This window comes from Actinopolymorpha sp. NPDC004070, from assembly GCF_040610475.1.
Lineage (GTDB): Bacteria > Actinomycetota > Actinomycetes > Propionibacteriales > Actinopolymorphaceae > Actinopolymorpha.
This window is the reverse complement of record NZ_JBEXMJ010000008.1, coordinates 282,934-335,175: the sequence shown is the minus strand read 5'-3', so window position 1 is coordinate 335,175 and position 52,242 is coordinate 282,934. Positions and strand designations below refer to the sequence as shown.

The following is a 52,242-nucleotide window of genomic DNA, read 5'->3' as shown; positions in this document are numbered from 1 at the left end:
GTTCCGTTCTGGCCGTCGGCCGACCCCCCCCAGCTCATCCCCCGCCGCCCGCCCCCCATTCCCCCCCCCCCCCCGGGGCGCCCCCCCCCCCCCCCGGCCCCCCCCCCCCCCCCGCTCCTGGTGTGCCCGAACGTTCCGGCCGGGCGGGCCGTCTGCGTGGCGTTCACCTGCCGCGGGTGAGCACCGGGGTGACGGTGAGCTGTCCGTCCCCGCTGTCGGTCCGGATGACGGCCAGGTGCAACCCGGCGACGTCGCCCTCCACGAAACCGTTCTTCGGTGTCAGGTGACCGGCGACCCAGCGCTGGGCGGCGTCGAGTCCCTTCCCGTTCGCGACCTGGCGCAGCGCGTCGCCGTAGCGCCGCCGGAGCTCGGCGTCGGTGACCTTCGCCTCGCCGTCGTAGTGGGCCGCGGTCACCGTTACCTCCGAGGTGCTGAACCTCGTCCGGACTTCGTAGGGCGAGGACTCGGGGGTGCAGCTGTACGAGTCACACTCGTAGCCCGCCTTGCCCAGCGGGGCGGACATGCTGGCCGGGTCCTTCGGGAAGTCCGTGCCGCGCGGCATCCTCGGCGCGTTCGACCCGGTGAACGACGCGGAAGCTGCTTCAGGATGTGCGCTGAAGCTCACCGCGCCCCAGCTCAGGCGGGTGCTTCGGTCGGCATCGTCGCCGAAAGCGGGCAGTGCGGCGTACTCCTGTCCGAGCAGTGGCTTGCCGACCACCTCGACAACCTCCCGCACGGGGCTGATCGCGTCGCCGGGGGGCCGGACCGTTCCGCGGACACCGGTGACCGGTGCGGCGTCGATCTCCACCAGGGCCGCCCTGTCGTCACTCCCGGACCCGATGCGAACCGTCACCCGGGTGCCGTCGGACTCGGTGCGGTAACACGACCGCACCTTGGTAGGGGACGCCTGCGTGTCGTAACAGGTGAATCCCCGGCTGGTGAGCGGACCGGTGAGCTCGGTGGCGGCCACGGGCGCGGCCGCGGGACTGGTCTTCTCCTCGTGCGGCGCCGACCCGCCGAAACCACCGCCCAGCACGCCCCCGCCGAAGACGTAGCCGCCGACTGTCACTGCGACGAGAAGGATCATGACAAGGCCGCCGCCCAGGAGCCACCAGAGCTTCCGGCGTCGCCTGGGCGGTGCCTCCGGCGGCTGGTGGGGCCCGCCGGGCGGTGCCGCCCAGGTCGGCGCCGGCCACGGTTGGCCCTGCCGTCCGGGTGGAGGACCCTGCTGCGCAGGCGGTGGTCCGCCGAGCGGAGCGCTGCCCTGAGGCCCAGGTGGGCGCTGCCGATCGTTCGGGCCCTGTCTCCTGTCCGGGTGGTAGTGCGGCGGTGCCTGGCCCGGACGCTGGGACTGCCCAGGCGGTGGGGTGTTCTGCCCGGGCGGTGCGCTGTGCCAGGGGGGACCCGGACGAGGGTGTGCTCCGGACTGGCTGGGCGAAGACGGACCAGACCGTCCGGGCGGCGGGCCCTGCGGCCCGGGCGGGCCGCCGGATCGCCGACGGGCCTCGTCCGGACGTCCCGGTGGCGGTTGGCTCATGGTCGCCCAGTATGCCGTCTGCACGTGGTCCGGTTGCGCACCATCTGCCCGACTTTGACATTGGGCGAAGCGCCGGTAAAGGTACCCACAGGTCGCCCTCGTGGTGCTGGCGGCACTCCCGGTGACGGGCCGGGCAACGCTCGCCCGACCTACCGCATGACCTGCCATCCGACTGAACCGACATGGCGCCAGGTCCGTCCCGACCGACGCGCCGAGGGGAGAAGCTGGCCAGTGCAACCTCCAGCAGGCCGTCGGCCGGGACCACCAGCCCAGGGTCCGCGGCAGGGCCCGGCCCACGGTCCGCGGCAAGATCCCCGCCGGGCTCCGCAGCAGGACCCGCAGGGCAGGCCACGGGGCCCGCGACAGGACCCTCGGCCGGGCCCGCAGCAGGGGCCGCCGCCAGGCCCCTGGCAAGGGCCGAGCGCTCAGGGCCGGCACCCCCAGGAACCGCCACACGGACAGGTCCCGGGACGGGCGCCGGCCCCACCCGTCGCCGGTCCGGCACCCGGGCGTACGGCTCCCGGAGGCCCACCGCCGTCCCGCCCCACGGGTCACCCGCCCGTGCAGGGCCGGCCCCCTTCCACGCCGGAGCCGCGCAGGCGGCGTGCCGGTCTCGTACTCGGAGTGGTCGGCCTGGTGATCGTCCTCGTCGCCGCGGGCGCGGGCGCGGTGTGGTTCGGAAAGAACTGGCACCGCAGCTCCACCGAGGACCCCGGCGACTACTACGGCAAGCAGGCGGACAGTCCGCGTGACGTGCCGACCTACGCCGAGCCCGGTGGCACCGGCGGCGCGATGGGAACGGCGTTGCGCGCGAGCCTCACCTCCGCCGGTTTCTCGTGTACCCGCACCCCCGGCAACCGTTCCGCGCTGCTGACCTGCGTCCAGACCGGGAACGATCCCGCACCGTTCGTGGCGAAGGTGACCATGCTGACCGGCCGCGAGGAGGTCGTCCGCGTCGACGCGGACGTACGCCCCGACCCGGCCTGGTCGAAGCTGGACTCCGGCACCGGCAACAACTTCGGCGGGGAGCCGGACGTGTCGGCCGTGGCGTACCGCACCTTCACCGTGCTGGGATTGGCCGCGATCCCCGCCGGCGAGCGTCCGGAGTTCGACAAGGCGATGCGGAAGTCGCTGTCGGACAAGAGCCGGGAGACGGCGCAGACATCGGTGGCCGACGTCGCCGTGATGGTACGCACGTCCGGTCCCTCCAGCTTCGAACTGCGCCGCGGCGAGGAGAGCGGTGACCTGGACTACACGCCGGGCCTCAGCCTGATCACCCCGAAGGAGGTGTCGGAGGCCCTCGGCAGACAGGGGATGACCTGCCACCGGACGGAGGAGTCGATGACATGCACTCGGGGCGACGTCAAGGTCCACCTGACGTTTCCCCGTCCACGGATCAAGGGTCCCGACCAGGACATCACCGCGCTGACGGCGTCCGCGCCGGCAGCCGGTGGGAGTGTCAACCCTGGGTTGCGGGACACCGCGCGGACTCTCACCGGGCTGGTCGTCGGGAAGTTCGGCGGCGCCGGACCGGCGCGGTCCTGGGCCGCCGGCTGCTTCGGTGACCGGACGGCGGAGACGGTGGTGGGCGCCAGCACCCTGCTCTGCACGCCGCAGCTCACGGGGACGGTCGACTCTCCTCGGGTGGTGAGCCACGAGTTCACGGTCCGCCCGGTGCGGGACTAGGACAGACCCTGGGTTGCTTCGGTCGCTACCGGCCCGGCCTGGGGGTGGGGCACGCTAGCGTTCGACCATGGCGACGCCGTACGAAGAGATCGAGGTCGGTGACCGCACCGTCCGCCTCACCAACCCCGACAAGATCTACTTTCCCGAGCGGGGCTTCACCAAGCGGGACGTGGTGCGCTACTTCCTGTCCGTCGGTGAAGGCATCCTCGGCGCGCTCCGCGAGCGGCCGACGACCCTGGAGCGCTGGCCCGGCGGCGTGTTCGAGGGCGCGAAGCTGTCCACTCGGGCCGACAACCGCGGTGACGCGTTCTACCAGAAGCGCATACCCAAGGGTGCGCCCGAGTGGGTGGAGACCGCCCGCATCGCGTTCCCGAGCGGGCGGTTCGCCGACGAGGTGTGCCCGACCGAGCTCGCGGTGGTCGCCTGGGCGGCCAACCTCGGCACGCTGACGTTCCACCCCTGGCCGGTACGCCGCGCCGACGTCGACCATCCCGACCAGATCCGGATCGACCTCGATCCTCAGCCCGGCACCGACTTCACCCACGCGGTGGCGGTGGCACCGCAGGTGCGGGAGTTGCTGCACGAGCTCGGCATGGAGGGCTGGCCGAAGACCTCCGGTGGCCGCGGCCTGCACGTCTACGTCCCGATCCAACCGCGGTGGACGTTCACCGAGGTACGCCGCGCCGTGATCGCCCTGGGCCGGGAGCTGGAACGCCGGATGCCGGACCACGTGACGATCTCGTGGTGGAAGGAGGAGCGCGGCGAGAAGGTGTTCGTCGACTACAACCAGATGGCCCGTGACCGCACGATCGCCTCGGCGTACTCCCTGCGGGCCAACCCGCGGGCGACCGTGTCGGCTCCGCTGCGCTGGGACGAGCTGACCGAGGTCCGACCCGAAGACTTCGACCTGGAGACGATGCCCAAGCGGTTCGCCGAGGTGGGCGACCTGCACGCTGGAGTAAGCGAGGAGGCGTACGACCTCACGCCCCTGCTGGAGTGGGCCGATCGGGACGCCCGTGATCACGACCTGGGTGACCTTCCCTACCCGCCCGACTACCCGAAGATGCCGGGTGAGCCGATGCGAGTGCAGCCCAGCCGGGCGAAGAAGGCCTGACCGCAAGCCGCGGTTGACGGGCGCGTGGGGACCTGAGGAACCAGAAGAACCCGAGGAACAGGTGCACGGCACGGCGATGACGGACGAACGGGCCGCGAGCGCGGCGGTCGAGCAGGCGTTCACCGACCACTGGGGCCGGCTGCTCGCACTGCTGACCGGCCAGCTGCGCAGTCTGGAGATTGCGGAGGAGTCGCTGGCCGACGCCTTCGAGCGCGCCCTCCGGCACTGGGCCGTGGACGGTGTACCCGACCGGCCGGAGGCCTGGCTGCTCACCACCGCCCGCCGCCGCGGCGTCGACCAGTTGCGCCGGGAGAAGACCCTGGCCCGCAAGCTGCCCCTGCTCGTGGTCGACGCCGAGCCGGCCGGGGTGACCGGCACCGCGGACACCACCGACCTCGCCGACCTCGTGGCCGGCAGTGCCGAGGAGGAGATACCGGACGAGCGCCTCCGGCTGTTGTTCACCTGTTGCCACCCGGCGCTGGCGATGCCGGCCCGCGTGGCGCTCACCCTCCGCATGGTCGGTGGCCTCACCACAGCCGAGATCGCCCGCGCGTTCCTGGTGTCCGAGCCCACCATGGCGGCCCGGATCACCCGGGCGAAGAAGAAGATCGCCGCGGCCGGCATTCCTTACCGCGTGCCGCGTGGCGCGGATCTGCCCGCGCGGCTCGGTGGTGTCCTCGCGGTCCTGTATCTCGTCTTCACCGAGGGGCACGCGGCGTCGTCGGGGGAGACCCTCGTGCGCAGCGGACTGTGCGCGGAGGCGATCCGGTTGACCCGGGTGGTGGCCGCGCTGCTGCCCGCGGAGCCGGAGCCGGTGGCTTTGCTCGCGCTGATGGTGCTGCAGCACTCCCGGCGGGACGCGCGCACCGACGAGGGGGGCAGGCTCGTGGTCCTGCCCGACCAGGACCGTTCCCGCTGGCACCGGGCCGAGATCGACGAGGGTGTCGCGCTGGTCGAGCGGGCGGCGTCGTACGGGCGGTTGTCGGCGTACCTCCTGCAGGCGGCGATCGCCGCCGAACACGCCAGCGCGTCCGAGGCCTCCGACACCGACTGGGCGGCCATCGCCCAGCTGTACGAACGACTCGAACGCCTCACCGACGGCTCGCCCGTCGTCCGGCTCAACCGCGCGGTCGCCGTCGCCGAGACCTCCGGAGCAGACGCCGGGCTGGCCCTTCTCGAGGGCTTGGAGGAGCGGCTCGGCGACTACCAGCCGTTGCTCGTCGCCCGGGCCGACTTCCTCCGGCGGACCGGCGACCACACCGCTGCCCGGGCCGCCTACACGAGAGCCCGCGAGCTGACCGGGAACGACGCCGAACGCGACTTCCTCGACCGCAAGCTGGCCGAACTCGACGACCAGCCCGCCGAGCTGCCACCGAGGTGAGTGGCCGAGGGGAGCGACGCGGGCGACGTCAGGCGACGCGAAGGAACGTCGTCAGACCGACCGCTCGTCGCGCACCGACGGATCGCCGGGCTTCGCCGGGTCCCTGTGCTCGATGAGGTGCAGGCACGGCACGCCGAGGCGGCGGCGCGCCTTGGACGTCCAGTCGACGTGGAAGAACTCCGCGACCACGTGCGGGCGGGTGAGGATGACCACCTCGGAGGCCTGGCGCTCCCGGACCGCGTTCGACAGCGCCTCGACCGGCTCGGCGGAGGTGACCTCGCCGTCGACGGCGCAGCCGCGGTCGGCAAGAGCGGTCAGGCTCTCCTCGAGCGCGGCCTGGCTGCGTTCGACGATCTCGGCCTGGATCTTGGCCAGGTCGACGTCGGGGAAGTTCAGGGCCGAGGTGGCCAGCACCTCGCTGGCGGCGATGGACCCGAGCGCCGACTCCACCCGCGCCGAGGCGTCCTCCACCGGCAGCAGCACGTGCACGTGGGTGCGCCCTGGATGGGTGCCGGCTCCGTAGAGTCCGGCGATCTGGCCCGCGTCGACCTGCGACAGCGGCTTCTCGATCAGGAGTACGACCTCATACATCGCGGACCTCCATGTCCCTGAGGTTCATCGTCCCGCGCGGGTGGCGAGGTGCAAAGAATGTCACTCCAGGCCCAGGATCTCGGCAAGATCGAAGCGGACCGGTTCCTCGAGTTGGTCGTAACGGCACGACTGCGGCTCGCGGTCCTCGCGCCATCGGACGAACTGCGCGGTGTGCCGGAAGCGCACGCCCTCCATGTGGTCGTAGCGCACCTCGACGACGCGTTCGGGCCGCAGCGGCACGAACGACAGGTCCTTGCCGGCGCTCCACCGGCTCTGCTCGGCGTTGCGGGGCGTACGGCTGCCGCCTTCCTGCTTGGCCCACGCCCACGGGTGGTCGTCGAACGTCGTGACCAGCGGCTGCAGCTCGGTGAACAGCTCCCGCCGCCGGGCCAACGGGAAGGCGCCGATCACGCCCACGCTGGCCAGGTCACCCGCGTCGTTGTAGAGACCGAGCAGCAGCGAGCCGATCGCGTCCGGGCCGCTCTTGTGCACGCGGTAGCCCGCGACCACGCAGTCGGCGGTGCGTTCGTGCTTGATCTTGAACATGACCCGCTTGTCCGGCTCGTACGGCCCGGTCAACGGCTTTGCGATCACGCCGTCCAGCCCGGCGCCCTCGAACTGGTGGAACCAGCGCTCGGCCAGGCCGCGGTCGGTGGTCGCGGGCGTCAGGTGGATCGGCGAGGTGACGCCGGCCAGCGCCTCCTCCAGGGCGGCGCGGCGGACCGAGAACGGCTCGCCGGTGAGGTCGTGGTCGTCCAGGGCGAGCAGGTCGAACGCCACGAAGTGGGCGGGCGTCTGCTCCGACAGCAGCCGCACCCGGCTGGCGGCGGGGTGGATCCGCTGCTGCAGGGTGTCGAAGTCGAGCCGCCCGCGGGCACGGTCGGGCACCACGAGCTCGCCGTCGATCACGCACCGGTCCGGCAGTTTCGCCTGGACCGCGGCCACCACCTCGGGGAAGTAGCGCGTCATCGGCCGCTCGTTGCGGCTGCCGATCTCCACCTCGTCGCCGTCGCGGAAGATGATCGACCGGAAGCCGTCCCACTTGGGCTCGTAGCTGTGGTCGCCGTGGGGGATGTGCTTGACCGGCTTGGCGAGCATCGGTGAGACCGGTGGCATCACGGGCAGCTGCATCCGCCCAGTCTGGCCGAACCCGCTGCCGCCCGGCGAGGTCACCCCGGCGTTTCACGGTGCGAACCGGTGAGCCAGCGCTGGAACACGAAGCCGTCCTCCTCCAGCAGCGCGGCCAGCGTGAGCCGGGTGGGTTCGGCCAGCAGCGGGCCGTGGGTGATCCGCATCGCCGGCCCGGCCAGCAGTTCCGGCGACTGGGTGAGACACACCTCGTCGACCAGCGACCGGGCGAGCAGTTCCGCGAACAGGCTCGGGCCACCCTCGGAGAGGATCCGCCGGTACCCCCGCTCGGTCAGCGCGGCGACGGCCTCGGTCACGTCGACCTCGAACTCGCCGGCGATCGCGACGTCGACCCGGCCCTCGAGGGCGGCCCGGCGCTCGGGGGAGCAGGCCCGGGAGGTGATCACGACGGTGCGCGGGTCGGCCAGCAGCTTGTCCGGCAGGTCCAGGGAGTGGCTCACCACGGCGATCGGCGGGGTGGGCGCCAGGCCGAGCTTCTCCCGCAGCGCGGTGAACGCGGGCCGGATGGTCGCCGGTCCGTAGCGTTCGGCGCGCGCGGTCCCGGCGCCGACCAGGACCACGTCGCACAGCGCCCGCAGCAGGGCGAGGACGTGCCGGTCGGGCCGGCCCGAAATAGTCCCGGACCGCCCGTCGGGTCCCTGCGCGGCGCCGTCCACCGAGGAGACGAAGTTGACCCGCAGCCAGGTCCTGTCCGCCGGGTAGCGGTAGATCTCGGCGAGTTCGGCGTCGGTCAGCTCCGCGGTCGCCGATGTGGGCTCGGCCGGGCCGGTGGTGAGGATGCGCACCCGGTCGATCCCACCAGACCCGCGTACCGCTGCGGACGCCAGGGCCGGTCCGCGTCCCTCGCACACCGGCACGGATGCGGGCAGACTTGCCGGGCAGCGGATGTCGTACGGACCGAACGGAGCCCGGATGAGCGGGGACGACGTGAACAAGCGGCTGGCTGACGTACTCGCGTTGCCGCCGGGGCCGGTGGATCTGGCGAAGCTCCCCACCGACACCACCCCGGGATTCGACGGCGGCAAGCGCGCCGGCAAACGAGCGCTCGCCGAACTGGCCCCCACGGTGTCGGAACTGCAGGAGCGGCTGTTCGCCGAGGGCCACACCGGTGGCACCCGCAGCCTGCTGCTCGTCCTGCAGGGAATGGACACCTCCGGCAAGGGCGGGACGCTGCGCCACTCGGTCGGCCTGGTGGACCCGCAGGGTGTGCGGATCACGTCGTTCAAGGCACCCACCCGGCAGGAGCTCCGGCACGACTTCCTGTGGCGGATCCGCCAGGCGCTGCCCGAGCCCGGCTACCTCGGGATCTTCGACCGCTCGCACTACGAGGACGTGCTCGTCGCCCGGGTCCACAAGCTCGTCCCGCCGGAAACCTGGATGACCCGCTACGACGTCATCAACGAGTTCGAACGCGAGCTGACCGGCAACGGCGTCACCGTCGTCAAGTGCTTCCTGCACCTGTCGAAGAAGGAACAGAAGAAGCGGCTGACCGCCCGGCTGGAGGACCCGACGAAGTACTGGAAGTACAACCCCGGCGACGTCGACGAGCGCGCCTGCTGGGAGGACTACCAGGTCGCCTACGCCGCCGCGCTGGAACGCACCAACACCGACGCCGCCCCGTGGTACGTCGTGCCCGCCGACCGCAAGTGGTACCGCAACCTCGCCATCACCAAGCTGCTGGTGGAGCGGCTGTCCGAGCTCGATCCGCAGTGGCCGGCCGCGAACTTCGACGTCGACGGCGAACTCGCCCGGCTGAACCGCACCTGAGCTCGCGGCCCCCGCGGGCCCCCGGCCCAGCGGCCCGGCTCAGGCGTCGTCGCCCACCAGTGCCTCCAGCGCCGGCAGCGCGGCGACAAGCGCCTCGTGCTGCTCGGGCGTCAGCCGCTCGACGCGGTTGCGCAGTGCTTCGGTACGCAGCGAGCGCAGGCCGCGGGCGATCTGCTGGCCCTCCTCGGTGGCGGACACGATGCTCGCCCGGCGGTCGGCGGGATCGGGGGTGCGGACGGCGTACCCCGCGCTCTCCAGCGAGGCCACCACCCGCGACAGGGTGGGTGGTGCGACCTGCTCGCGGTTGGCCAGGTCGCCGAGCCGCATCGGACCCGCGTTGGTCAACGTCGCCAGAGCGGACATTCCGCCGTGCCCGAGATCACCGCGCTGGGACGCGCCCTGCCGGCGCATCCAGCGCGACAGCCGGGCGATGGCGAGGTAGAGCCGGGTGGCTTCCTCCCGGTCCATGGTCTCGGGTCGTGTCGTCGCGTGGTGTGTCATGCGGCGGCACCCTCTTCCTCGATCGTCTGGCGTTCGCCGTGGACGTAGCGCTCACCCCGCAGCAGCGAGGCGAAGGCGCCGATGACAGTCATGATGGCAGCCGCGGCGAACACGATCACCAGCCCGTGGTGAAACGGCGTGGCGATCAGCCGGGGAAAGAACTCCTTGCCGGTGAGCGTCGCGACGTTCGAGGCCGGCAGGTGGTCCAGCGCGCCGGTGGGCCCGAGCAGCTTGGCCATCGGGTTGTAGCCGAGGAACGCCGCGAACAGGCTGCCCACCGGCGGCAGGTGCCCCACCGACTCCGCGACCGAGGAGGAGACGCCCTGCTCCTCCAGTCCGCGGGTGAGCGTGGCAGGTAGCGAGTTCGCCAGGCCGGCGATCATCAGCGAGAAGAAGATGCCGATGGACAGCGACGTCCCGGAGTTGAAGAACGTCCCGCGCATTCCGGCCGCCGCGCCGCGCTGGCCGGCCGGAACGCTGTTCATGATCGCGGAGGTGTTGGGGGAGGAGAAGAGTCCTGAGCCGATGCCGTTCACCGCGATCAGCCCGGCGAACGCCCAGTACGGAAACTCCACCGGCAACAGCAGCAGGCCCACGAACGTCGCGGCCACCACCAGCAGCCCGCCGGTGGCGAAGGCCCGCGCGCCGTAGCGGTCGGAGAGGTAGCCGGACACCGGCCCGGCGAGCAGGAACCCGATGGTGAGGGGCACGAGGTAGATCCCCGCCCACAGCGGCGTCGCGGCGTAGTCGAAACCGTGCAGCGGAAGCCAGATTCCCTGCAGCCAGATGATCAGCATGAACTGCATCCCGCCGCGACCGATCGAGGCGAGCAGACCGGCGAGGTTGCCGGCGCTGAACGCGCGGTTGCGGAACAGCCCGAGGTGGAACATCGGCTCGGCCACCCGGGACTCGATCACGCAGAACGCGGCCAGCAGGGCGAGGCCGCCGATCAGGCCGGTCAGCACCAGCGGGCTCGTCCAGCCCATGGTGTGCCCGCCGTAGGGCTGGATGCCGTAGGTGATGGCGGCCAGCAGGGCGGTGAGGCCGAGGGCGAAGGTGAGGTTGCCGGCGACGTCGATCGAGCCGCGCCGGCGTTCACCGAGTTCGTGCAGGGAGCGGTAGGACCAGATGGTGCCGAGGATGCCGATCGGGACGCTGACCCAGAACACCGCCCGCCAGTGCCACTCGGCCAGCAGACCGCCGATGATCAGCCCGAGGAACGACCCGGCGATCGCCGCCACCTGGTTGATGCCGAGCGCCATTCCGCGCCGGTTGGCCGGGAACGCGTCGGTGAGGATCGCGGTGGAGTTGGCGAACAGCATCGCCCCGCCGACGCCCTGGACCACGCGCCACCCGATCAGCCAGAGCGCTCCGGCGCTGTGCACGAACGGGTCGACGGCGAGCATGACCGAGGCGACGGAGAAGACCACGAAGCCGTAGCTGTAGATGCGGACCCGGCCGAACATGTCGCCGAGCCGGCCGAGGGAGACCACCAGGACCGCGGAGACGAGCAGGAAGCCCATGATCATCCACAGCAGGTAGCTCACGTTGCCCGGCGCCAGCGGGTCCAGGCGGATACCGCGGAAGATCGCCGGCAGGGAGATGATCACGATCGAGGAGTTGATCGTGGCCATCAGCACGCCGAGCGTGGTGTTGGACAGCGCCACCCATGGGTACCGCGGGTGGTCGTGTTCGTACCGTGCGCGCCTGCCGGCGGTTCGGCGAACGGACGTCTCGTCTTGTTCCCGGACGTCTCGGGTGCTGCTCGGCGGGTTGCTCGGCAATGACACGGCTGCGGGCCTCCGCGAGTCGGCGAGAAATAGTTGCTTGACGCTAACTAAACTAACCGATGCCGGGGCCCCGGATGTTCCCGGGCGCCGAAGCGACCGCGACCCGCCCCCGGTGGTACGGGGCGGGTCGCGATGTCTCTCGTCGTACGGGAGGGTTCTCGGCGTACGGGCCGAGGTGCGGGCCTATGCCCGCTTGAGCACCCGCAGCGAGCGGGAGAGCAGCTTGACCTGCTCACCGGCGCGTACGGCCTCCCGGTCGCTCACGTCGTCGTCGGCGGTGTCCAGGACCGTTTCCCAGGCCTCGCCGTACTTCTGCGGCGGCAGAGCGAACTCCAGGTCCTCCTCGGAGGCGTTGAACAGCAACAGGAACGAGTCGTCCACGATCCGCTCGCCCTGGTCACCCGGCTCGTGGATGGCCTCGCCGTTCAGGAACACCGTGAGGGACTTGGCGAACCCGGCGGTCCAGTCGCGCTCGGTCATGTCGTTGCCGTCCGGCTTGAGCCAGGCGACGTCACCGAGCTTGTCCCCGGCGCCGTCGATGCCCGCGAAGAACCGCCGCCGGCGAAAGACCGGGTGTGCACTGCGCAGCTCGCTCACCGCCCGGGCGTAGCCGAGCAGGTCGGAGTCGACCGCGCCCCAGTCGATCCAGGAGATCTCGTTGTCCTGGCAGTAGGCGTTGTTGTTGCCCTTCTGCGTACGCCCGAACTCGTCGCCGTACAGCATCATCGGCACACCCTGGGACAGGAACAGCGTGGTGAGGAAGTTGCGCTGCTGGCGCCGGCGGAGGGCGAGCACGTCCGGATCGTCGGTCGGCCCTTCCGTGCCGGAGTTCCAGGAGCGGTTGTCGTCGGTGCCGTCGTTGTTGTTCTCGCCGTTGGCCTCGTTGTGCTTGGAGTTGTACGAGACCAGGTCGTTCAGCGTGAACCCGTCGTGGGCGGTGATGAAGTTGATCGACGCGTACGGCTTGCGGCCGTCGTCCTCGTACAGGTCGGAGGAGCCGGTCAGCCGCATCGCGAACTCGCCGAGCGTCGCCGGCTCGCCGCGCCAGAAGTCGCGTACGCAGTCGCGGTACTTGCCGTTCCACTCCGTCCACAGCGGCGGGAAGTTGCCCACCTGGTAACCGCCGGGCCCGACGTCCCACGGCTCGGCGATCAGCTTCACCTGCGACACGATCGGGTCCTGCTGGACCAGGTCGAAGAACACCGACAGCCGGTCGACCTCGTGGAACTGACGGGCCAGGGTGGCCGCCAGGTCGAAGCGGAACCCGTCCACGTGCATCTCGGTCACCCAGTAGCGCAGCGAGTCCATGATCAGCTGGAGCACGTGCGGGTGGCGCATGAGCAGGCTGTTGCCGGTGCCCGTGGTGTCCATGTAGTAGCGCGGGTCGTGGTCGACCAGGCGGTAGTAGGCGGCGTTGTCGATGCCGCGGAACGCCATCGTCGGGCCCTGGTGGTTGCCCTCGGCGGTGTGGTTGTAGACCACGTCGAGGATGACCTCGATGTTGGCGCGGTGGAGCGCGCGCACCATCGCCTTGAACTCCAGCACCTGCTCACCGAGCTGCCCGGTGGAGGAGTAGGCGTTGTGCGGGGCGAAGTAGCCGATGGTGTTGTAGCCCCAGTAGTTGCGCAGACCCTTCTGCACCAGCAGGTCGTCGTGCACGAACTGGTGCACCGGCAGCAGCTCGACCGCGGTGACGCCGAGCGACGTCAGGTGGTCGATCATCGCCGGCGACCCGAGGCCGGCATAGGTGCCGCGGATCTCCTCGGGAATCTCCGGGTGGTCGATGGTGAGGCCTTTGACGTGCGCCTCGTAGATCACGCTCTCGTTGTAGGGCCGGCGCGGCGGACGGTCGTCCTGCCAGTCGAAGTACGGGTTGATGACCACCGACTTCATCATGTGCGGCGCGGAGTCGAGAGTATTGAGCGTCTCGGGGTTTTCGAAGCGGTACGAGAACAATGCCTCGTCCCAGTCGACCTCCCCCTCGATCGACTTCGCGTAGGGGTCCAGCAGCAGCTTCGCGGGGTTGCAGCGCTGGCCCTTGCTCGGGGCGTAGGGCCCGTGCACGCGGAAGCCGTACCGCTGTCCCGGCGCCACCCGGGGGATGTAGCCGTGCCACACCGACGCTTCCCGCTCGGTGAGCGGGACCTTGGTTTCGTTGCCGTCGTCGTCGAACAGACAGAGTTCGACGGATTCGGCGACCTCGCTGAACAACGCGAAGTTTGTGCCGGCGCCGTCGAACGTCGCCCCCAGGGGGTACGGCGATCCCGGCCAGACGTCGACCATTCGCGTTCCTTTCCTTGTCCTCTTGCGCGAATACTGCCAGGTGCGGAATCGATCGGGTCGGCGCCTCCTGCCCGGCGGCGGTGGGCGTTTCCCGGTCCGACCAGGCCGCGCGGCCCATCACGGTCGGTGACCGGCGGCGCGGCGGGCACGATTCCCAACCAGGTCAGCGATGTGTGCTCCGTACGGCGACCTGGCGGTCCGCACCGGCCTCCGTGAACGACGGCGGCACGGGGGACGGCGGGCCCCGGTGGCCCGGGCGACCCCGGCCGTCGGCGGGGTCCGCAGGTCACCGCAGGTCACCGCGGACGCGGCCGGACGGAGCGCACTGGACCCGTCATACCCTGCGAGCCGCCTCGAACCCGGACGGCCGCGTCAATTCCCCGTAACGGCCTTTCCGCCATACGGGCGACTGTCCGACCAGTGTCCGACTACGCCTGGTCCGCGCGGTCGGCGACGATTGCCGCGACCTGCGGGCACGCGCCCAGGGGCTCGCCGACGGCCACCGCGCCCGCGGAGGTCGCGGACGCACGGATCCGGTCGGCGAAGAACCCAGGTGCCAGCAGGTACGTCGCGACGCCCACCCGCCGGGCGCCGCTCGCCCGCAGGTCACCGACCGCCTCCTCGACGGTAGGCGCGGCGGCGGAGGCGAACGCGCACCGGGCCGGTACGCCGAGCAGGCGGCCGAGGTCGGCGGCGGTCTCGGCCACCGTGTCGTTCGCCTGCCGGTTGCTCGACCCCGCGGCCGCGAGCACGACCGCGTCGAGCGGCGGGGCCTCGGGAGCGCGGGCTTCGGCGAGCCGGGCGGCCACTGCCTCCACCAGGCGTGGGTCCGGGCCGAGCACCCGGCTCAGCCGGACCGTCCAGCCGCGGGACCCGGCGAGCTCGGCGACCGCCGGCAGGTCCTGCTGGGCGTGGTAGGCGTCGCTGAGCAGGAACGGCACGACGGCCAGGTCGGTGACGCCCCGCGTGGCGAGGGCCTCGACCGCCTCCTGCGGGGTGGGGGTGGCGAGCTCGAGGAACGCCGCGCCGGCGGCGGCGCCGGGCCGCAGCCGCTCCACCATGGCCGCGACCTGGTGGGCGACCGGCGCGGCCCGCCGGTCACGGCTGCCGTGCGCGACGAGCAGCAGCCCTTCAGCCGTCGGCATTCCCCTCGGCATCCGGGTCGAAGTCGGTGGGTTCGGACGCCACCGGCTCGGCCGGGGCCGTGGGTTCGGCGCCGGCGGCGAGGGCGGCAAGGTCGGCGGCGACGTCGACCACGTCACCGACCACGATCACGGCGGGGGAGCGGACATCTCGGGCGGCGGCGGCCCCGGCGATGGTGGCCAGGGTGCCGGTGGTGGTGCGCTGGCCGGGGAGGGTGCCGCGTTCGACCACGGCGACCGGGGTGGTGGCGGGCCGGCCGTTGCGCAGGAGCCCCTCGGTCAGGGCGGGCAGCTGGCCGACGCCCATCAGGAACACCAGCGTGCCCTCCGTGGCGGCGAGCCCCGCCCAGTCGGGCGTCTCACCCTCGCGGGCGTAGTGGGCGGACACCACCGTGAACTGCCGGGCCACCGCGCGGTGGGTGACCGGGATGCCGGCCGACTCGGGTACGGCCACCGCGCTGGTCACCCCGGGCACGACCTCGCAGGCGATGCCGGCCCGCGCGCAGGCGAGGGCCTCCTCGGCTCCGCGGCCGAACACGAACGGGTCGCCGCCCTTGAGCCGGACGACCCGCTGGCCGGCCCGGGCCCTGGCCACCAGCAGGTCGTTGATCTCCAGCTGGGTGAGCGCGTGCGCCTTGGGTCCCTTGCCGGCCTCGACCACCTCGACCTCTGCGTCGAGCTCGTCCAGCAGCGCGCGGGGGGCGAGCCGGTCGACCACCACGACGTCGGCGTCGGCGAGCAGCCGCCGCCCCCGGACGGTGATGAGTCCCGGGTCGCCGGGCCCGCCGCCGACCAGCGCCACGTGGCCGGCACCCGGAGTCCGGCGTACGCGCCGAAGCGGCAGCTCCCCGGACTGCAGGAAGGTCGCGATGCGGTCCTTCAGCCGGCGGGCCCGGCGCGGGTCGCGGCCGGCGGAGACCGCCACGGTCACGTCGTCGAACCGGACGGTGGCGGGCGTCCAGGCCGCGGACCGCTCCGCGTCGTCGGCGCGTACGCACCAGATGCCCGCCGCCTCGGCCTCGGCGGCCACGGCGGTGTTGGTGGCCGGGTCGTCGGTGGCGGCCTGGACGATCCGGGCGCCGGACGGGCCGCCGCCCGGATCACCGCTCACACCACCGCTCAGATCACCCGGGGTGTACTCTCTGGCCACCCAGTCCACCCGTCCGGGCTCGACCAGGGCGGCCACGTCCTCGCACAATGCCGGCGCGACCACGGTCACGACCGCGCCCGCCTCCAGCAGCCCGCCCACCCGCCGCGCGGCCACCGGCCCGCCGCCGACGACCACGGCACGCTTGCCGGCGAGGTCGAGCAGCAGGGGGTAGCGCGGGCTCATCTGTGGATGCCGCACTCGGTCTTCGCCCGGCCGGCCCACCGGCCCGCACGCGCGTCCTCGCCCTCGGCGACCCTGCGGGTGCAGGGCCAGCAGCCGACCGACGGGTAGCCGTCGTCCAGCAGCGGGTTGGTGAGGACGCCGTTGTCGGCGACGTAGCGGTCCACGTCCTCCTGGGTCCAGCGGGCCAGCGGCGCGATCTTGACCTTGCCGCGCCGGTCGTCCCAGCTGACCACGGGGGTGTTCGCCCGGGTGGGGCTCTCGTCCCGGCGGATCCCGGTGGCCCAGGCGTCGTAGTTGGTCAGCGCCCGCTCCAGCGGGGCGACCTTGCGAAGCTGGCAGCACAGCTCGGGGTTGCGGCGGTACAGATCGGGTCCGAGGGTGGCGTCCTGCTCGGCGACGGTCTGGCGCGGCCGCACCGTTACCAGGTTGATCGGGATGGTGACCGACGCGGCGTCGGCCGTGCCCACCGTCTCGGGGAAGTGGTAGCCGGTGTCCAGGAACACCACGTCGACCCCGGGCACCTGCTGGGAGACCAGGTGGGCCAGCGCGGTGTCCTGCATCGACGAGGTGACCGCGAACCGGTCGCCGAAGGTGTCGGCGGCCCACCGCACGATCTCCGCGGCACTGGCCTCCTCGAGGTCACGCCCCGCCTGCCGGGCGAGCGACTCCAGGTCGTCCCGGCAACGCCGGGTGGCCGTCGTCGTGAGTGTCATGGGCGCACCTTCGTCCCGACGTACTTCACTGAGAAGACCCGAGTGCACCCGCGGCACTCCCAGGCGCCGTGCGGCTCCTCGACGGGCCGCAGGTCCTCCTCGGCGCAGTACGGGCAGTAGAACGGTGTCGCGCGTTCGGTCATGCCAAGGCCTCCTGCGGAGCTCGGGTGACCCACTGCGCGAACCGCTCCTGTGGCTCGCGCTGGTCGAGGTAGTGCCGTACGACGCGTTCGATGTAGTCGGGCAACTCGGCGGAGGTGACCTTCAGGCCGCGCAGCTTGCGCCCGAAGCCCGCGTCCAGTCCAAGCCCGCCACCGAGGTGAACCTGGTAGCCCTCGACCTGATTCCCGTCCGAGTCCAGGACGATCTGTCCCTTCAGGCCGATGTCGGCCACCTGGATCCGGGCACAGGAGTTGGGGCAGCCGTTGATGTTGACGGTGACCGGGACGTCGAGCTCGGGGATCCGGCGTTCGAGCTCGTCGATCAGGTCGTGCGCGCGCTGCTTGGTCTCGACGATGGCGAGCTTGCAGTACTCGATGCCGGTGCAGGCCATGGTGTTGCGCCGCCACGCGGAGGGTCGGGCGTGCAGGCCGAGGTCGGCGAGTGCCGCCACCGCGGACTCGACGCGGTCCTCCTCGACGTCGAGGACGAGCAGCTTCTGGTGCGGTGTGGTGCGTACGCGGTCACTGCCGTGCGCCTCGACCACATCGGCGAACTTGCCGAGCAGGGTGCCCGAGACCCGGCCGGCGACGGGGGCCAGGCCGAGGAAGAACTTCCCGTCGCGCTGCCGGTGCACGCCCACGTGGTCACCGGGTACGGCGGGGATGGCGGGCGCGGGGCCGTCGACCAGCTTTCGCTTGAGGTACTCGTCCTCGACCACCTGGCGGAACTTCTCCGGACCCCAGTCGGCCATCAGGAACTTGATCCGCGCGCGGTGCCGCAGCCGCCGGTAGCCGTAGTCGCGGAAGACGCTGGTGACCGCCCACCAGACCTCGGCCACCTCCTCGCGCGGCACCCACGTGCCGAGGCGCTCGGCCAGCATCGGGTTGGTGGACAGCCCGCCGCCGACCCAGACGTCGAAGCCGGGGCCGTGCTCGGGGTGCTCCACGCCGACGAACGCGATGTCGTTGATCTCCGGCGCGACGTCGTGGTTCGGGTGGCCGGTGAGCGCGGTCTTGTACTTGCGCGGCAGGTTGGAGAACTCCGGGCTGCCGATGTAGCGGCGGGCGATCTCCTCCACCGCGGGGGTGGGGTCGATGATCTCGTCGGCGGCGATCCCGGCGACCGGGCTGGCGATGATCACCCGCGGGCAGTCGCCGCACGCCTCCTGGGTCTGCAGGCCTACCGACTCCAGGCGTTCCCAGATCGCCGGGACGTCCTCGATCCGGATCCAGTGCAGCTGGATGTTCTGCCGGTCGGTGATGTCGGCGGAGTCCCTGCCGTACGTCGAGGAGACGTCGGCGATGGCCCGCAGCTGGGCGACGGTGAGCTGGCCGCCGTCGATGCGCACCCGGAGCATGAAGTACTCGTCGTCGAGCTCCTCCGGCTCCAGCGTGGCCGTGCGGCCGCCGTCGATCCCGGGCTTGCGCTGGGTGTAGAGGCCCCACCAGCGGAACCGCCCGCGCAGGTCGGAGGGGTCGATGGAGTCGAAGCCGCGCTTGGCGTAGATGTTCTCGATCCGCGCCCGGACGTTCAGCGCGTCGTCGTCCTTCTTCAGCTGCTCGTTCTTGTTCAGGGGCTCGCGGTAGCCGAGCGCCCACTGGCCCTCACCACGCTTGGGGCGCGGCTTTCTGGGAGCGGCGGCACGGCGTTCGGCGGTGCGGTCGACGGCCTGGGGCGCAATAGCCATGGAGTGCGATCCTCGCTGGAGAGCAGGTCACGGACAGGTGTGACAGGAAGCAGGTCTGGCGGTGGATCGGCGCGACCGGGGCGCCCGAGATGGCCACCGGCAGAAGTGTCGAGTGCGGCCGGGAGCGGGGCGCGTCAGCGCGCCCGGCGACAGAGCATGCTGCGCATTCGGCCGAAATCGAGATGGCGCCGTCCGACGAGCAACGGGCAGACGGGCGCATTCATGGGCACCAGCCTGCGTGATCGAGACCTCACCAGGCAACCAGCGTGACCGGTATCCGAGACGATTGTCTCGAAATCGGCACGGCCGTTCGGCGTCCGGTCGCCGGTCTGGAGCCTTCCGGCCACCGATCTGGACTCTGTACCTACCAGTACGTATGCTGCCGGGCGCGGCGAGTGCGGACCGGCTGATCGAGAGCGCCCAGGAGCTCGTGTGGGAGCGCGGCTACATCGGCACCAGCCCCAAGGCGATCCAGCAGCGGTCGGGCGCCCGGCCAGGGCAGCATGTACCACCACTTCTCCGGTAAGCCGGACCTCGCCCGCGCCGCATCAATTGCATCAATTGGGCCCTTAGAGCGCGGCAGGCGCGGCGCGGTCGATGATCGCCGCCGCGCCGGTTCCGCGGGGGAGCGTGCCGAACGTCGCGCACCCGGCCGGGCCCAGCCGGGAGGCGCAGAACGCGTCGGCCACCTCGGCCGGGGCGTACCTCACCAACAGCGCGCCCTGGAACACCACCGCGATCCGCTCGGCCAGGCGGCGGGCGGCGTACTCCGGCTCGGACAGGTCGGCGAGCGAGGTCAGCAGGTCCTCCACTGCCCGGTCCAGGCGCGGGTCGGCGCCGCGGACGGGCGCGATCTCGCCCAGCCAGGCGGTCAGTGCGTCGGGTTCTCGGCGCAGCGCCCGGAGTACGTCGAGGGCCTGGACCGAGCTCGCGCCCTCCCAGATCGAGTTCAGCGGGGACTCCCGGAACAGCATCGGCATCCCGGACTCCTCGACGTACCCGTTGCCGCCCAGGCATTCCAGCGCCTCGGCGGCCACCGCCGAGGCTCGCTTGCACACGTAGTACTTCGCCGCCGGCAACGCGATCCGCAGCAGCGCCCGCTCGCCCGGGTCGGTGGCCGCCGCGTCCGTCGCCGCCGCGAGCCGCATCGCCAGCGTGGTCGCGGCCTCCTGCTCCAGCGCCAGGTCGGCGAGCACGTTCGCCATCGCGGGCTGGCCGGCGAGGGGGCGGCCGAACGCCCACCGGTGGGCGGCGTGCCAGATCGCCTCGCCGACCGCCCGGCGCATCAGGGCGGCCGAGCCGAGTACGCAGTCCAGCCGGGTGGCGTTCACCATCGACAGGATCGTCGCCACGCCGCGCCCCTCCGGCCCGAGGCGGCTCGCCAGTGCTCCTTCGAACTCCACCTCGGCGGAGGCGTTGGACCGGTTGCCGAGCTTGTCCTTCAGCCGTACCAGCCGGACGGCGTTGCGGATACCGTCGGGCAGCACCCGCGGCAGCACGAAGCAGGTGAGCCCGCCGGGCGCCTGGGCCAGCACGAGGAACACGTCGCTCATCGGCGCCGAGCAGAACCACTTGTGCCCGGTCAGGGCGTACTCACCGCCGGCGCCGGTGGGCTCCGCCCGCGTGGTGTTGGAACGTACGTCCGACCCGCCCTGCTTCTCCGTCATCGCCATCCCGGCCAGCGCACCCCGCTTCCCGGGCGCCGGCCGCAGCCCCGGGTCGTACGCGGTGGAGCACAGCAGCGGCGTCCACCCGGCGGACAGGGACTCCTCCGCGCGCAGGGCCGGCACCGCGGCGTAGGTCATCGACACCGGGCAGCCGTGCCCGGCCTCGGCCTGGCTCCACAGGTAGAAGCCGGCCGCCCGGGCCAGGTGGGGCGTGGCCTCGCCGCTGGTCCAGGCCGCCCCGTGCAGTCCCCAGCCGACCGCCCGGCCGAGCAGGTGGTGCCAGGAGGGGTGGAACTCCACCTCGTCGGCGCGTTCGCCGTAGCGGTCGTGGGTGACCAGGCGCGGCGGGTGCCGATGGGCGTCGAACGCCCACTCCCGGGCCTGCTCGGACCCGGTCAGCGCACCGATCTCGGCGAGCCGCCCGCCGTCGGCTGCCAGGTCGGGCCGGCCCCAGCGGGCGAGCGCCTCACCCAGCGCCTGGTCGGCGGCGAGCGCGTCGTACGGTGCCAGTGGCGGCGGCTGGTTGGCCACCGTGTGGGTGGCGAACCGGCCCGTTGGGTTCATGTCGTTACCGTATGCCTCATGAGGGCCGGACCCGTGGGGGCGCGAAGAGTGGTCAGGATCCGTCGCCGGGTCCGCCGGACGCTCGCGTGGCGCCTGGTCCGGGGGACGATCGCGACCTGCCTGCGCTACCGCGTCACCGGTCTGGCGGCCGAGGGCGCGTTCTTCGCCATCCTGTCCCTTCCGCCCCTGGTGTTCGGGCTCGCCGGTTCCGTCGGCTATGTCGTGGGTGGCTTCGGCCCGGAGGCCATCGGCGACGTCAAGGGCCAACTGGTCGACATCGCCCGCGGCGCGCTCACCGAGGACAGCGTCCAGCGGGTGATCGTTCCCACGCTGAACGCCGTCCTCGACCGCGGCCGCGCCGACGTCATCTCGATCGGGTTCGTCCTCGCCCTGTGGTCGGGCTCGCGGGCACTGAACGTCCTCATCGACACGATCACGATCATGTACGGCTTCGGTGGCCGGCGCGGCATCGTCCGGACCCGGGTGCTGTCGTTCTCGATGTACGTCGTTGCCCTGGCGATCGGGATCGTGATCATCCCGCTGGTGCTGGCCGGCCCGACCCTGGTCGACTCGTTCCTGCCTTCACGCCTGCAGTTCCTGGTCTCGCTGTACTGGCCGGTCGTGGTGGTGGCCTCCACCGGTTTCCTCGCCACGCTCTACCACCTGGCGCTGCCGGAGCGGACCCCCTGGCGGCACGACTTCGGCGGCGCCGCGGTGGCGATGGTGATGTGGCTCGCCGGTGGCTGGGTGCTGCGCACCACCCTCACCAAGACGATCGGCGGCACCTCGATCTACGGTCCGCTGGCCGCGCCGATCGTGGTGTTGCTGTGGTTGTACGTCGTGGTGATCTCGCTCCTGGTGGGTGCGGCGTTCAACGCGACACTGCATGCCCATCTGGAACGCCGCGGCGAGGCCCGGCGCCGGGTGGCGGACGGGATGGAGGCTCCGCGGGAGGAGACGCCGCACCCGACCGAGGTCCTGCCCGGCGTGACGCTCGGGGAACACCCGCTGCAGGCGCGCAATCCCGACGATGTTGCCGACGACGTGCCCGATCAGCCCAGGGCGAAGTAGCGCAGCCAGACGTAGGGCCAGGCGATCGCCACCGTCACCGCGGTCACGATCGCGCCGTACTTCGTGAACTCCCAGAAACTGATGCGTTCGCCGTTGCGGGCGGCGATGCCGAGCACCACCACGTTGGCGCTGGCCGCGACCGCGGTCGCGTTGCCGCCGAGGTCGGCGCCGAGCGCGAACGCCCACCACAGGGCCGTGCCCTGCTCGGGGTCGGGCGCCGCGTCCACCACGCCCTGCACGATCGGCACCATCGTGGCGACGTAAGGGATGTTGTCCACGAACGCGCCGAGGACCGCCGAGCCGAACAGCAGCGCGGTCGCCGCGAGGAGGTACTCACCGCCCACCGCCGAGATCGCCGCCTCGCCGAGCCGTTCGATCACCCCGGTGCGCACCAGCCCGCCGACCAGCACGAACAACGCCATGAAGAACACGAGCGTGGACCACTCCACCTCCTCCAGGAACTGCTGCGAGGACGTGCCGGACACCACCACCATCACGCCGGCGCCGAGCAGCGCCACGATGGAAGGCTCGAGGTGGAACACCGAGTGCAGCGCGAACGCCACCACCACGCCCGCCAGCACGACGAGGCACCGGAGGAGCATCTTCGGGTCGGTGATCGCCTCCCGCTCGTCGAGGTCCATCAGATCCTCGGTGTGCTGTGGCCGGCGGCCCAGCGCGTCCCTGAACAGCCACCGGCACATCAGCACGAACACGCCGACCAGCACGACCACGATCGGTGCGAGGTTGAACAGGAAGTCGTTGAACGACAGGCCGGCGCGGGTGCCGATGATGATGTTCGGCGGGTCACCGATGAGCGTGGAGGTACCGCCGATGTTGGAGGCCAGAGCCTCCGCGATGAGGTACGGCGCGATCGGGAGGCCGAGCCGCCGGCAGACCAAAACCGTGACCGGAGCGATCAGCAGCACCGTGGTCACGTTGTCCAGGAACGGCGACAGCGCCGCGGTGATCAGGACGAGCATGACCATCAGCCGGTACGGCCGCCCGCGGGCCCGTTTCGCCGCCCAGATGGCGAGGTACTGGAACAGCCCGGTCTGCTTGAGGATGCTGACGATGATCATCATCCCGAGCAGCAGGAAGATGACGTTCCACTCCACGCCGGTCTCCTCGGCGAAGAACGCGGAGTGGGCGTCGACGATGCCGGCCAGTGCCATCAGGCCGGCGCCGGCGAGGGCCGCGGTGACCCGGTGCACCTTCTCGGTGGCGATGAACACGTAGGCGAGGACGAAGATGCCCACGGCGAGTACTGCTGTCAGGGTCATGAGATGTCCGTCCTGGTTCGCGGGCGGATGGATCGCGCTCGGTGGGTCCGCGGGTGGATCCGGCGCACGAGACGCCCCGACGTCGAGGGCGTCCGGGAGCGGGCCGCGGAGTCGGCTGCGAGGTCGGCTGTCGCATTGGCTGCCGAATCGGCTGTCGGCTTCGCGGCCGGCGGCGGGTCGTCGCCGTGTTCGCCGAACCACCGGGCGAGCCGCCCGGCCCTGCCCACCGCTCGCAACCGGCGTTCGGTCTGCGGGCGGGCGCTCTCGGTGGTGACCACCAGCAGCTGGTCCCCGGCGCGGACGACGGTGTCGACGGTGGGCACGAACGCCCGGCCGGTGCGGACGACCAGGCTGACCGCCGCGCCGGTGGGCAGCCGCAGCTCGTCGACGTAGACCCCGACGAGACGGGACCCAGGGGGTACGCCGACCTGGAGCAGTTCGGCGCCCACCTCCTCCAGCGGGGCCGACTCCACGGTCAGGTCCCGGGCCTGCCCGGCGGACCCGATCCCCAGCCACCGGGCGAGGAACGGCAGCGTCGGTCCCTGGATCAGGGTGAAGACCACCACTAGGACGAAGACGACGTCGAAGATCGTGGTGGCCGCGGGCAGACCCGCGCTCAGCGGGATGGTGGCCACCACGATCGGCACCGCGCCCCGCAGCCCGGCCCAGGCCATGAAGACCTTCTCGCGCCACGGCACCCGGAAGCCGGTCGTACAGAGGAGCACGGTCAGCGGCCGGGCCAGCAACAGCAGCGCGCCGCCGACGACCAGTGCCGGCACCAGGGCGGCGGGCAGCCGGGCCGGGCTGACCAGCAGCCCGAGCAGGACGAACAACCCGATCTGGGCCAGCCAGGCGGTGCCCTCGGCGAAGCCCAGGGTGGCCCGCCGGTGGGGCAGCCGCGCGTTGCCCAGCCACAGCCCGGTGACGTACGCCGCGAGGAGTCCGCTGGCGTTGACCATCCCGGCGCCGGCGTAGGCGAGCAGCGCCATGGCGAGAGTCGCGATGGGATACAGGCCGGCGGCCGGCAGGGCGCTCCGGGACAGCACCCACTGGGCGACCCGGCCCACGACCAGGCCGACAAGGACCCCGACGACCAGCTGGTAGCCCACCTGACCGAGCGCGACGACCGGGTTGGCCTGGCTCCAGGCGTCGGAGACCACCAGGGTCACCAGGATGACCACCGGCGGGTCGTTGAACCCCGACTCGGCCTCCAGGGTCGCGCCGAGGCGGCCCGGTAGCGGGAGCCGCCGGAGTACGGAGAAGACCGCGGCCGCGTCGGTGGACCCGACCGCGGCGGCGAGCAGGATCGACGTACGCCAGTCGAAGTTCAGGGCCGCGTGCGCGACGAACGCGGTGACGGCGACGCTGATCGCCACGCCCAGGGTGGCCAGGATCGCGCTCAGCCCGACGACCGGCCGGATCACCGACCAGCGGGTGGTGAGCCCGCCCTCGGCCAGGATGAGCGCGAGGGCGATGAGGCCGAGGTTCTGGGTGAGCTGGGCGTCCTCGAACTCAAGGCCGAGGCCGGCCTCGCCGATCACCAGCCCGATCGCGAGGTAGACCAGCAGGGTGGGCAGGCCGGCCTTCGCCGACAGCCGGACCGCGGCCGTCGCGGCGAGCAGGACCAGCATGGCGCCAGCGAGAACGACGTTGAGCTCAGCGGCGCTCATGACGACCTCCGCGAGAGTCGCGGCGGTCACGGTGGAGCCGGCAGCCTCGGAGGGTGCCGACGTGGGAGCGCGGACGGTCAGGTGGGCAGGCTGCCGCGGCGGTAGTGGCCGGCGTGGGTGGCGTGGGTGGCGATGGTGGGGTCACGGCGCGGTGGTCGTGGCGGGAGACCACGAACGTGCAGGTGTCGGCGCGAAGCCCGGTGACAGGCCGGCCGGGGTGCGCGACCACGCCGTGCACCGCGCAGGGGCGGTTCACGGGTCGGACCTCCGGATGATGCGCACGCGCGAGGGCGTGCGGAGGACGCTCAGGCGGACGGAGTCGGCTCGTCAGGCCTGCGGAGGTGCGCGGCTCGGGTGGTGGTCGGTGTCGGTCGCGTGGACGTGCCGGGTCGCTCCGGGAAGGGGTGCGGTCGCGGCGGTGACGCCGAGCGTCGGCGGCTGGTCGGGGAGCGTGGAGTTGAGTCCGTGGATCCAGGAGACCAGGGGCGCCCCGGGGACGATGGCGTCGGGTCGGTCACCCCGGTCGGGTCTCGGCGCCGCGGACCCGATCGCCTGCTCGCCTGTCCTGTCCGAGGTGGCGGCAGGGTCGGCGGCCGGATCGGCGGCCGGGGTCCAGATGCGGGTGCCGGCGGCGGCGTGGACCGCGGAGGAAGGACCGTCGAAGGGGCCGGGGCCGGTCAGCAGCCCCCCGAACACCACGGCCAGCACGCTCAGCAGGAGCAGGGACGACGGTGCTGCCGGGGCAGATCCGTGCCGGCGACGTCGCGGCGGAACGGCGGGGGAGGAAGAGCGGGCGGAAGTACGCATGGTGCGGTACCTCCCTCCGCTCCGCTCGCTTTACCGTCCCTTTACCTTACTGGGCCCTGGCAAGCCTGGGCAGACGCTGGGCGAGTGGACCGCGGCCGAACGTGGTTCGCACGGGAGGCGGAAAGCGCCGGCCCGTGCCGGGAAAGCGAAAGGCCCCGCCGAAGCGGGGCCCGAACTGCGCATACGGGGTGGGCGATACTGGGATTGAACCAGTGACCTCTACCGTGTCAAGGTAGCGCTCTCCCACTGAGCTAATCGCCCGTACGGTGCGAGGGTTTGGAGGTGGAGACGGGATTTGAACCCGTGTACACGGCTTTGCAGGCCGTTGCCTCGCCTCTCGGCCACTCCACCAACGGCGCCGCCCTGCTGACCTGGATCAAAACCCAAGCCCCAGGCCCGCTCCGAGCGGACGACGGGATTCGAACCCGCGACCCTCACCTTGGCAAGGTGATGCGCTACCAGCTGCGCTACGTCCGCATGTGCTCCGGGCTGTTTCCCCGGCGCGGACAGAACATTATCGGATCCGGCGCCAGGCTCAAACCGGGGGTGTCCCTATCCGTCCCAAACCGGTGCAGCCGGTCAGATCCGCGAACTCCCGGCGCAGGCGTAGAGCCTGGTCACCGGACGTGAATCGGGGCAGTCCGTCGCCGCCGACCCGGCCCGGCGTCCACCGAACTTTCCGCACCGAGCGCCCCACCGTCGTCAGGGTGAGGATGCCCGTCGTGGACTCGCGTCGGCTGTTTCGGGAGTACCACACGAAGTTGCCCAGGCCGTACGCCACGAACGTGTCGTCCAGCATCCCCGCGCCCAGCTGGACGTGCGCGTGGCTGCCCACCACGACGTCGGCTCCGGCGCTGGCGAGCCGCCGGGCGAGGTCGCGCTGGCCGGACGTCGGACAGCCCACCCGCTCCTGCCCCCAGTGCAGGTAGACCACCACCAGGTCCGCGGCGCGCCGGGCCGCCCGCACAGCAGCCACCAGCCGGTCCGGCCTGAGGGCCACCGCGATCCCGGGGCTGTGCTCACCTGCCGCGAAGTGCCGGGTGGTGGGGTCGGCTACCGCGTCCGCACCGATCACCGCGACCGTCGTACCCCGGATCCGGGTCACGTACGGCGCGAACGCCCGGTCGGCGTCCGGCCCGATGCCGACCACGGCCACCGGCGCGCGGGCGGCCGCGGCGAGGGTGTCCCGCAGCCCGGCCGGTCCGTAGTCGACGGCGTGGTTGTTGGCCATGGTCACCACGTCGACCCCGGCGGCCGCCACCGCGGCGAACGCGCTCGGCGGCGCCCGGAACCGGTAGCGCTTGTCCTCGGGCCGGCCACGGGTGGTGACCGCCGTCTCCAGGTTCGCGACGGTGAGGTCGGCGGCGGACAGCTCCGGGCGCAGGGAAGCCAGCGCGGTCCCCGGGTTCGCCAGCCGCGGCCGCAGCTGGTTCTGGAAGTGGATGTCGCCGGCGAACGCCACCGTGATCGGCTGCGGCGGGTGCGGCCTGACCCGGGCTGCCGGGGGGTTGGCCCCACCTGTGGCGGCGGCGGTCGGGGTGTGAGCCGTCCCCGGCTCCGCCGCCGAGCCCGAGACCCGCGCGGCGCCGCCGGCCGCGCCGGTCGGGCCTGCGCCCGGCGGCGCGGAACAGCCCGCGCCGAGGGCGAGCGCCCCCACGGCGGCGTACGACACCAACATCCTCGTCCGGGCATGCGTGACACGCCTCGGCCCCCTGTGGCCGCCCATGCTCGGAGGGTAGGTACCCGACGCCGCCCGGCACAGGCCATAGGCTGGCCGTACCGGCCAACGGCGATGCAGGTCAGGCCGAACGTCGCAGAAAGGGACGTGTGCGCAGAATGAGAGTTTGGGTCGACGACCGGCTCGTCGAGGATCCGTACGCGCCCGCGCTGGCGCCGCTCGACCACGGTGTCACCGTCGGCGACGGGGTGTTCGAGACGCTCAAGGTCGTCGACGGGCGGCCGTTCGCGCTCACCAGGCACCTGGACCGGCTGGCCCGCTCCGCGCACGGCCTCGGGCTCACCGGGCTCGACCTGGTCGCCGTGCGCCGCGGCGTGTCGTCCGTCCTGGACGCGTGGGACCAGCCCGACGGCCGGCTGCGCATCACCGTTACCGGCGGGCCGGCACCGCTCGGGTCCGAACGCGGCAACCAGGGACTGACCCTCATGGTGGCGATCGCCGGGCTGCCGCCCCGCCCCCAGTCGACCGGCCTGGCCACCGTTCCGTGGCCGCGCAACGAACGCGGCGCCCTGGCCGGGCTGAAGACCACCTCGTACGCGGAGAACGTCGTCGCGCTGGCCCGCGCCCGCGAACACGGCGCGACCGAGGCGTTGTTCGCCAACACTGTCGGCAACGTGTGCGAGGGGACGGGGTCGAACCTGTTCGTCGTCCTCGGCGGTGAGGTCTACACCCCGCCGCTGTCGGCGGGATGCCTGGCGGGAGTGACCCGCGCCCTGGTGCTGGAGTGGTGCGGGGCGTACGAGAAGGACCTGCCGATGAGCGCGCTGGAGGAGGCCGAGGAGCTGTTCCTCACCTCGACAACCCGCGACGTGCAGGCGGTCAGCTCACTGGACGGGCGGGAGTTCCCCGCCCCCGGTCCGGTGACGGCGCGGGTGATGGCGGAGTTCGCCCGGGCGGCGGCCGACCACATCGATCCCTGACCGGAGCGCCGTCAAAGCGGAGCGGCATCCGGCGAAGGCGTGACTCACGGGATCGCCCGCCGTCGGCCGGCGGCACGCGGCGACACACGGTGACGGCACGACTGTGCCGCACTGCCGCGCTGTCGTACGCAACGGCGAGCTGTCGTACGCAACGTCGAATCGACCCCGGACCACCCGAAGGTGGGCCGGGGTCGATCCGCGCGAAGCCTGGCTAGACCGCCGGGCCGGAGCTGCGGCGCAGTTCCTCGACCAGCAGGTCGAGGTCGACGTGCCCGCTCTCCTCACCCGGAGGAATGAGCGAGTACGTGCTCTGCAGGAAGGTCGCGAGGCCGTCCGCCGGAGCATGGAGCACCGCCTCCCCGTCGGGGGAGCGGAGCTCGATGAGCACGATGGCGCGGCCCGTCTCGTCCACGAGGGGCGAAACGTGCACGTCACCGTCACCGGTGGGCCGGAACAGACCTTCGGACAGGAGTTCCCTGGCGAAGACCCAGCGGACACCGCGGGGTTCGCCAGTGTGGAACACCGCGTCGACGGCATACGGGTCGGCGGCGTCGTATCGAAGCTCTGCGGTCAGCCGCAGCGCGGCTCCCGTTCCGTCGATGAGGCGGAGCGGCAGCGCGTGCGTGATCGAAGCGGGTAGTGCATCCATCGGGGGGCGGGGGCCTTTCCGTGGGTGGTGCGGGACCGGCGGTAGGGCCATAGCGCGAGAGTCTGCTACTCCAAAGTCCCTTGCATCAAACCGGGGAGGTTGGTGCGTCCCGGTCTGGTCGAATCGCACCCTCAAACTTCTCAGTATGCGAGACGAGATCGGGGTTTTCCCTTCCGCAGAAGGGGGTCGGACGTCACGGTAGTCTCTGCGGCTATACCACTGGCAGCGGGGGCATTGTGTCTCCGGGCCCCGCGCTCAAACCATAACGGACGAAGCGCGGAGAACCACGCAGGAGGATTCGTGAGCGCCTACCGACACACCGACCACGACAAGGGCGTGGCCGATGGCCGGCAGGCCGTCGCGCCTCCGCGCCCGGACCGGCACAGCGTGGACGGCCGCGTCGCCGCGGACACCGCGAACGGCACCGAAAACGACACGCCGCCCGGGTCGGACGTTCGGGGATCAGCCGACCACGGCGGCCACGAGCGACACGATGACCGGCGTGTCGAACAGCAGGATGAGCGCGACGTTGAGCGCGGTCGGCACGACGACGGACACGACGGCAAACACGACGACGAGCAGAAGCACCGGCACTGGTGGCACCGGATCCAGTGGCACCACCGCGCGCGCCGCCGCATCCGCCGCCACCCCACGCTCAACGCCACCTGGCGCGGTGGAGTCTTCGTGGTCGGTGTGCTGCTCATCGTCGCCGGGCTCGTCATGTTCGTCGCGCCCGGTCCCGGCTGGCTCACGGTCATCCTCGGACTCGCGGTGCTGGCCACGGAGTTCGCGTGGGCACACCGGACCCTGGAGTGGTCGAAGGACAAGGCGCGCGCCGCGGGTGAGAAGGCGATGGACCCCAAGGCCCGCAGGCGCAACGTCCTGATCGGCGCCGGCGTGGCGGTGCTCGTCGCCGCTGCCGCGGCCGCGTGGGTGGTGACGCAGGGATGGCCCGGCCCGGTCGTCTCCGCGTGGGAGTGGGTCCGGTCGTTGCGGTAGATGGCGATGCGCTAGGGTTTCTGTCGCCCCGGTCAGGGCGCGCAGAGGGCGATTAGCTCAGCGGGAGAGCGCTTCGTTCACACCGAAGAGGTCACTGGTTCGATCCCAGTATCGCCCACCGATAAACCCCCAGGTCAGCCCCGGCTTCGGCCGGGGCTGCTCCTGTTTCGGGCCCCGAGGTGTGCCTACCTCGGGCTCCGGCACCGGGTCGGCCCGTCCGAAACGGCCGCCGTTTCGATGCCGCTTCGTGTCCTCGGTGCCCCCTGCATTGTCCGCACGCGATGGTGGCCCTACACCGAGGTTCGAACGGCCCTGCGGTCTGCTCAGACGGAGGTGACCACGACGTCCAGCGGCCAGGGACGTCCGCGGTCGGGCCGCTCGGCCTCGACCTGGTAGCCCAGCCCCCTCAGCACCTCGACCAGCTCGGCCGGGCGGCGGGGGGTGTCGTCGCTGGTCAGCAGGTCGCGGACCAGTCGGCCCTTGGTGGCCTTGTTGAAGTGGCTGACAACGGTACGGCTGGAGGCGTCGCCCGGCCGGGTCTCCTGCAGCACCCGCACGGTCGCGGTGCGGCCGGCGATGTCGCCGGTGGGCGTCCAGGCGGTGGCGTACGCCGACGAGCGCAGGTCCAGCACCAGTCCGCGCCCGGCAGCGCCGGCGAACGCGGCCGGCATGCTCTCCCGCCAGAAGGCGCCCAGCGCACCGACGCCGGGCAGCCGTACGGTCATCGAGCAGCGGTACGCCGGAATGCGGTCACGCAACCGGACCGCGCCCCACAGGCCGGAGCAGATCAGCAGGAAGCGCTGTGCCCGGCGCCGCTGTGCCGGCCCGAGCGAGGCCAGGTCGAGCGCGTCGTACAGCACGCCTGTGTACAGCCTGGCCGCCGGCAACGTCGGGGCGTCCCGCAGCCGCGCGTCGCGTTCGACCTCACCGCGCTGGCCGGCGGACAGCCCCAGCACGGCCACCGCCTCCTCGGTCCGATCCGCGTCGGCGCACAGGTCGGTCAGCGCGTCGAGGACCTTCGTACGGGCGGGGGTGAGTTCGGGCAGCGACAGCGAGTCGAGGTCGACCGGGCGGCCTCTGCCGGTGGAGGCCTTGCCCTCCGAGGGCGGCAACAGGATGAGCACGAGGGGGAGGGTAACCGGAGCGCGGGGACCGCGGTCGTCCCGGGATGGCGCAGCCGGGCACAGGATGCCGGGATGGCGGAACGCCACGAAGGTGAAGGTTCAGCTACGTTGGGTGGACCGGCACCGGCCCGGTCGCCGGTGTGGTGAGCCGGTGTGTTGGAAGGGACGGACTCGTGGGCCACACGATCGGCATCGACCTGGGCACCACCTACTCCGCTGCCGCGCGGGTGAACGACCTCGGCAAGCCCGAGATCGTGGTCAACCGGGACGGCGAGCGCCTCACGCCGTCGGTCGTGCTCTTCCAGGACGAGTTGCCGATCGTGGGCACGATGGCGAAGCGGTCGGCGGTGACCGCGCCGCTGGACGTCGTGCAGTTCGTGAAGCGGTCGATGGGCGACCCGAGCTGGAAGTTCGAGACCAGCGGCGGGACGACCTACCGGCCCGAGGAGATCTCCGCGATCATCCTGCGCCGCATCAAGGACGACGTCGAACTCGCCCTCGGCTCGCCGGTGACCGACGCGGTGGTGACCGTTCCCGCGTACTTCGACGACGCGCCCCGGCGGGCCACCATCGACGCCGGCCGGATCGCCGGGCTGAACGTCGCCCGGGTCCTCAACGAGCCGACCGCGGCCGCGCTCGCCTACGGCGTCGAGCACGAGGTCGAGGGCACCGTGTTGGTCTACGACCTCGGCGGCGGCACGTTCGACGTGACCGTGATGCGGGTGGGCGGCGGTGACTTCGACGTCCTCGCCACCCACGGCGACCGCAACCTCGGCGGCTTCGACTTCGACAACCTGCTGATGCGCCTGCTGGACGAACGCTTCCAGGCGGCCGGCGGGCCGAGCCTGCTCGACGGCGCCGAGGCCGAGGCGGACCTGCGGGAGAAGGCCGAGATCGCCAAGCGCAGCCTCACCACGGTCGAGCAGACCCGGGTTGTGCTGTCCGGCGGCGGGGTGTCGAAGGTCGTGCCGCTCACCCGTGCGGAGTTCGAGGACGTCACCTCCAGCCTGATCAGCCGTACCCGCGACATCGCCGAGATCGTCGTCGGCGACGCCGGCCTGGACTGGTCCGGAGTCGACCACGTGCAGCTCGCGGGCGGCTCGACCCGGATGCCGATGGTGCGGGCGATGATCGAGAAGGTCGCCGGCCGAGAGCCCATTCGTACGGTCAACCCCGACGAGGTGGTCGCGCTGGGCGCGGCGATCCAGGCACACCTGGTCGACCTCGAGGTCGCCGACTCCGGCGCCGCCGCCGGCAGGGGGGCGACCGGACACGCCACCGGCACCACCGACGGCGTGACCGCGGAGCCGCTGCCGGTGCTGGCGTCGGCGGTGACCCGCCCCCGGATCCGGGACGTCACCTCGCAGGGGCTCGGTGCGCTGGCCGTCCGCCGCGGCGCCGCCTCCGCCGAGGACGTGGAGAACGTCGTCATCATCCCGGCCAACACCAAGATCCCCGCCAAGCGCGGCCAGGTGTTCGAGACCATCGAGAACAACCAGACCCGGCTCAAGGTCGAGGTGACCCAGGGCGACGACGACGATCCCGACTACGTGCGCGCGATCGGCGAGCAGACCTTCGACGTCCCGCCCTACCCGGCGGGGGCGCCGTTCGAGGTGGTCTACGCGTACGACATCGACCAGACGGTCTTCATCGAGGTGCACGACAAGACGTCGGGGGAGCGGATCGGCACCTTCGAGGTGAACAACGTCGCCACGATGGCTGAGGGCGAGGTCGCGTCGGCCACCGACCGGATGCGGCTGCTCGACATCAGCTGAGCGGCTGAAGCCATGCCCGTCGACTACTACGACATCCTCGAGGTCGCGCCCGGCGCCAGCACCGAGCAGATCCGGGCGGCGATCACCGCGCAGCGCCGGGTCTGGGTGCGCCGCCAGTCCAGCCCCGACCCCGAGCGCCGGGCGTACGCCGAGCAGCGCGTGCGTGACGTCGACGCGGCGGAGAAGGCGCTCCTGAATCCCGCGGCGCGTTCGGCGTACGACGAGAAACTCGCCCGTGCCCGGCAGGCGGCGACCTCCGGCTCGGGCTCCGGCGGGCAGGGGAGCGGGCCGGGTGGCGGCGTCCGTGACCGGGTGCCGGCACCCGCACCAGGCGGTCCGACGGGGCCGAGCGGCTCCGGTGGCACTGGTTCCGGTGGCACTGGTTCTGGGGGGACAGGCTCCAGCGGGCCGGGCTCGTCCGGCCACCGCCGCGACCCCGACCTGCACGACCACCTGCGCAGGGGCGACCGCTACCTCGAGCAGGGGCGCTGGCGCCTGGCCCTGGCCGAGTACGACTACGTCCGCGAACGTGAGCCCGGTAACCTCCGCGCGCTCACCGGCCTCGGTGCCGCCCAGGTCGGTGCCGGCCGGGTGAAGGAGGGCCTGGCCGTCCTGCAGCGCGCGATCGAGGCCAACCCCGAGGCGGAGGACGTCAAGGTCGCGCTGGCGACGGCGCTGTACGAGGTCGCGGTCACCAGCGTCGACCACTGGGGCGACGGCCGGGGAACCGACCGGCCGGTCATCACCTCCCGGCGGCAGTACACCCTGGTCCGCCGGCACCTGCGCCGGATTCGCAAGCTCGAGCTGACCGACTGGAACGTCACCATGTATGCCGAGGAGCTGAAGGACCTGCTGGCCGAGGCGCGTTCCCCGGTGTGGGTGCGCAGCCGCTCGCTGCGGCTGTATCTCGTCCTGCTCGTCGGCGCGGGCCTGTTCGTCGCCCTGGCCCACGTGGAGAGCCTGCGCGTGGTGGGCGCGTGCTGGATCGTGGCGATCGTCGCCTTGTACGTCCTCCGTCATCGGCAGCCGGCCTGGAAACAGCACCGGCGCGGATACGGCCGCGGCCGCGGCGGCGGACGCGGGCCCACCTACGGCGGGACCTTCCGGAAGGGAATCTAGGCATGTCGGAACGCACCTCACAGCCTGGCGAGCAGCTGGTGGAACGACCGGTCGCTCTCCCGGAGGTGGCCGAGCTGGCACAGGAGGTGGCCGCGCTGCGCGACCTGTTCCAGCGCCGCCTGCTGGAGGACCAGGCCCGGCAGCGCATGTACGACGAGTTGTACCGCCAGCTGGAGTTCGCCCGGCAGGGCCTCGTCGAGGAGTTCGTGGCACCGCTGGCCCGGGAGATCCTGCTCGTGGTGGACCGGATCGACGTGCTCGCCGGCCAGGGCGCCGCGGGGGACGGAGACGCCGACCACGCCGCCAACCTGGACTCGGTGCGGGCGGAGCTGCTGGAGATCCTCCACCGGCGCGGGCTGCGCGAGGTCGACGCGCGCGGTCAGGAGTTCGACCCGCGGGTGCACGAGGCGGTGGCCCGGGTGCCGGTCGAGCCCGGTGACCGGGTGGGCCGGGTGGTGGAGGTACGCCGGCCCGGCTACGCGCTCTCGGACCGGCTGCTGCGTCCCGCCCAGGTCGGGGTCGGCTACCTGCCCGGAGAACGCCGGTCCTGACGGCGCGTGCGGCGGCTCCGGAGCGGCGGGGGTCACCGCATAGGATCGGCGGATAGTCCGCTCAGCCCACTCGTCGTCCCCGTACCCCGGAGGAGCCCGAAGTGTCCGAGATCACCGTCACCGTCGTCCGTTCCGGCGAGCGCGCCGAGGCCGAGGTGACGACGGGCACGACTGCCGGTGAGGCGCTCGGCGTCGAACCCGGTGACCGCACCGTCGTGGCCGCCCGGGTCGGCGGCGAGCTGCGCGACCTCGCCTGGCCGCTGTCGGCCGGTGACGAGGTGGAGCCGGTGGCGATCGACAGCGCCGACGGCCGGGCGATCCTGCGGCACTCCACCGCGCACGTGCTGGCCCAGGCGGTGCAGGAGCTCTACCCCGAGGCGAAGCTCGGCATCGGCCCGCCGGTCGAGAACGGCTTCTACTACGACTTCGACGTCGCCGAGCCGTTCCACCCCGACGACTTCAAGCGCCTCGAGAAGCGCATGCAGGAGATCGTCAAGGAGGGGCAGTCGTTCTCCCGCCGTGTGGTCGGCGACGACGACGCCCGCACCGAGCTGGCCGACGAGCCGTACAAGCTGGAGCTGATCGGCCTCAAGGGCGGTGCCGGTGCGGCGGCGGAAGGTGCCGGCGTCGAGGTGGGCGGCGGCGAGCTGACCATCTACGACAACCTGCGCCGCGACGGCGGGCTGGCCTGGAAGGACCTGTGCCGCGGGCCGCACCTGCCCACCACCCGCAACATCCCGGCGTTCAAGCTGATGCGGGTCGCGGCGGCGTACTGGCGGGGCAGTGAGAAGAACCCCCAGCTGCAGCGCATCTACGGCACCGCCTGGGAGTCGCGCGACGCCCTCAAGGCCTACCTCCAGCGGCTGGAGGAGGCCGAGCGGCGCGACCACCGCAAGCTCGGGCGCGAGCTGGACCTGTTCTCCTTCCCCGACGAGCTGGGCTCGGGCCTCGCGGTGTTCCACCCCAAGGGCGGCGTCGTCAAGCGCGAGATGGAGGACTACGTCCGCCGGCGCCACCTGGAGGAGGGCTTCCAGTACGTCGGGACGCCGCACATCACCAAGGGCGGACTGTTCGAGACGTCCGGGCACCTGCCGTACTACGCCGACACGATGTTCCCGCCCATGGAGGTCGAGGGCGCGAACTACTACGTCAAGGCGATGAACTGCCCGATGCACAACCTGATCTACCGCTCGCGGGGCCGCTCCTACCGCGAGCTGCCGCTGCGGTTCTTCGAGTTCGGCGCGGTCTACCGGTTCGAGAAGTCCGGCGTCGTGCACGGGCTGACCCGGGTGCGCGGCATGACCCAGGACGACTCGCACTCCTACGTCGCCCCCGAGCAGGCCGCCGACGAGATCAAGCACCTGCTCGGTTTCGTGCTCGGGCTGCTCAAGGACTTCGGCCTGGACGACTTCTACCTCGAGCTGTCCACCCGCGACGACTCCGACAAGTTCATCGGCACCGAGGAGCAGTGGACCGAGGCCACCAGGATCCTGGAGGAGACCGCCAAGGAGACAGGCCTGGAGCTGGTGCCCGACCCGGGCGGCGCGGCGTTCTACGGCCCGAAGATCTCGGTGCAGACCCGGGACGCGATCGGGCGCACCTGGCAGATGTCGACCATCCAGTACGACTTCAACCAGCCGGCCGGGTTCGGGCTGGAGTACCAGGCGGCAGACGGCTCCCGGCAGCAGCCGGTGATGATCCACTCGGCGAAGTTCGGCTCGATCGAACGGTTCCTCGGTGTCCTGGTCGAGCACTACGCCGGTGCGTTCCCTCCCTGGCTGGCGCCGGTGCAGGTGGTCGGGATCCCGATCACCGACGAGCACGTGCCCTACCTCCGCGACGTCGCCGCGAAGCTCACCGAGCACGGCATCCGGGTGGAGATCGACACCTCCGACGACCGGATGCAGAAGAAGATCCGCAACGCGCAGAAGCAGAAGGTGCCGTACATGCTGCTGGCCGGCGACGACGACGTCGCCAAGGGAGCGGTGTCGTTCCGCTACCGCTCCGGTGAGCAGAACAACGGCGTGCCGGTCGACCAGGCGGTCGAGGAAATCTTGGCCGCCGTACGCAACCGCGCCCAGGTCTAGCCCCGGCCAACGGCGGCAGCGCGCGTGATCGCGGTCGTCGGGCACACCAGCGTCGAGACGACGGTGCCCGCCGGCCTGCTGGGCGACACCGACGCGTTCGGTGAGCACGCGCTGTCCACCTCGGTGTCCGGGGTGGGCGTCAACGTCGCGCTGGCGCTGCACACCCTCGGTCAGGACGTCCGTCTCGCGTCGGTGGTCGGCGACGACCTGCTCGGCTCGGTGTGCGTGCGGACGCTCGCCGCCCGCGGCCTGGATCCCGGCTACGTCGTCCGGGCCACCCCCGCCACGGCCCAGTCCCTCGTACGCCACGAGCCGGACGGCCGGCGGGTCAACCTCGTGGACCTCAAGGACGTCCAGCGCGCGGCGTACCCACCCGAACTGGTGCCCGGCCTGCTCGCGGACGTGAGCCTGGCGGTGCTCGGCACCATCGGCTACGCGCGCCCGCTGCTCGCCGAGGCCCGCGAGCGCGGGGTGCCGGTGGCAGCCGACGTCCAGGCGGTGTCCGGGCCGGACGACGCCTACAACAGCGACTGGCTGGCCGGTGCCGACCTGCTGTTCGCCTCCCACGAACGCCTCGACCGCACACCGCGGGACTTCGTGGAGGCGCTGCACCGCCGGTACGCCACCGCCGTCGTCGTGGTCGGACTGGGCGGCGACGGAGCGCTGCTCGGCGTCCGCGGCGGACCGCTCCTGCACGTGCCTGCCGTCCGCACACGTGACGTGGTGAGCACGGTCGGGGCCGGTGACGCGTTGTTCGCCGCGTTCGTGGACGGCTGGTCCCGCGGACTGGATCCGCGAGCGGCGCTTCGGCGGGCGACGTACTTCGCCTCCTGGAAGGTCGGCGCGGCCGGGGGAGCGGCGGGCTACCTGGACCGGCCCGGGCTGGACGCGCTGGTCGCGCCGGGGGTCCTGAGCGGCCCTGAGCAGCACTGATCGACACAAGTGCGGCGGCCCGGCAGGATGGTCGAGTCGGGACCTCGCTGGTGTCCGGAGACCGTGTCAGGAGTGTGCTGATGTACGACTACGACCTGCTCGTCATCGGATCCGGACCCGGCGGCCAGAAGGCCGCGATCGCCGGTGCCAAACTCGGCCGCCGCACGGCCGTGGTGGAGAAGCGGCACATGATCGGCGGGGTCTGCATCAACACCGGGACCATCCCGTCCAAGACGTTGCGCGAGGCGATCCTCTACCTCACCGGACTCAACCAGCGGGAGCTGTACGGCTCGGCGTACCGCCTGAAGGACGACATCACCGTCGCCGACCTGTCCGCCCGCACCCAGCACGTCATCGGCCGTGAGATCGACGTGATCCGCAGCCAGCTCGCCCGCAACCGCGTGCAGATGCTGTTCGGCGTGGGCAGGTTCGTCGACGACCACACCGTCGCGGTCACCGGGCCCGACGGCGGCGTCCGCACCGTCACCTCCGACCGGATCGTGATCGCGGTCGGCACCCGCCCGGCCCGGCCGTCCTCGGTGGCCTTCGACGGCCGCAGCATCGTCGACTCCGACCAGCTGCTGGAGATGGACCAGATCCCGTCGTCGATGGTGGTCGTCGGCGCCGGGGTGATCGGCATCGAGTACGCCTCGATGTTCGCCGCGCTCGGCACCAAGGTCACCGTGGTCGAACGCCGGGACCGGATGCTGGACTTCTGCGACCTGGAGATCGTCGAGGCGCTGAAGTACCAGCTGCGCGACCTCGCGGTGACGTTCCGCTTCAACGAGACGGTGGCCCGGGTCGACCACCACGACGGCGCGACGCTGACCGTGCTGGAAAGCGGCAAGCGCATCCCGGCCGACACGGTGATGTACTCCGCCGGGCGACAGGGGGTCACCGAGGGCCTCGAGGTCGGCAACGCCGGGCTGGAGGCCGACGCCCGCGGCCGGATCAAGGTCGACGAGCACTACCGCACCGCCGTACCCCACATCTACGCCGTGGGCGACGTGATCGGCTTCCCCGCGCTGGCGGCCACCTCGATGGAGCAGGGCAGGCGAGCCGCCTACCACGCGCTGGAGGAACCCGTCGGGACCGAGATGGGCGAACTCCAGCCGATCGGCATCTACACGATCCCCGAGATCAGCTACGTCGGCCGCACCGAGGACGAGCTGACCGAGGCGAACGTGCCGTTCGAGGTGGGCATCTCCCGCTACCGCGAGCTGGCCCGCGGCGCCATCCTGGGCGACAGCTACGGCATGCTCAAGCTGCTCGTGCACGCGGAGGAGCGGACGCTGCTCGGCGTGCACGTGTTCGGCACCGGCGCCACCGAGCTGGTGCACATCGGGCAGACCGTGATGGGCTGCGGCGCCACCGTCGACTACCTCGTGGACGCGGTGTTCAACTACCCCACGCTGGCGGAGTCCTACAAGGTCGCCGCACTGGACGCGATGAACAAGATGCGGGCGGTGCAGCGGTTCCTCACCTGAGGGACGCATGGGGTACGCCAGGGCAGGCCGGGCGCGGGCTGCAGGCCGGCCGGGGGCGAGCCGGGATCAGGACGGCCGAGGCGCGCGACGTCCGTGCGCCGTCCGTAAGATCGGGTGCGTGGACGAGCCGGAGCACCAGCACCAGCCGGATCAGCCCGAACGTCCGGGCCAGCCCGAGCGGCAGGAGGGCGTCGGCACCCCCGACGCGTTCGAGCGCCTGTGGACCCCGCATCGGATGGCCTACATCCTCGGCGAGAACAAGCCGCGCGGCGACGGCCCCCGCGACGGATGTCCGTTCTGCGACATACCGGACCGCTCCGACGAGGAGGGTCTGGTGGTGACCCGCGGCAAGGCGGCGTTCGCCGTGCTCAACCTCTACCCCTACAACCCCGGCCACCTGATGGTCTGCCCGTACCGCCACGTGGCCGACTACACCGAGCTCACCGACGAGGAGACCGACGAGGTGGCTCGGCTCACCAAGCAGGCCATGCGTGCGGTGCGGGACGTGTCGGGAGCGCAGGGGTTCAACATCGGGCTGAACCAGGGCCCGGTCGCCGGCGCCGGCATCGCCGCCCACCTGCACCAGCACATCGTGCCGAGGTGGGCGGGCGACACCAACTTCATGCCGGTCGTCGCCGGGACCAAGGTGCTGCCGGTGTTGCTGCGCGAGACCCGTGCGCTGCTGGCGCGGTCCTGGCCGACCGACTGAGCCGTACGGCTCACCACCACGACCGACCGTACGGCTCAGCCGAACGACAGGTCGCGCTTCAGGAACCCAGCTCGTGCCCGGTGGTGGCGTCCACGTGGTCGGGCACCTCGTCGTGCCGGTCGCCGACGGTCGAGGTGCCGGTGGGCTCGAGGAGCAGGACCGACGCGCCCGACGGCGCGGACGGCTTGTGCTCGGTGCCGCGCGGAACGGTGAAGACCGAGCCCGCCTGCAGGACCACGGTCCGCTCGCCGGAGGGTTCGCGAAGTGCGATGTGGAACTCCCCGTCCAGGACCAGGAAGAACTCGTCGGTGTCGTCGTGCACGTGCCAGACGTGGTCGCCCTGCGCCTTGGCGATCCGGACGTCGTAGTCGTTGACCCGGGTGACGATGCGCGGGCTCCACCGCGCGTCGAAGGATGCCAGCGCTGCGTTCAGCGCGATCGGTTCGTTGGTCATGCTCCTACTGTGCCTGCGCGCGCGACGAGAACGCGGGCGCACAAAGTCGGGCCGGGACACGAGAGTGAGCGCGGCGGGCGCCTCGCAGTCGTGCCCCGGCCCCAGCCGGTGACGTGACGAGTCGGTGGAGCTGTCCAGCCAGGTCCTAAAGCTGGGCCAGGAACGTGTAGATCGCGTCGCCGTTGCCGGGCAGGCCCTCGTGCCCGTAGTCGGGGTAGATCCGCAGCGACTTCGCGCCGGTGATCTTGTTGTACGCCGCGAACTGCGTGGACGGCGGGCAGACCTGGTCACCGAGCCCCACGCCCATCAGGATCTCCGCCCGGATCCTCGGGGCGAGGTGCTGGACGTCGATGTAGCCGAGGGTGGTGAAGACCTCGTCCTCGCGTTCGTGCAGCGGGTCGAAGCGGCGGAACCACTCCTGCAGTTCGGCGTAGGCGTTCTTGGCCAGGTCGAGGTCCCACACCCGCCGGTAGTCGGTCAGGAACGGGAACGTCGGTGCGGCCCGCTTGATCCTCGGCTCCAGCGCGGCGCAGGCGAGGGTCAGCCCACCGCCCTGGCTGCCGCCGGTGGCGCCCACGCGGTTCTCGTCCACGTCATCCATGCCCATCACGATCCGGGCCAGCAGGGCGGTGTCGAGGTAGACGTGGCGGTAGTAGAGCTTCTCGGGGGCCTGCGCCAGCCCGTCGTCGAGTCCGCGGACGATGTGACCGCGCAGGGTCCAGCCGGTCACCCCACCGACATCCTCCGACAGCCCACCCTGACCGCGGCAGTCCAGCGCGGCCACGGTGAAGCCGAGCGCGACGTGGCCGAGCAGGTCCGACCAGTCGGCCGAGCTGCCGGAGTAGCCGTGGAAGTGGACCACGCCGGGGTGCTGCCCGGAGGCGTTGCGGGGGCGGAGCAGCTTGGCGTGCACCCGGGCGCCGCCGGTGCCCTGGAACCACAGGTGGAAACACTCCGCGAACGCCGTCTGGAAGTCGGCCGGCTCCAGCTCGACCTTCGGGTCGAGGGCGTCCAGCTCGGCCAGCGCGGCGTCCCAGTACTCGTCGAAGTCGGCGGGCCGGGGGTTGGTCCCGGTGTACGTCGCGAGCTGTTCCCTCGGCATGTCGAACGTCAGGGGCATGGACGGTCCTTCCTCAGGCAGGTGGAGCTGGGCTGATCTCCGAGCGTAGTGACGCACCGGCCCACCCCGGGGCACACCTTCCTGCACTGGCCACCGGCGGTCCGCCGGTGCGAGGCTCACCCGCCCGCGCACCGGTGGACCACAGGGGACCGTCCCTGCTTCAGCTCTCCGGCTCACTCCGCCGGCTTCGGCTTCGCGGTCAGCCGTCGGCGGCCTGCTCCTGCGCCAGCTTGCTCGCCAGCTGGGCCGGCATCGGCTCGTACCGGACGAACTCCCGGGTGAAGGTGCCGTTGCCGTGCGCCATCGACCGCAGGTCCACGGCGTACCTCGTGATCTCGATCTGCGGCACCTCCGCCTTCACCAGCGTCCGGCCCTGCCCGACGGGTTCGGTGCCGAGGACCCGGCCGCGCCGTCCGGACAGGTCGCCCATCACCGTGCCCACGAAGTCGTCGTCGACCAGCACCGACACCAGGTCGACGGGTTCGAGGAGGCAGACCCGGCCGTCCGGGGCGGCCTCGCGCAGGGCGAGCGCCCCCGCGGTCTGGAAGGCCATGTCGGAGGAGTCGACGCTGTGCGCCTTCCCGTCCACCAGCGTCACGCGGATGTCGACGACGGGGTAGCCGGCGGTGATCCCGCGTTCCATCTGGGTGCGTACGCCCTTCTCCACGCTCGGGATGAACTGCCGGGGCACCGCGCCGCCGACCACCTTGTCCACGAACTCAAGGCCCGAGCCCTGGGGGAGCGGCTCGACCTGGATCTCGCAGACGGCGTACTGGCCGTGACCGCCGCTCTGCTTGACGTGCCGCCCCCGCCCGGCCGCCTTGCGGCCGAACGTCTCCCGCAGTGGCACCCGCAGGGGAACCTGGTCCACCGACACGCCGTACCGGTTGGCGAGCCGGTCGAGTACGACGTCGGCGTGTGCTTCGCCCATGCACCACAGCACCAGCTGGTGCGTCTCGGCGTTGTGCTCGATCCGGAGCGTCGGGTCCTCCGCACCAAGCCGGGCCAGCCCGAGCGACAACTTGTCCTCGTCGGCCTTGGCGTGTGCGGTGACCGCGATCGGGAGTAGCGGCTCGGGCATCGACCAGGGGCGCATCAGCAGCGGGCGTTCCCTGGCCGAGAGGGTGTCGCCGGTCTCCGCGCGGGACAGCTTGCCGATGGCGCAGATGTCGCCGGCCACGCAGTGGTTCAGCGGGCGTTGCAGCTTGCCCAGCGGCGACGACAGCGAACCGACGCGTTCGTCCTCGTCGTGGTCCTCGTGGCCGCGTTCCTCGCCGAAGAACGCCGAGGAGTGCCCCGACACGTGCAGCACGGTGTCCGGCCGGACGGTGCCGGAGAAGACCCGCACCAGGCTGATCCGGCCGACGTAGGGGTCGGAGGAGGTCTTCACCACCTCGGCGAGCAGGGGACCGTCGGGGTCGCAGGGCAGCCGGCCCTCCGACTTGCCCACCGGGGTGTAGACCTCGGGCTGGGGGTGTTCGAGCGGGGAGGGGAACGCGCTGGTCATCACCTCCAGGAGTTCGGCCATGCCCACGCCGGTCGTCGAGCACGCCGGCAGCGCCGGGAAGAACGACGCCTGCGCGACCGCCTTCTCCAGGTCGTCCACCAGGACCTTCGCGTCGATCTGCTCACCGCCGAGGTAGCGGTCCATCAACGACTCGTCCTCGGACTCCTCGATGACGCCCTCGATCAGGGTGCCCCGTGCTTCCGCGGTGGCGTCGGCGTACTCCTGCGGCGGGGTGCCCTCGGCGCGTTTGCCCGAGGAGTAGTCGAACAGCTTCTCCGACAACAACCCGACCAGGCCGGTCACCGCACCCTGACCGTCGACCGGGAGGTACAGCGGCAGCACCTTCTCCCCGAACGCCGCCTGCGCCTGCGCCAGCACGCCCGCATAGTCGGCCCGGTGGTGGTCGAGCTTGGTGATCACCACCGCTCGCGGCATGCGTACCGAGGCGCACTCCTGCCACAGCGCCTGGGTCGGGCCGTCCACACCCTCACTCGCCGCGATCACGAACAACGCGCAGTCGGCGGCGCGCAGTCCGGCCCGCAGCTCACCGACGAAGTCGGCGTAGCCGGGGGTGTCCAGCAGGTTGATCTTGATGCCGTCGTGGACGACCGGTGCCAGGGACAGGCCGACCGACCGCTGCTGGCGGTGCTCCACCTCGTCGAAGTCGCTGACGGTCGCGCCGTCCTCCACCCGGCCGGGGCGGGGGATGGCACCCGTCGCCGCCAGCAGAGCCTCGACCAGGGTCGTCTTGCCGGAGCCGGACGGGCCGACCAGCACGATGTTGCGGATCGCATCGGGCCGGTCGGCCGTCGGTGCCTGACCGGCGGCTCCACCGGGGTTGCTCTGTTTGTCCGCCATGGCGACGCCTCCTTGCGCGCGCTGTGTGCGTGGACACAGCCGGACGCGCCCGGACGGCTGCCGTCCGTGACGGCGCCCTGACATGTGGTTTTCCACCTTTCACCCGGCCCGCCCGGCGCACAAGCCCCCCGCGCTGAGTAGCATCGGCGCGTCTCGCGAACCCGGACGGAAACCCGGACGGGACGCGGGCGATGCGCAGACGGACGACCAGGTCACCGAACGAGCGGGCTGCCCCCACATGTTGCGAAGGTTCCACCAATTCTGGCTACGACTGCTGACCCCGGTCGCGCGGTTCCTCCTGCGTGTCGGCATCGGTCCGGACATCGTCACCGTGGTCGGCACCGCCGGGGTGTGTGTCGGCGCCCTCGCCTTCTACCCCCGCGGAGAGCTCTTCTGGGGCACGCTGTTCCTTACCTTCTTCGTCTTCTCCGACATGATCGACGGGCTGATGGCCCGGATGTCGCGGCGGTCGTCGAAGTGGGGCGCCTTCCTCGACTCCACCCTCGACCGGATCGGTGACGCCGCGGTGTTCGGCGGCCTGACGCTGTGGTTCGCGGGCGGCGGCGACGCGTTCTGGCTCGCCTGCGTCGCGCTCTACTGCCTGGTGATGGGCAACGTCACGTCGTACGCCAAGGCCAGGGCGGAGAGCCTGGGCATGACCGCCAACGTCGGCATCGCCGAACGTGCCGACCGGCTGGTCGCCGTCCTGGTGGCCACCGGGCTGGCCGGCCTGGGAGTGCCGTTCCTGCTGCCGGCCGTCCTGTGCCTGCTGGCCGTCGCGAGCACCGTGACCGTCGTGCAGCGGATCCTCGCGGTGCGTGCGCAGGCGCAGGCGAACGAGCGTGGGCCGGGCTCGGGCCGGGGCACCGGGGACACCGCGACGGGCGGTGCCGCCACCGGAGCGGGCTCGAACCGCCCGGGTGCGGAGAGGGAGGCCCGGTGATCGCAGCCGGCCGGCCCGCCGCCGAGGACTCGGGCCGAGACCGTCCGCTCACCGACAGCCACCGCGCCGACAGCCGTACCACCGGCGGTCGCACCGCCGACGCTCCGACCGGCCGGCCCTCGTTGCCGCTCCGCCTGAAGTACGCCGCCAGCTACCGCGCCTACGCCGCCGGCTGGAAGGTCCTGCGACTGCTGCCCGCGCCCGCCGCGTACGGCCTGCTGCGCCTCGGAGCCGACCTCGTCTGGCGGCGCCGGCCCAAGGGCGTGCGGCGCCTGGAGCGCAACCTCGCCCGCGTACGCCCCGACGCCACCCCTGAGGAGCTCCGGCGGCTGTCCCGGGCCGGTATGCGGTCGTACTTCCGCTACTGGTGCGAGGCGTTCCGGCTGCCCGACCTCGGTCCGGACCACATCAGGGGAGCCGTCGTCACCCACGGCGAGGACGCGTTCTGGGAGGCGATGCGCTCGGGCAACGGCGTGGTCGCCCCGCTTCCGCACATGGGCAACTGGGACTTCGCGGGCGCGTGGGCCGCCGCCAACGGCGCGCCGGTGACCACGGTCGCCGAACGCGTACGCCCCGAACGCCTCTACGACCGGTTCGTCGCCTACCGCGCAGCACTCGGCATCCAGGTGCTCGCCGCCACCGGCGGCCCGGACCCGATGGGGGTGCTCGCCGAGCGGCTGCGCGAGGGCGGCCTGGTCTGCCTGGTCGCCGACCGCGACCTGTCCGCCCGCGGCGTCGAGGTCGAATTCTTCGGCGAACGCACCCGGATGCCCGCCGGCCCCGCAGCACTGGCGCTGCGGACCGGCGCCACCCTGCTGCCGGTCACACTGTGGTACGACGGACCCACCATGCACGTGCGCTTCCACCCGGCGGTGGCCAAGCCGCCCGGCTCCCGGCAGGCCATCCGCGACCTCACCCAGCAGGTCGCCGACGCCTTCGCCGCGGGGATCGCCGAGCACCCGCAGGACTGGCACATGCTGCAGCGGCTGTGGATCGCCGACCTCGAACCCGCCCGCCGCGCGGACCTCGACCGGAGGCGCTGATGCGGGTCGGCATCGTCTGCCCGTACTCGCTGGACGCGCCCGGCGGGGTGCAGAACCACGTCCGCGACCTGGCCGAGGTCCTGCTCGGCGAGGGCCACGCCGTGTCCGTGCTCGCACCCGCCGACGACGACACGCCCGTGCCGCCGTACGTCGTGCCCGCGGGCCGGGCCGTGCCGGTGCCGTACAACGGCTCGGTGGCCCGGCTGGCGTTCGGCCCGATGTCGGCGGCCAGGGTGCGCCGCTGGATCCGCGACGGGCAGTTCGACGTCCTCCACATCCACGAGCCGGCCACCCCGTCGCTGTCGCTGCTCGCGCTGTGGTCGGCGGTCGGCCCGATCGTGGGCACCTTCCACACCGCCATGCCGCGCTCGCGGATGATGAGCGTCGCCTCGTCGGTCCTGCGCCCGGCCCTGGAGAAGATCAGTGCGCGGATCGCGGTGAGCGAGCCCGCGCGGGCCACCCTCGTCCAGCACCTCGGTGGTGAACCCGTGGTGATCCCGAACGGCCTGTTCGTGGACCGGTTCGCCCGCGCGCGCCCCCGGCCGGAGTGGCAGGGCGAGGGCGGCACGATGTGTTTCCTCGGCCGCCTGGACGAGCCGCGGAAGGGACTCGCCGTCCTGCTGCGGGCGTTCCCCGCGATCTGGCAGGCCCGGCCCGGCGTACGCCTGCTGGTCGCCGGCCCCGGCGACGTGGAGGAGGTTCGCTCCGGGCTGCCCGCCGAGTGTCGCGACGCGGTGACGTTCCTCGGCCGGATCGACGACGAGGGCAAGGCCGACATGTTCGCCAGCTCGCAGGTGTACGTCGCGCCGCAGACCGGCGGCGAGTCGTTCGGCATCGTGCTGGTGGAGGCGATGGCGGCCGGCGCGCCGGTGCTCGCCAGCGACCTGGACGCGTTCCGGCTGGTGGTCGACGGCGGCCGGCTGGGCCGGCTGTTCGGCGTCGGCGACAGCGACGACCTGGCCACCGGCGCACTGGAGTTGCTGGGCGACGCCGCCTTCCGGGACCAACTGCGCGAAGCCGCCCGGGTCGCCGTTCGCCGCTACGACTGGAGCAGCGTCGCCAAGGAGATCCTCTCGGTGTACGAGATGGTGGCCGCGGGCTATCCCGGCGTCGGCGAGGACGACGCCCGCAACCGCGGCGTCCGGCCGGGCGGGAAGGTTCGGTGAGCGTCCGGTGAACTGGCTGCTGCTCGTCCTGGCCGTTCTCGCGGTGGCCGGGGTCTACCTGTCCTGGACCGCCGGCCGGATCGACCGGCTGCACGCCCGCCTCGACGCCGCCCGGGCGGTCCTGGAGGCCCAACTGTTCCGCCGGGCCGCGATCGCGCTGGAGGTCGCGACGTCCGGCATGCTCGACCCGGCCACCTCGCTGCTGGTGATCGACGCCGCGCAGCGCTCCAGCGCGGCCGACGACGAGGAGGAGCGCGAGGTCGCGGGCTCGGACCTGTCCAAGGCGCTGGCGGTGGTGTTCCCCGACGTGGAGACCAGCCAGGAGATCGCCGCCGAACCCGGCGCCGCCGAGCTCCTCGCCGAGCTCGGCGCGGCCTGCCGACGGGTGGAGATGGCCCGGAGGTTCCTCAACGACACCGTGGCCACCACCCGCGCGCTGCGCGGACGCCGGCTGGTCCGGTGGTTCCGGCTGGCCGGGCACGCGCGGATGCCCGCCACGGTGGAGATGGACGTCACCCCGCCGGCCGGTCTCGCGCCCTGATCACCCGCCACGCGGCGGGACGTCACGCGCGGTCGCCTACCATGGATGTGCCGTTCCGTGCCCACTCTCGCGAGGTAGACAGTGACCGAAGCACAGTCCGCATCCACCGACGCCACCAGCCGGCCCACCTCCGCCCCCGTCACCGGGACCGCCAAGGTCAAGCGCGGCATGGCGGAGATGCTCAAGGGCGGGGTGATCATGGATGTGGTCACGCCCGAGCAGGCGAAGATCGCCGAGGACGCCGGCGCCGTCGCGGTGATGGCGCTCGAGCGGGTCCCGGCCGACATCCGGGTGCAGGGCGGCGTGGCCCGGATGAGCGACCCCGACATGATCGACGGCATCATCAGCGCGGTCTCCATCCCGGTGATGGCCAAGGCCCGCATCGGCCACTTCGTCGAGGCCCAGGTCCTGCAGGCGATCGGCGTCGACTACGTGGACGAGTCCGAGGTCCTCACCCCCGCCGACGAGGCGCACCACATCGACAAGTGGGCGTTCACCGTCCCCTTCGTGTGCGGGGCCACCAACCTCGGCGAGGCGCTGCGCCGCCTGTCCGAGGGTGCCGCGATGATCCGTTCCAAGGGTGAGGCCGGCACCGGCAACGTCGTGGAGGCCACCCGCCACATGCGGTCCATCCGCGCCGAGATCCGCCGGCTCGGCACGCTCGACGACGAGGAGCTGTTCGTCGCGGCGAAGGAGCTGCGCGCGCCCTACGACCTGGTGCAGGAGGTGGCCCGCGCCGGCAAGCTGCCGGTCGTGCTGTTCACCGCCGGCGGCATCGCCACCCCGGCCGACGCGGCGATGATGATGCAGCTCGGAGCCGAGGGCGTGTTCGTCGGCTCGGGCATCTTCAAGTCCGGCGACCCGGCCAAGCGGGCCGAGGCGATCGTGAAGGCGACCACCTTCCACGACGACCCCGACGTGGTGGCGAAGGTGTCCCGGGGCCTCGGCGAGGCGATGGTCGGTCTGAACGTCCGCGACCTCCCGGAGAGCGAGCGGCTGGCCACCCGCGGTTGGTGACCACGCACCTGTGAGGGGCGCCGGTGCCGGCCGGCGCCTCCCGCGTTCTTCCGTACGAGCTTCGTACGGACTTCCCTGCGAACTTCCGTACGAGCCGCCACGGATTGCCACGGGTTGCTCGGGGCTGCTCCGGGTTGGTGGGAGCTGGTACGCCCCGGTGAGGTTGGGCCGCCCTCGTAGACTGGGACTTTGCCCGCAAGTGTGCCCTGGAACGCAACCCCGACTGTGCCCCGACGTGCGCAAGGAACCCAGTGAGCGAACCCACCATCGGCATTCTCGCCCTGCAGGGCGACATCCGCGAACACCACCGGATGCTGGCGGAGTCCGGCGCGAAGCCGGTCAACGTCCGCCGGCCCGAGGAGCTCCTCGCCGTCGACGCCCTGGTCGTGCCAGGTGGTGAGTCGACCACGATGTTCAAGCTGGCAACGGCGTTCGATCTGCTCGAGCCGCTGCGCAAGCGGGTGGCCGGTGGCATGCCGGCGTTCGGCACCTGCGCGGGCATGATCATGCTCGCCGACCGGATCCAGGACGGCATCGAGGGTCAGCAGACGGTCGGCGGGATCGACGTGACCGTACGCCGCAACGCGTTCGGCCGTCAGGTCGACTCGTTCGAGGCCGACGTGCCGCTGAACGCCATCGACCCCAGCCCGCAGCCCGAGCCCTACCACGCGGTGTTCATAAGAGCACCCTGGGTGGAGTCGGTGGGCGCCGGCGCCGAGGTGCTCGCCCGCGTCGCCTCCGGGCCGGCCGCCGGTAGGATCGTCGCGGTCCGCCAGGGTCGCCTGCTCGCCACAGCCTTCCATCCCGAGCTTGCCGGTGACGCGCGCATCCACCGCTACTTCGTCGAACTCGTGAAGGAGGCGTAGCCCGCCATGTCCGGCCACTCCAAGTGGGCGACCACCAAGCACAAGAAGGCCGTCGTCGACGCCAGGCGCGGCAAGCTCTTCGCGAAGCTGATCAAGAACATCGAGGTCGCCGCGCGGGTCGGCGGGGGAGACCCGGCCGGCAACCCGACGCTCTACGACGCCATCCAGAAGGCGAAGAAGTCCTCGGTCCCCAACGACAACATCGACCGCGCGGTCAAACGCGGGGCGGGCCTGGAGGCCGGCGGCGCCGACTACCAGACGATCATGTACGAGGGCTACGGCCCCGCCGGGGTCGCGATCCTGATCGAGTGCCTCACCGACAACCGCAACCGCGCCGCCGGTGACGTGCGCACCGCCACCACCCGCAACGGCGGGACGATGGCCGACGCGGGCAGCGTCTCCTACATGTTCAGCCGGCGTGGCGTCGTGGTCGTCCCCCGCGAGCAGGAGGGGCGCGAGCTCGGCGAGGACGACGTACTCGGCGCGGTGCTCGACGCCGGCGCGGAGGAGGTCAACAACCTCGGCGAGGCGTTCGAGGTGATCTCCGAGCCGACTGATCTGGTGGCCGTACGCACCGCGCTGCAGGACGCCGGGATCGACTACGAGTCAGCCGAGGCGAGCTTCGTGCCCAGCGTCACCGTGCCGCTGGACGAGGAGACCGCGCCGAAGATCTTCAAGCTGGTCGAGGCACTGGAGGACTGCGACGACGTGCAGAACGTCTACGCCAACTTCGACGTCTCCGACGAGATCATGGAGAAGGTCGGCTAGCAGCCTCGAGCGCGGCCTTTCGGAAGGCTTCGCCGCCGCCCCACCCGTGAGCCGGGTGCGGGCGGCGGTTTGTCGTACGACCGCATGTTTTCGGGCGATTTGACGCCATCCCGGGGTACCGACCTCAGGGTTTCGTCAGGGTGGACGTCCCGCCCTTGGGCCCGACATCTGCCGACGGTGGCGGTTAACGTGTTGGCGTGCGACGTGACCTCGCCGACGAAGCCACCACAGTCGAGTCGGCCCGACTCGGCGGCTACGTGCTTCACGAGCGGGTCGGCGAGGGCGGCATGGGTGTGGTCCACCGGGCCACCGATCCGCGGGGCCGGGTGGTGGCGGTCAAGCTCCTGCGCCCCCACATCGCCGGTGACGCGGAGTCACGGGCCCGGTTCGCGCGCGAGGCCCGGGTGCTCGCCCGGGTGCGCGGCAGGCACGTCGCCCAGGTGCTCGACGCCGACGTCGCGGCGGCCACGCCGTACCTCGTCACCGACTTCGTGGACGGCCCGGCGCTGTACGAGGTGGTCGATGCCGACGGCCCGCTGGCCGGGGCGGAGCTCGCCGACCTGGCCGGTGACCTGGCCGACGCGCTGTGCTCGATTCACGGCGCCGGAGTGGTGCACCGCGACCTGAAGCCGGGCAACGTGCTGCTGGCCGACGGGATCGCCGTGGTGATCGACTTCGGCATCGCCCAGATCGCCGACGACACCCGGATGACGACGCCCGGCCTGGTGTACGGCACACCGGGCTACGTCGCGCCGGAGATCCTCACCGGCACCGACGTCTCCGGCGCCGCCGACGTGCACGCCTGGGCGGCCACGGTGGCCTACGCCGCCACCGGCCGCCCGCCGTTCGGGCGCGGGCCGCTGGAGGCGGTCGCCTACCGCGTCCTGCACGAGGACCCCGACCTCGCCGGCTGCCCGGAGTGGCTGGAGCCGGTGCTCCTCCGGTGCTTCGCGAAGAACCCCGCCGAGCGCCCGACGTCGGCACAGCTGCTGCGCTGGCTTGAGACGGGGGAGGAGCCGCCCGCGCCGTATCCCGACGACGAGTATGCCGACGCGTACGACCCGGCGGGGGCGTACGAACCCGACGACCCCAGCCACCCGGAGACCGTGCGCCTCGGCACCGGCGTACCAGTGGGAACGTATGCCGACGACACGTACGGCCGAGACGACCGGTACGCCGGCGGCTCGCCCGGCGGAACCGCCGTCTACCCGGCCGTCCCCGGCGACGACCAGGACGACGACAGGCCCGACGGGCACGATCAGACCAACGCCGACCGGACCTACGCGGACGAGCAGTACGCCGACGAGCAGTATCCCGATGGGCCGGGGCGCGACGCCGAGGGTGGTGCCGAAGCCGCCGCACGAGCCTCGCACTCGGGCCTGCCGCGGTCGTCGTACCGCGTGCTGACCGGGCTGGGCTTCCTCACCGTCGGTTCGGTCGCGGCCGTGGCACCGTTCGGCGCGCTGGCACTGCTGGTCGGCTGGTCACTGGTCGCCTGGACCGTGCAGGGTTCGGCCGGGTTCGTCGAGCGCCGTCGCCACCAGCGCGGCCGGCGGCGGTCGGACCCGTTCGCTGTCGTGGCCGTGCTGCCCTGGCACGTCGTCCGATCGGCCGCGGTCACCGTCCTCACGGTCGCCGCGGCGCTCATCGGCGCGGGGTTCCTGGTGGCGGTGCTCGTCCTGTTCTTCTACGTCGGCGCCATCCGCCCGCGCTGGGACCTGGCCTGCGGGGTCACCGGACTGGTCGTGGCCGCGCTGACCTGGTGGGGCATCCGCGGCGAGGGCCTGCAGGAGGGTTCGCGGCGGATCCTGCGCCGGGTCGTCGGCCGGCGCCGGGGCGTCCTGGTCGCGACCGGGGTGGTGCTCGCCGTGCTGACGTTGTTCCTGCTCGCGGTGGCGAGCGCCGAGCCCGTGGCCTGGTGGCCGCTGGAGCACAACCCGTTCCCGCGACCGGACTGGCCCGGCTGACCGCGG

The 52,242-nt window shown here is 72.0% G+C and carries 45 protein-coding genes and 4 tRNA genes; 23 read left to right on the top strand and 26 right to left on the bottom strand.

The window, feature by feature from the left end:
* Positions 1-163: 163 nt before the first annotated feature.
* Positions 164-1,087: a hypothetical protein gene (locus ABZV93_RS17150; RefSeq protein WP_354936521.1), complete on the bottom strand. Its 924-nt coding sequence runs from the start codon at positions 1,085-1,087 to the stop codon at positions 164-166.
* Positions 1,088-2,161: 1,074 nt separating this feature from the next.
* On the opposite strand from ABZV93_RS17150, the gene ABZV93_RS17145 reads away from it, so the two are divergent.
* From ABZV93_RS17145 to ABZV93_RS17135, 3 genes are all read left to right on the top strand, one after another.
* Positions 2,162-3,223: a hypothetical protein gene (locus tag ABZV93_RS17145; protein ID WP_354936518.1), complete on the top strand. Its 1,062-nt coding sequence runs from the start codon at positions 2,162-2,164 to the stop codon at positions 3,221-3,223.
* Positions 3,224-3,290: 67 nt separating this feature from the next.
* On the top strand, positions 3,291-4,337 hold the full coding sequence (gene ligD / locus ABZV93_RS17140) for a non-homologous end-joining DNA ligase (protein WP_354936515.1): 1,047 nt from the start codon (positions 3,291-3,293) through the stop codon (positions 4,335-4,337).
* Positions 4,338-4,413: 76 nt separating this feature from the next.
* A complete protein-coding gene (locus ABZV93_RS17135; RefSeq protein ID WP_354936512.1) occupies positions 4,414-5,718 on the top strand; it encodes a DUF6596 domain-containing protein in 1,305 nt (434 codons plus the stop codon).
* A gap of 51 nt (positions 5,719-5,769) precedes the next feature.
* On the opposite strand, the gene ABZV93_RS17130 is transcribed toward ABZV93_RS17135, so the two are convergent.
* From ABZV93_RS17130 to ABZV93_RS17120, 3 genes are read right to left on the bottom strand one after another with little or no spacing between them, the layout of a single operon-like run.
* Positions 5,770-6,309, bottom strand: a complete 540-nt coding sequence (locus ABZV93_RS17130) for a hypothetical protein (RefSeq protein ID WP_354936509.1) — start codon at positions 6,307-6,309, stop codon at positions 5,770-5,772.
* A gap of 60 nt (positions 6,310-6,369) precedes the next feature.
* Positions 6,370-7,440, bottom strand: coding sequence for an ATP-dependent DNA ligase (locus ABZV93_RS17125; RefSeq protein WP_354936506.1), 1,071 nt, complete (start codon positions 7,438-7,440; stop codon positions 6,370-6,372).
* Between the two features lie 38 nt (positions 7,441-7,478).
* A complete protein-coding gene (locus tag ABZV93_RS17120; protein ID WP_354936503.1) occupies positions 7,479-8,243 on the bottom strand; it encodes a pyrimidine reductase family protein in 765 nt (254 codons plus the stop codon).
* A 127-nt stretch (positions 8,244-8,370) separates the two neighbouring features.
* Here ABZV93_RS17120 and ABZV93_RS17115 point away from each other — a divergent pair, with 127 nt between their 5' ends.
* Complete coding sequence (locus ABZV93_RS17115; protein ID WP_354936500.1) at positions 8,371-9,225, top strand: polyphosphate kinase 2 family protein; 855 nt, start codon at positions 8,371-8,373, stop codon at positions 9,223-9,225.
* A gap of 39 nt (positions 9,226-9,264) precedes the next feature.
* On the opposite strand, the gene ABZV93_RS17110 is transcribed toward ABZV93_RS17115, so the two are convergent.
* The 9 genes from ABZV93_RS17110 to ABZV93_RS17070 form a co-directional block, all read right to left on the bottom strand.
* Positions 9,265-9,726: a MarR family transcriptional regulator gene (locus ABZV93_RS17110; RefSeq protein WP_354936498.1), complete on the bottom strand. Its 462-nt coding sequence runs from the start codon at positions 9,724-9,726 to the stop codon at positions 9,265-9,267.
* Positions 9,723-11,393 carry an MFS transporter gene (locus ABZV93_RS17105; RefSeq protein ID WP_354936495.1) on the bottom strand — a complete coding sequence of 557 codons (1,671 nt, stop codon included), beginning with the start codon at positions 11,391-11,393 and terminating at the stop codon, positions 9,723-9,725. Before ABZV93_RS17105 ends, ABZV93_RS17110 begins: the two co-directional genes overlap by 4 nt.
* Positions 11,394-11,699: 306 nt before the next feature.
* Entirely contained in the window at positions 11,700-13,799 is a 2,100-nt protein-coding gene (gene glgX, locus ABZV93_RS17100) for a glycogen debranching protein GlgX (RefSeq protein ID WP_354936493.1), read from the bottom strand.
* A 428-nt stretch (positions 13,800-14,227) separates the two neighbouring features.
* Positions 14,228-14,944: a sirohydrochlorin chelatase gene (locus ABZV93_RS17095; protein WP_354936491.1), complete on the bottom strand. Its 717-nt coding sequence runs from the start codon at positions 14,942-14,944 to the stop codon at positions 14,228-14,230.
* Positions 14,931-16,274 carry a uroporphyrinogen-III C-methyltransferase gene (gene cobA, locus ABZV93_RS17090; protein ID WP_354936488.1) on the bottom strand — a complete coding sequence of 448 codons (1,344 nt, stop codon included), beginning with the start codon at positions 16,272-16,274 and terminating at the stop codon, positions 14,931-14,933. The genes ABZV93_RS17095 and cobA overlap by 14 nt, the downstream gene beginning before the upstream one ends.
* Complete coding sequence (locus ABZV93_RS17085) at positions 16,271-16,987, bottom strand: phosphoadenylyl-sulfate reductase (RefSeq protein ID WP_354936485.1); 717 nt, start codon at positions 16,985-16,987, stop codon at positions 16,271-16,273. The genes cobA and ABZV93_RS17085 overlap by 4 nt, the downstream gene beginning before the upstream one ends.
* Positions 16,984-17,130, bottom strand: coding sequence for a hypothetical protein (locus ABZV93_RS17080; protein WP_175542441.1), 147 nt, complete (start codon positions 17,128-17,130; stop codon positions 16,984-16,986). The genes ABZV93_RS17085 and ABZV93_RS17080 overlap by 4 nt, the downstream gene beginning before the upstream one ends.
* Positions 17,127-18,836, bottom strand: a complete 1,710-nt coding sequence (locus ABZV93_RS17075; RefSeq protein ID WP_354936482.1) for a nitrite/sulfite reductase — start codon at positions 18,834-18,836, stop codon at positions 17,127-17,129. Before ABZV93_RS17075 ends, ABZV93_RS17080 begins: the two co-directional genes overlap by 4 nt.
* A 569-nt stretch (positions 18,837-19,405) precedes the next feature.
* Complete coding sequence (locus ABZV93_RS17070; protein ID WP_354936479.1) at positions 19,406-21,067, bottom strand: acyl-CoA dehydrogenase family protein; 1,662 nt, start codon at positions 21,065-21,067, stop codon at positions 19,406-19,408.
* Positions 21,068-21,085: 18 nt separating this feature from the next.
* On the opposite strand from ABZV93_RS17070, the gene ABZV93_RS17065 reads away from it, so the two are divergent.
* Entirely contained in the window at positions 21,086-22,138 is a 1,053-nt protein-coding gene (locus ABZV93_RS17065) for a YihY/virulence factor BrkB family protein (RefSeq protein WP_354936476.1), read from the top strand.
* Here ABZV93_RS17065 and ABZV93_RS17060 read toward each other — a convergent pair.
* The 7 genes from ABZV93_RS17060 to ABZV93_RS17030 all read right to left on the bottom strand — a co-directional run bounded on the left by ABZV93_RS17060 (position 22,120) and on the right by ABZV93_RS17030 (position 27,567).
* Positions 22,120-23,412, bottom strand: a complete 1,293-nt coding sequence (locus tag ABZV93_RS17060) for an ArsB/NhaD family transporter (RefSeq protein WP_354936562.1) — start codon at positions 23,410-23,412, stop codon at positions 22,120-22,122. The genes ABZV93_RS17065 and ABZV93_RS17060 overlap by 19 nt on opposite strands.
* A gap of 2 nt (positions 23,413-23,414) precedes the next feature.
* Positions 23,415-25,088, bottom strand: coding sequence for a potassium/proton antiporter (locus tag ABZV93_RS17055; protein ID WP_354936473.1), 1,674 nt, complete (start codon positions 25,086-25,088; stop codon positions 23,415-23,417).
* Positions 25,089-25,415: 327 nt separating this feature from the next.
* Complete coding sequence (locus ABZV93_RS17050; protein WP_354936470.1) at positions 25,416-25,895, bottom strand: hypothetical protein; 480 nt, start codon at positions 25,893-25,895, stop codon at positions 25,416-25,418.
* 189 nt (positions 25,896-26,084) lie between these two features.
* Positions 26,085-26,156 (bottom strand) — tRNA-Val (locus tag ABZV93_RS17045).
* A gap of 16 nt (positions 26,157-26,172) precedes the next feature.
* Positions 26,173-26,246: transfer RNA gene (locus tag ABZV93_RS17040), tRNA-Cys, on the bottom strand.
* 53 nt (positions 26,247-26,299) lie between these two features.
* Positions 26,300-26,372, bottom strand: a tRNA-Gly gene (locus tag ABZV93_RS17035).
* Between the two features lie 58 nt (positions 26,373-26,430).
* Positions 26,431-27,567, bottom strand: a complete 1,137-nt coding sequence (locus ABZV93_RS17030; protein ID WP_354936467.1) for a CapA family protein — start codon at positions 27,565-27,567, stop codon at positions 26,431-26,433.
* 164 nt (positions 27,568-27,731) lie between these two features.
* On the opposite strand from ABZV93_RS17030, the gene ABZV93_RS17025 reads away from it, so the two are divergent.
* Entirely contained in the window at positions 27,732-28,553 is an 822-nt protein-coding gene (locus ABZV93_RS17025) for an aminodeoxychorismate lyase (protein WP_354936464.1), read from the top strand.
* Positions 28,554-28,764: 211 nt separating this feature from the next.
* Here the strand turns inward: ABZV93_RS17025 and ABZV93_RS17020 are convergent, their stop codons facing one another.
* Both ABZV93_RS17020 and ABZV93_RS17015 read right to left on the bottom strand, forming a co-directional pair.
* Positions 28,765-29,202 (bottom strand): SsgA family sporulation/cell division regulator, encoded by a 438-nt coding sequence (locus ABZV93_RS17020; RefSeq protein WP_092882710.1) that lies wholly within the window; start codon positions 29,200-29,202, stop codon positions 28,765-28,767.
* Positions 29,203-29,664: 462 nt separating this feature from the next.
* The gene (locus tag ABZV93_RS17015) at positions 29,665-29,850 is read right to left on the bottom strand and encodes a hypothetical protein (RefSeq protein WP_354936461.1); all 186 of its coding nucleotides are present in this window, start codon (positions 29,848-29,850) and stop codon (positions 29,665-29,667) included.
* Between the two features lie 36 nt (positions 29,851-29,886).
* On the opposite strand from ABZV93_RS17015, the gene ABZV93_RS17010 reads away from it, so the two are divergent.
* Both ABZV93_RS17010 and ABZV93_RS17005 read left to right on the top strand, forming a co-directional pair.
* Positions 29,887-30,201: a PGPGW domain-containing protein gene (locus tag ABZV93_RS17010; RefSeq protein WP_354936458.1), complete on the top strand. Its 315-nt coding sequence runs from the start codon at positions 29,887-29,889 to the stop codon at positions 30,199-30,201.
* A gap of 46 nt (positions 30,202-30,247) precedes the next feature.
* Positions 30,248-30,319, top strand: a tRNA-Val gene (locus ABZV93_RS17005).
* Between the two features lie 205 nt (positions 30,320-30,524).
* Here the strand turns inward: ABZV93_RS17005 and yaaA are convergent.
* Positions 30,525-31,325, bottom strand: coding sequence for a peroxide stress protein YaaA (yaaA, locus tag ABZV93_RS17000; protein WP_354936455.1), 801 nt, complete (start codon positions 31,323-31,325; stop codon positions 30,525-30,527).
* A 173-nt stretch (positions 31,326-31,498) separates the two neighbouring features.
* Between yaaA and ABZV93_RS16995 the strand changes: the two genes are divergently transcribed.
* From ABZV93_RS16995 to ABZV93_RS16965, 7 genes are all read left to right on the top strand, one after another.
* Positions 31,499-33,100: an Hsp70 family protein gene (locus ABZV93_RS16995; RefSeq protein WP_354936452.1), complete on the top strand. Its 1,602-nt coding sequence runs from the start codon at positions 31,499-31,501 to the stop codon at positions 33,098-33,100.
* A gap of 12 nt (positions 33,101-33,112) precedes the next feature.
* A complete protein-coding gene (locus tag ABZV93_RS16990; protein ID WP_354936449.1) occupies positions 33,113-34,219 on the top strand; it encodes a tetratricopeptide repeat protein in 1,107 nt (368 codons plus the stop codon).
* Positions 34,220-34,221: 2 nt separating this feature from the next.
* Positions 34,222-34,770 (top strand): nucleotide exchange factor GrpE, encoded by a 549-nt coding sequence (grpE, locus tag ABZV93_RS16985; protein WP_354936446.1) that lies wholly within the window; start codon positions 34,222-34,224, stop codon positions 34,768-34,770.
* A 101-nt stretch (positions 34,771-34,871) separates the two neighbouring features.
* The gene (gene thrS, locus ABZV93_RS16980) at positions 34,872-36,857 is read left to right on the top strand and encodes a threonine--tRNA ligase (RefSeq protein ID WP_354936443.1); all 1,986 of its coding nucleotides are present in this window, start codon (positions 34,872-34,874) and stop codon (positions 36,855-36,857) included.
* A 24-nt stretch (positions 36,858-36,881) separates the two neighbouring features.
* A complete protein-coding gene (locus tag ABZV93_RS16975; RefSeq protein ID WP_354936440.1) occupies positions 36,882-37,790 on the top strand; it encodes a carbohydrate kinase family protein in 909 nt (302 codons plus the stop codon).
* An 80-nt stretch (positions 37,791-37,870) separates the two neighbouring features.
* Positions 37,871-39,277: a Si-specific NAD(P)(+) transhydrogenase gene (sthA, locus tag ABZV93_RS16970; protein WP_354936437.1), complete on the top strand. Its 1,407-nt coding sequence runs from the start codon at positions 37,871-37,873 to the stop codon at positions 39,275-39,277.
* A 217-nt stretch (positions 39,278-39,494) separates the two neighbouring features.
* Positions 39,495-39,986, top strand: coding sequence for an HIT domain-containing protein (locus ABZV93_RS16965; RefSeq protein ID WP_354936559.1), 492 nt, complete (start codon positions 39,495-39,497; stop codon positions 39,984-39,986).
* A 58-nt stretch (positions 39,987-40,044) separates the two neighbouring features.
* Here the strand turns inward: ABZV93_RS16965 and ABZV93_RS16960 are convergent, their stop codons facing one another.
* The 3 genes from ABZV93_RS16960 to ABZV93_RS16950 all read right to left on the bottom strand — a co-directional run bounded on the left by ABZV93_RS16960 (position 40,045) and on the right by ABZV93_RS16950 (position 43,925).
* Positions 40,045-40,440, bottom strand: coding sequence for a cupin domain-containing protein (locus ABZV93_RS16960; protein ID WP_354936434.1), 396 nt, complete (start codon positions 40,438-40,440; stop codon positions 40,045-40,047).
* A gap of 145 nt (positions 40,441-40,585) precedes the next feature.
* Positions 40,586-41,560 carry an acetylxylan esterase gene (locus ABZV93_RS16955; RefSeq protein WP_354936431.1) on the bottom strand — a complete coding sequence of 325 codons (975 nt, stop codon included), beginning with the start codon at positions 41,558-41,560 and terminating at the stop codon, positions 40,586-40,588.
* A 199-nt stretch (positions 41,561-41,759) separates the two neighbouring features.
* Positions 41,760-43,925: an elongation factor G-like protein EF-G2 gene (locus ABZV93_RS16950; protein WP_354936428.1), complete on the bottom strand. Its 2,166-nt coding sequence runs from the start codon at positions 43,923-43,925 to the stop codon at positions 41,760-41,762.
* Between the two features lie 238 nt (positions 43,926-44,163).
* On the opposite strand from ABZV93_RS16950, the gene pgsA reads away from it, so the two are divergent.
* From pgsA to ABZV93_RS16910, 8 genes are all read left to right on the top strand, one after another.
* Complete coding sequence (pgsA, locus tag ABZV93_RS16945; protein WP_354936425.1) at positions 44,164-44,868, top strand: phosphatidylinositol phosphate synthase; 705 nt, start codon at positions 44,164-44,166, stop codon at positions 44,866-44,868.
* Positions 44,865-45,911: a phosphatidylinositol mannoside acyltransferase gene (locus tag ABZV93_RS16940; RefSeq protein WP_354936422.1), complete on the top strand. Its 1,047-nt coding sequence runs from the start codon at positions 44,865-44,867 to the stop codon at positions 45,909-45,911. The genes pgsA and ABZV93_RS16940 overlap by 4 nt, the downstream gene beginning before the upstream one ends.
* The gene (locus tag ABZV93_RS16935; protein ID WP_354936419.1) at positions 45,911-47,077 is read left to right on the top strand and encodes a glycosyltransferase family 4 protein; all 1,167 of its coding nucleotides are present in this window, start codon (positions 45,911-45,913) and stop codon (positions 47,075-47,077) included. The genes ABZV93_RS16940 and ABZV93_RS16935 overlap by 1 nt, the downstream gene beginning before the upstream one ends.
* A gap of 7 nt (positions 47,078-47,084) precedes the next feature.
* Entirely contained in the window at positions 47,085-47,618 is a 534-nt protein-coding gene (locus ABZV93_RS16930) for a hypothetical protein (protein WP_354936416.1), read from the top strand.
* Positions 47,619-47,699: 81 nt separating this feature from the next.
* Complete coding sequence (gene pdxS, locus ABZV93_RS16925; protein WP_354936413.1) at positions 47,700-48,635, top strand: pyridoxal 5'-phosphate synthase lyase subunit PdxS; 936 nt, start codon at positions 47,700-47,702, stop codon at positions 48,633-48,635.
* Positions 48,636-48,886: 251 nt separating this feature from the next.
* Positions 48,887-49,501 (top strand): pyridoxal 5'-phosphate synthase glutaminase subunit PdxT, encoded by a 615-nt coding sequence (gene pdxT, locus ABZV93_RS16920; RefSeq protein WP_354936410.1) that lies wholly within the window; start codon positions 48,887-48,889, stop codon positions 49,499-49,501.
* A gap of 6 nt (positions 49,502-49,507) precedes the next feature.
* Complete coding sequence (locus ABZV93_RS16915) at positions 49,508-50,269, top strand: YebC/PmpR family DNA-binding transcriptional regulator (protein ID WP_354936407.1); 762 nt, start codon at positions 49,508-49,510, stop codon at positions 50,267-50,269.
* Between the two features lie 197 nt (positions 50,270-50,466).
* Positions 50,467-52,236, top strand: coding sequence for a serine/threonine-protein kinase (locus tag ABZV93_RS16910; RefSeq protein ID WP_354936404.1), 1,770 nt, complete (start codon positions 50,467-50,469; stop codon positions 52,234-52,236).
* Positions 52,237-52,242: the final 6 nt, after the last annotated feature.

Bases quoted from the DNA above. Each gene is read 5' to 3' on its own strand.
- cobA (WP_354936488.1), bottom strand. From the start codon at position 16,274: ATGAGCCCGCGCTACCCCCTGCTGCTCGACCTCGCCGGCAAGCGTGCC.
- ABZV93_RS17055 (WP_354936473.1), bottom strand. From the start codon at position 25,088: ATGAGCGCCGCTGAGCTCAACGTCGTTCTCGCTGGCGCCATGCTGGTC.
- ABZV93_RS17025 (WP_354936464.1), top strand. From the start codon at position 27,732: ATGAGAGTTTGGGTCGACGACCGGCTCGTCGAGGATCCGTACGCGCCC.
- ABZV93_RS16950 (WP_354936428.1), bottom strand. From the start codon at position 43,925: ATGGCGGACAAACAGAGCAACCCCGGTGGAGCCGCCGGTCAGGCACCG.
- ABZV93_RS17085 (WP_354936485.1), bottom strand. From the start codon at position 16,987: ATGACACTCACGACGACGGCCACCCGGCGTTGCCGGGACGACCTGGAG.
- ligD (WP_354936515.1), top strand. From the start codon at position 3,291: ATGGCGACGCCGTACGAAGAGATCGAGGTCGGTGACCGCACCGTCCGC.
- ABZV93_RS16935 (WP_354936419.1), top strand. From the start codon at position 45,911: ATGCGGGTCGGCATCGTCTGCCCGTACTCGCTGGACGCGCCCGGCGGG.
- ABZV93_RS17065 (WP_354936476.1), top strand. From the start codon at position 21,086: ATGAGGGCCGGACCCGTGGGGGCGCGAAGAGTGGTCAGGATCCGTCGC.
- ABZV93_RS16915 (WP_354936407.1), top strand. From the start codon at position 49,508: ATGTCCGGCCACTCCAAGTGGGCGACCACCAAGCACAAGAAGGCCGTC.
- ABZV93_RS17150 (WP_354936521.1), bottom strand. From the start codon at position 1,087: ATGATCCTTCTCGTCGCAGTGACAGTCGGCGGCTACGTCTTCGGCGGG.
- ABZV93_RS17080 (WP_175542441.1), bottom strand. From the start codon at position 17,130: ATGACCGAACGCGCGACACCGTTCTACTGCCCGTACTGCGCCGAGGAG.
- ABZV93_RS17070 (WP_354936479.1), bottom strand. From the start codon at position 21,067: ATGAACCCAACGGGCCGGTTCGCCACCCACACGGTGGCCAACCAGCCG.
- ABZV93_RS17135 (WP_354936512.1), top strand. From the start codon at position 4,414: ATGACGGACGAACGGGCCGCGAGCGCGGCGGTCGAGCAGGCGTTCACC.
- ABZV93_RS17115 (WP_354936500.1), top strand. From the start codon at position 8,371: ATGAGCGGGGACGACGTGAACAAGCGGCTGGCTGACGTACTCGCGTTG.
- ABZV93_RS17110 (WP_354936498.1), bottom strand. From the start codon at position 9,726: ATGACACACCACGCGACGACACGACCCGAGACCATGGACCGGGAGGAA.
- ABZV93_RS17020 (WP_092882710.1), bottom strand. From the start codon at position 29,202: ATGGATGCACTACCCGCTTCGATCACGCACGCGCTGCCGCTCCGCCTC.
- ABZV93_RS16960 (WP_354936434.1), bottom strand. From the start codon at position 40,440: ATGACCAACGAACCGATCGCGCTGAACGCAGCGCTGGCATCCTTCGAC.
- pgsA (WP_354936425.1), top strand. From the start codon at position 44,164: ATGTTGCGAAGGTTCCACCAATTCTGGCTACGACTGCTGACCCCGGTC.
- sthA (WP_354936437.1), top strand. From the start codon at position 37,871: ATGTACGACTACGACCTGCTCGTCATCGGATCCGGACCCGGCGGCCAG.
- ABZV93_RS17050 (WP_354936470.1), bottom strand. From the start codon at position 25,895: ATGCGTACTTCCGCCCGCTCTTCCTCCCCCGCCGTTCCGCCGCGACGT.
- ABZV93_RS16990 (WP_354936449.1), top strand. From the start codon at position 33,113: ATGCCCGTCGACTACTACGACATCCTCGAGGTCGCGCCCGGCGCCAGC.
- ABZV93_RS17075 (WP_354936482.1), bottom strand. From the start codon at position 18,836: ATGGCTATTGCGCCCCAGGCCGTCGACCGCACCGCCGAACGCCGTGCC.
- ABZV93_RS17095 (WP_354936491.1), bottom strand. From the start codon at position 14,944: ATGCCGACGGCTGAAGGGCTGCTGCTCGTCGCGCACGGCAGCCGTGAC.
- ABZV93_RS17125 (WP_354936506.1), bottom strand. From the start codon at position 7,440: ATGCAGCTGCCCGTGATGCCACCGGTCTCACCGATGCTCGCCAAGCCG.
- glgX (WP_354936493.1), bottom strand. From the start codon at position 13,799: ATGGTCGACGTCTGGCCGGGATCGCCGTACCCCCTGGGGGCGACGTTC.
- ABZV93_RS17130 (WP_354936509.1), bottom strand. From the start codon at position 6,309: ATGTATGAGGTCGTACTCCTGATCGAGAAGCCGCTGTCGCAGGTCGAC.
- ABZV93_RS16955 (WP_354936431.1), bottom strand. From the start codon at position 41,560: ATGCCCCTGACGTTCGACATGCCGAGGGAACAGCTCGCGACGTACACC.
- grpE (WP_354936446.1), top strand. From the start codon at position 34,222: ATGTCGGAACGCACCTCACAGCCTGGCGAGCAGCTGGTGGAACGACCG.